We start from the raw sequence: 53,479 nt of genomic DNA on the forward strand, positions 1-53,479 counted from the left end.
ACAAGGCCAAGGCCATCCAGCCCCTGCTGGCCCTCCTGAAGCAGAAGGGACTCACGCTTCACTTTCTGCCCCCTTATAGCCCGGAACTGAACCGCGTTGAGAAGCTCTGGCACCAGATGAAGTACGAATGGATGGCCTTCAAAGCCCGGAGCGCCGCGACGCTTGAGGCCGACGTCGACAAAATTTTGGCCGGCTTCGGCTCTGATTATCGGATGACTTTTTGCTGAGCGCTTACAGCTCGACGCGCTGCTCGGGCAGCCGTCAGTCCTTTTCGTAGAGCAGGCTGATCAGCGAGACCAGCAGCGGGTTGGCGGCCAGCGCGGCCAGGCGCGGGTTCCGTTCCAGCGCCTGCAACAGGCCGGCCGATCCGCCGCTGGTCGGCGCCGCAGCCGCCGAATCGCCGGCGGTGAACCACGCGTCGACGAAGTGCTGCACATGCCCGGAGTCGAATGGCTGCACTTCGAGCGGCAGGTAGCCGTCGAGGGTATGCCGGTAGCCGGCAATGCGCGAACTGACGACGATCCCGTTGCGCGTACCGTAGGCTTTCTTCAGGCGAGCGATTTCGTCGAGCACGCGGCGATACGCACCCGGCTCGACCACCTCGTCGAGCGCGTCGAGCAGCAGCACGCACTCGCCACGCGCGAGCTTGCGCGCCAGAAAGCGCTGCGCCGCCGGAACGCCGGCCGCCGCCAGCGTCTCGGCGAGATGCGCCGTCAACGGCCGGCCGTCGCCGGTGGCATTGTTCAAGGTCAGGTACACCGGCAGCGGGTAGCGCGTCGCGCGCTGCAGCCAGGCGCGCAGAACGGCCAACGGCGGCCGTACCCAGTAGGGAAACAGCAGGATGGCGATCGCGACGGCGGCCACCGCGACCGGCCAGCGACCCACCAGGTCGGGTTGCAGTACCCCGGCCCAGAGCACGACGCTCGCCGCAGCAAGCGACGCCAACGCGGTGGCGCGTCGCGATAGACGAATGAAAAGGAAGAACAGGCCGCCGAAAAGCAAGACCCAGGCGAGCCCAGCAAGCCCTGGCGTCGGCGAACGAAACGCTTCAACGATCCAGGCGAGCAGCGCCGCCGCACTGCTGACAAGGCCCGCCAACAAGACATTGGCGCCGGACAAGCTGCGGCAGATTCGTTCGAGGAGTAGCGCGCCGCGGCGCGGGATGCGCGCGCGTGCGAATTCCGCGAGCAAGGGGTCGCGGCGGGCGAGTTTCAGCGCCAGACAACGCAGCAGCGTCGTCTTCCCCGAGCCGGGGTCGCCGAGGACCAGCAGCGATGGCGACATCGACAGCGCGGTCGGCACGTCGACCGGCGTCCCCGCCGGCGGCACGAAGCCCGATAGATCGTCCGCACGCGCCGCCGCGCCGTCGGGCAGCAGGTCGCGCGGCGCATAATTGCCGACCTGCAGGCCGACGTAGATCTTTTCGAGCGCCAGATGCTTGACGCCGAGAAAAGTGAACTTTGCGTACTCGGCTTCGACGCTGCGCCGGTAGCGTCGCGTGTAATGACCGTCGAACAGCCGCGTCTTCAGGCGATCCCACCCACTCGCGGGCGGCGTCGCTGCCGGCGTGATTGCTGCCACCGCCCATGGCGGCACTGCCGCCGGCACGGGAGCGGGCGCGGGCTCGGCCGCCGGCGCCGGCCAGGGCAGCGGCTTGATCGCGCAACGACCCGGATCGGCCGCGACGCCGAGATCGACCGCATAACACAGTGCCGCGTGCGCAGCGATCTGCTCTCTGCCGCGCCGGCATGCCGCCCGGAAGCCCCTGCCACGCGCGAACTCGGTCACGTCAACCAGCAGCAACTTTTCCGCGTCCACCTGCCACAACAGCGAGGCGGCGTCGGTCAGCAGCAGCGCCGTATCCGGGTCGCCGTCGTCGAGCCGGCAAGCGGCCAGCGCGCTGCACAGCAGCAGCGAGAAATCGACGCAGGTCGCGCCGCGGCCCATCGCGTCCGGCAGGCGAATGCGCTGGCTGCGCCGCTCGAGGCTCAGCCGCTCGACATCGTGCAGCGCTTTCGGATACACACGGTGCAGCGCCATGAACAGCGACTGCACGACGGCGCGTCGCTCGTCCGCCGTCCCGCGCACCGCGTCGTCGAGCGACGCGCGCGGGTCGCCGAGCAGGTCGCCGAGACTGCGCATCGCTTCGCCCTTGATCAGCTCGACCTGCGGATGCTCGACGAAGAGCAGCGCCGCCACCGCCGCTGGCAGCGGCGGCTGGCCGTTCCAGGCGCTTTCCGTCGTGCTCGTCAGCGCTGTTCCACCGGCCGGGAAGTCGATCGTCGCCTGCGCCAGTTCGACCGCCGAATCGAGCACGAAAGCCGCGCGCGCACCGTCGTAGCAAAGCCCGGGGCACCACTCGTCGGGGCGCAGCAGGGTCAGCGGACAGAGCGCTGTGCCGCTGCCGATCGCCGCCAGCTCACCGGGGTGCTCGCTCAGCGACAGCCGCAGGTAGGTTTCCTGCTCGTTCGCCAGACGCGCTGCGCGCGCGAAGTCGCGGCGAACCCACGGCAAGCGCTCGCCGTCGAACAACTGCGTCTCGCCCGGCGCCAGTTCACGCAGCGCGATCGGCCCCGAATCGAGGAAATCCGCCACCGCGAGCCGCAAGGCGCAGCCCGCCGCCGACTGCGTGCCCCGGTTTTCGACCGAGAGCCGCCAGACCAGCGGCACACCGGCGCGCAGCAGCGACCAGTTGAGCCTGGGCACGTAGCTGATCGTCACCCGCAAGCACAACGCACTCATCGAGAAAGCTGCCCCCTTCGTCCTCTGGTCATCGCCCAGCGACACCACCCTCGCCGCGATGATACCCGACCCCCAGGCTTCGACACCGGGTTGCCGCAGGCGACGCTGGATGTCCTGGAAGCGCGATGCTGATCGGGCCCGGGGTGGCGGTCTATGTGGTGAAGGAAGCGATCGACATGAGAAAGTCGATTGATGGCCTGGCGACCAAGGCTCAGGACAGCCTGCAGGTCTCGCCGTTGTTGGGCAGTCTCTTCGTTTTCTTCAACCGGGGCTGTGACAAGGTCAAGCTCCTGTGGTGGGATCGTCATAGCTTCTGGCTGGCCTACAAGCGGCTTGCGCAAGGGCGTTTCCGTCTGCCGAACGTCCGAGCTTTCCCGAACTGGCACGGGTCCTCGATGGACTGCATCTCTCAGCGCGCCGCCTGGCGGCCTGTCGGACTTGAGGTTTGGAAAACCGCCAAATTTCACAATGCGGAATGATCGGGCCGGATTTTATCGACTTTGCGGCCTTTTCGACGGTTTCCCCCTCGTTTTTCCCTACTGTGGACGCAATTTGGCCATGCGCTTCAAGTTCCACGCCAGGCAGACCAGCGTCCACTCCCCGGTGACCTTCTTCAAACCGCGCAGCGAGAACTGGCGAAAGCCCATGACCGATTGGATGATGCCGAAGACCGGCTCGACGGTCTGCTTGCGCAAGGCATAGAGGGCTCGTCCCGCTTTGGTCTTCAAGCGATGCGACAGGGCCTGCATGGGTGTCGCATTCGCCGGCAGCGGCGCCGGTTCGCTGTGCCGCTTTCGCCAGTCAGGAGGGTGCTCGTCGCGAGCCACCGCGATCACCGGATCGATGCCGGCCGCCTCGCACGCCGTGATGTTCTTCTCGCTGCAGAAGCCAGCGTCGGCGATCAGACTTTCCACGGGGCCCAGCCCCTCGGCTTGTACCTTGAGCGTCGCTAGCATCGGCTCGACCGGCTCTTGGTCATTGGTGGCTTGCGTCACGCCGACCGCGACAACCCGCATCGTCGCCGCATCAACCCGGCCTGGGCGTTGTACGCTTGTTCGAAGCCGCCACCGGCCACCGGCATGATGCGCGACTCTTCGTCGGTCAGATTGATCTGGTCACTGTCCCGTGCGCCGGGCTCGGGGGCTTTCGGCGGCTTGCCGCCCAACTTCTTGCCGGTCGCTTCTTCCTTGGCCGCGCGCCGGGCGATCTTCTCGTCGTACTCGGCTTTCTCTCGTTGATAGCGCTCCTCGGCCCGGGCAGCAATCTTCGCCTTGGCCACGGCCATCGCCGCCAGCCGGTCTTCGCGGCGCCTGATTTCTTCGGGCAGACTGACGCCGTCCGGAACGTCGGCTTGATCCGCCTGTTCCGCCAAGCTGAAGCGTTCCTGCACCTCCGCCTTGAGCTGGGCTTCCCGCTTTTCGATGGGTCCGTGGGAGAGCGCGCTGTGCCTGGAGGCGTTGGCTTCGATCTTCGTGCCGTCAAGACAGACGTTACCCAGCTTGAGCAGCTTCATTTCCTGGGCCATCGCCAGGACCTGCCCAAACAGGTCGCTCAGCTCGTCCAGAAAACGCCGGCGGAACGTCGCCAGGCTGTCGTGATCGGGATGGCTTCCGGCGGCAATGTAGCGGAAGGCCACCGAATCGTAGGTTGCCCGCTCCAGCCTGCGGCTGGAGAAAATACCCGTCGCGTAGCCATAGACCAGAATTGCCAGCAGGGTCGCCGGATGGGACGCCTTCGATCCACGTCCAGCGTACTGTCGCGTCAGCTTCGACAGGTCCAGCTGGTCGACCACCTCCACGATAAAGCGCGCCAAATGATCCGGGTTCAGCCAATCATCCAGTGACGGCGGTAGCAGGTAGTCGGTAGTCGGTAGTCGGTAGTCGGTAGTCGGTAGTCGGTAGTCGGTAGTCGGTCTTACGGTCGGTGACAATGAAGTGGGACATGCCGGACCTCGGTTGCTTCAACAGGCATGATTATAGCATATCCGGTGGCGAGCAAGCCGAAAGTCCGACAGGCTGCTAGCTCGGACAATCCAAGGATAGGCGATCCAACGCCACTTCGGCAAATGTTTCAGGCTTGACAGAGGTGGCCGAAGCAAAGCGACGATAGGAAGCGCATGGTTGATTCACTCCGGGTTGGCTGTTGGTCGTAATGCTCGGGTAGTAGCAGTCAGCGCTGAAGGCCCCATTTTGCCCTTGAGCAAGGCGCTTGTGTTCGTCAGGTCCTCTCGGCAGACTGTTTTCAAAGGACGTTTTTCAACAGGTCGAACTGTTCTTCAATCCTGTGTTGACATAGGCATTAGCCAGTAATCGAGTAGGGAAAAATCCCAACGGCACCAATCTGGCGCAAGGGCATGAACATGTCGGGCTCTGGAGTTCTGAAGAGCGCACAATGGCCCGAAAGCCCGATAGGCCCTGTGTTTGAGCGCACGCAGTTGACAACTCGGCAGGTTGCAGCGTCCAGGCTCTACGCCCATGTTTTCTACCGATACAAGCTCGAGGCAGGGCCATTGCCCTTGACCTCGCCCTTGCGTTGCGGGCAAACCTCAAGGCACAATGCCAAGGCCTGCTCTGCCGGAGTCGATATCATGGCCTTGCCGAAAGCCACGGGACACCGCTTCACCTATGCCGACTACCGGCAATGGCCCGATGACGAGCGCTGGGAACTGGTCGACGGCGTGGCCTACGCGATGGCACCGGCGCCGACGATAACTCATCAGTCTCTGGTACTCAGCATCGCCAGACAAATCGACGATGCGCTCGATGGCACCCCCTGCCGCACCCTGATCGCTCCGGTCGACGTCCTGTTGCCAGCAGCGAACGAGGCGGATGATCAGGCGACGACCGTCGTCCAGCCCGATATTCTGGTGATCTGCGACCCGGCCAAGGTCACCGAAAACAACATCCGCGGCGCCCCGGACTGGATCATTGAGGTCCTCTCCCCGGCCACCGCCCGCCACGACCACCTGACCAAGCGCGCCCTTTACGAACGCGCCGGCGTCCGCGAATACTGGCTCGTTCACCCGGTCGACCGCCTCATTACCCTCTACGGGCTGAAGGACGGCCGCTATGGCGGCCCGGAAATTGTCGAAATGACCGGAGAACGGTCGCCGGTCATCTTCCCTGAAGTCGTCATTCGCTGGCAGGCGATTCTGGACAAGCTACCGGATGGTTCAGCCAAGTCGGTCGATCAGTACGCTTGATGATGACTGTTGAAAAACGTGGCTCCCGTTAAAACGGGGATAGTAAGCGAAACCCATCGCCAACCCCACGGAAGGAAAGAGATGTCCATACTTGCGCGGATTGCTGCAGCGGGTTATCGGCAGCAGACGCTTTGTTGCGATGACGACCATCGTAGTACTCGCGAGTAAGGTGTGCTTTCCCCGTACTGGCAGCGAAGCCCGATTCGTCGATCTTCGACAAGGCGCTGATCAAGAAAGTGGCGGCTGCGCAAGGCAGTTCTCAAGCTTTTTCAATCCTGTGTGTTGGCAACAAATAGATCTGTCCGGTTTTGTAGCAAATGAATTGTCCGCTTTGACCGGGGTGGGGAAAGCGGTGGAGTGCGTAGCCTGGAACCGATTGCCCCGCCCCGTGCGGCCGCGGTGGACCTACGCAGCCACCTTCAGATTCAGAGGCCCGATGTGGCCAGCCTAGTCATAGTCGGCCAACTTGCGTGGGCCGTGCAAGATCGCCAGCGTGTGGTCCCGGCGCACGCTGCCTTCTTCCATCGCTGGTTTCGCGTGGTCCATCGTCACGATCAGATCCCAGTGCTGCCCAGCAACCCATTCAACCCTCCATCCCGCCCTCTTCATACCACGACAAATACCTCCGGAATGTCCGCTCGCATACCCCCAGCAGACTCGCCGCCTCCACCTGCGTCAGCCGACCCGCTTCCCATCCTCCATACGCTTCTTCAAACCACATCTTCCTGATCTCCTGTAGCAATTCCGTCCGCTTCATCTCCGTCCTCCTTCAGACCAAGATAAACCGGACAGATCATCTGCTACAAACTCGGACAGATCTCCCACGGCTGTCCTGTCTGCGGGCTTCCTCGGGTGCGGATCGACAGTTCCTTCCGGGCTCACCGAAACCTCGTCCGCCGCCGGGTCTCCCGCCACTTCGTCTATCTTTGTCTTCCTGGCTTTCGGCTGGGGCACAGGAGCAATCACGCGCGTTTGGGTGGCCACCGAATCCATCTGGTGGTCGTGCGCCGGAAATCCGCCATCCACCCGCCAGTCGTCGGGTGCCCGTCCGCAACGGTCCCCCCTGCTCCCCCATCGGTGCCCTCTGCCCCAAGTCACTGCTCGTGGTGACGATCTCGACGCCGACCATCCCCTGACTGGCCGTGTCACTGTTAAATTCGATGTTGTACGCCGGCTGGAATCCGCCCTCCTCCTCTTCATGACCGTCGCTTCAGCGTCAGTCGTCGAAGCACGCGCCTCTTCGGGTTTCTGGTCTGGCCGCTTCTGGAGGTCGGCCAGTTCCGGCAAGCGCCCCCAAGCGGCTTCGATACGGGCTTCCCGAGCCAACACCGCGCGGGCTTTAGCCGCGCGGATTCTTCGACGGAGGCCCAACCCTCACCCGATAGCAGTGTTTTCGCTGTACTCGTTTTGGTGCTGTCCAGTTCCATGAAGCGTTCCAGCCAACCGATTTGGATTTTCAAAGCCGCCCGTTTCGCAGCATTCCACTCGCGCAGGTGAGTGCTGGCGTGGATTTCGGCTTTTTCCTACTGATGCGCGATGTCGCAGCGGAACCGCGATGCGCAAGACGTAGATTCCGCTGGAGCGGCGGTAGAGGTATGGGTTCCCAGCCATCTGATGACTACCTTGTAGTAGTCTTGCTGGGTACCGCCTGCTCAATCAATAGAAACCGTTATGGCTCAGTTAATTAAGCAATCGGTGGAGCGGGCGAAGGGAATCGAACCCTCGGCTCTAGCTTGGGAAGCTAGGGTATTGCCATTATACGACGCCCGCCAAGGCCTCTATTCTACGACGGTTGTGTGCATCTCCACAATGTGGCGATCAAGTGATCCGATCCTGGCCTGCAGTCTGAAAACGCCGGTCTCCAACCAGATCGATCCGGGTACGGTACAGGCGATGGCCAGAAGCCCAATATTTGCGTTCGAACGGCGTCATCGGTGGCTCCGGAAGATATGGCTCGTACACCGCCGCGCGTTGTGTCATCTGCTGCACCGCAAGGCAGAATTCCGCCAGATAGACCGGCCAGTTGCTCCGGCACTCAAGCCTCCCGCCAAGCCCGAGCAGCACCGGAAAAACCGGATGGCCATGCCAGCGTCGGCGCAGTTGGGTGATCTTCGGCCAGGGATTGGGATAAAGAAGATAGTGACGATTGAGCCGAATATCCGCCGCGTGTAGCAAGCGCCAGTAATCGACGACGTCGGCACGCACCAGATCGAGGTTGGCCGGCCACCCGAAACCCTCCTGCCAGCAGCGCTGTCCGCGCGCCAACCGCACTGCCGACTGGTCCACGCCGATCACGTAATGGTCCGGAAAAGCCCTGGCGAGAATCCGGCTGCTCTCTCCTACCCCGCAGCACGAATCGAGGATCAACGGCCTTCCCGCCGCCGTGCGCCGGTAACGTTCCAGGCTCGCCGTGAATGCGGCGCGATTGTAGTCGGCATACGGTTTGAGAAAAGGGCTGCCGGCATGACGATCAACCAGCATCGACAGATGCGGGTGAATGTCGGTCTGGGTGCTTGCAGGAACGCGGGAGTTGCCGTACATCGAGTGGCCCTAACGGTCATGACTCATGACTTTTCCAGCCACTCCCCGATCATGAAAGTCATGACCGTTGCCCTCACCCCCGTTCCCTCTCGCGCAGGCAAAGAAGGGGGTTTTGTGCGTCGCTGAGACTTTGACCATCATCGATCGCTGGCAGCACCGGCACGCCATGTCGCAACAGCTCGCACGTGACTTCAGCAACGCCGCAGAGCGATCGAACCGCGATGAACAGCGCTTCGGCTTCGACGAAATTCCGCCGCAGCGCCCCCAGCCAGAGCTTGAGGCGACCCGGCGCATGGCGTGCCGAGACCTTGGCACAGACCTGCTGCCAGTAAGAGGCCAGCAACGGCAGCAATCGGCACCAGTCGTGCGAACGATCGGTCGCGATCGCCACACCGGCGGCCAGCGCACGAATGCGCTCGGCGAGAAAGGGATCGGCGACCGCACCACGCCCGATCATCACATCCTGGCTGGCGCTCACCGCACAGCAGCGGCTATGGTCGTCGGTTGTCCAGACCTCACCGTTGGCGACCACCGGCGGCTGTACGACCTCGCTGATGCGCGCCACCCATTCCCAGTGTGCCGGCGGTCGATAAGCCTCGGTTTTGGTGCGAGCATGCACCACCAGCGACACGATGCCGCCCGCGGCCAGCGCCCGTGCACAATCCAGCGTCCTCGCCGTATCGCTGATCCCGAGCCGCATCTTGGCGCTGAAGGGGATGGCCTGCGGAACCGCACGCCTGACTGCGGCAGCGATGCGGAACAACTGCTCGGGATCGGCGAGCAAGGAAGCGCCGCCGCCGTGACGGTTGACCGTTGGCGCCGGGCAACCGAAGTTGAGATCGATTCCTGCCGGTGACAGCTCGGCCAGTTGCGCCGCGTTCTCGGCCAGACAGGCCGGGTCACTACCCAGCAGTTGCACGACCACCGGCGTACCCGCCTGGGTGCGGCTGGCCTGCGAAAGTTCGGGACAGATGCGGCGGAAAGCCCGAATTGGCAACAGGCTGCCGGACACGCGGATGAACTCGCTGACCGCCAGATCGTAAGTGCCGGCACGCGTCAGCACGTCGCGCATGACGTCGTCGACCAACCCCTCCATCGGTGCCAGCAGCAATCTTCCCATGTTCAATTTGTGGTCGTTGCTATATTCTATGCTCTATGTTCCATGCGGGTAGCGCCTGATACCTGAGTCGCCGGCGACCCATTCGAACTTCCCCTACTCCCTACTGTTTGCCGTTTCGCAATGGCCTTCCCTATCCGTGACTTCTTCCCCGATGATCGAGCAGAAGAACCCCTTTGAAATTGCGCGTGAAGCACTGAAGCAACTGACGGCCAACAAGCTATCACCGACGCCGGCCAACTTCCAGACGTATTACAACGAGGTGGCCAAACTTCCCAATGTCGCGGGTTTCCCCGAAGCCCAACTACGGCAGATCGCGTCAGCACTTCCGGTCAGTATTCCGGAACAGAAGCCACATCTCGATCGACTCGAAGCTGCCATCGGCAAGCGCAGTTGGCGGGGCGTTCAGGACGCGCTGAACGACTTTGCCAGTGCCCATACAATAGTCAGCACCGCCAACGCCGAGCCGGCGACCGGGCCTGACTGCCAGGTCTCCGAACACCAGGTCGCCTTGCTGGAGAGAATCACCCAGTGGCTTGAAAGCCTGTTGCCGGCGCTCGGTAGCGACGATCAATGGTTATCCGATTTGGGACTCAAGCTGCTGCAAGCGTTCAAAGGCCCGGCAGAAGACGGGCAGGAGCTGCTGACACTGCTCGCCAGCTTCAGCCGGGGCGTCTCGCTGGCCACCGAAGAACAGCGGGAAATCAGACAGACCCTGCTCAAGCTCCTGCAGTTGATCATTGAAAACATCAGCGAGTTGACACTGGATCAGGAATTCATCCAGGGCCAGATCGACTCCCTGATCCAGGCAACACATCCGCCAATCACCTTGCGCCGTCTGGACGACGTCGAGCGCCGCCTGCACGAGGTCATCTCCCGACAGCGACAGGCCAAGGAGCGCTCCCTGGAAGCCCAGGAAAGCATGCGCCAGATGCTCACCGCGTTCATCGACCACCTGAGGATGTTAAATCAATCCAGCAGCAACTTCCAGAATGACCTCGAGCAAAGTTCACGGCAGATAGCCGAGGTCAGAACGATAGAAGACCTGGCGCCGCTTCTGAAACAGGTGATCGATGCCACGCGCGGGATGACCGAAGACACCGCCAACGCCTGCAGGCAACTCGATGACTTGCAGGACAGAGTTCTCGCGACCAACGCCGAGCTGCGCAGGCTGCATGCAGAACTTCACCACGCCAGCATTTCGGCTCGCCACGATTCACTCACCGACGTACTCAACCGCAGAGGATTCGACGAGGCTCTGGCACGCGAGATCGCCAGCGTTCGCCGCAAGAATTCGCCACTCTGCCTGTCCTTGATGGATCTGGACAATTTCAAGCGGATCAATGACCACCTTGGCCACCTTGCCGGCGATGCTGCCCTGGTTCATCTGGTGAAAGTCCTTCGCCAGCACATGCGGTCGATCGACACCCTGGCGCGCTACGGGGGGGAGGAATTCGTGATCCTGATGCCCGATACTCCACTCGAAGAGGGAATCGAAACGATCAAACGTTTGCAGCGGGAACTGACCAGGAATTTCTTCCTTGCCAACAATGAGCGGGTCCTGATCACTTTCAGCGCCGGCGTGGCGCAACTGGGTTCCGACGAGTCTGGCGAGGACGCCATGCTGCGCGCTGACCAAGCCATGTACATGGCCAAGCGAATGGGTAAAAACCGCGTCGTCGGTGTTTGACAGCACCGTCCTTCACCGCTTACGCGGCTCGACCAGGAGCACATCAGCCAGCAACTGCCGGCTGTCCTAGGAACTGGCGCACAACGCACGGGCAGAGCGTTCGCGGCGGGGAAAAGGCAGTCGTTCCATCAGGTAGCACAGACAGTCCTGGCGAACGACCCGCTCATCCAGCGTCAGCATCGCCGGCATGGCCGCACGCCGCAAGCGGATCATCCCCGCGCGGCAGTCGAAGAATTTCGCCGTCACGTCGCTGCCACCCTCGTCGCGAACCTCGACTGGCAAGGGCAGGCGTGTTCGCCCGAAGACCGTGCCGGGATCGAGTTGCCGGAAGTTCATGTGGTCGAGCTGGGGATCGAAATCAATATCGGCCAGCGCCTTGCCAAAGCCGAACGATGCCGTGATCGGTACCCGCACCGTCGCGACCGTATGGTAGAGATCGATGTCGTGCTCGTGCACGTCGTGTGACGGAAACTGCGCGAGATGCAGGCAGGCTTCGACGAAACGGGCAGCGTGCGCCTCGTTGGCGGCGATTCCGGGCTTGCCGCATTCGATGGTCAGGGCCGGACAAAGTGGCGAAAACGCCATCGTCTGTGTCCCTGCAAGGCCACGGAAGCAGACGACGGTGCGAGAAAACAGCAAGGCCAGGTGCAGGACCGTCTGGTCGATCTGATTGACCACGCAGTAATGCGGATTGAGACCGGTGTTGTTGTGAATATCGATGCTGGCGAACAGGCCGCGCGCCTGCATCAAGCGATGCACCTCGCTCATCGCCGCGTGCTCTGGCGAATCCGTGTGGGCAATCGCCCCTGGCCAGACGCGGTTGTAGTCGGGTTGCTGGTCGAGCCGGCGCATTCCCGCACGCGCGGCAGTGACGTTGCCGATCAGTATCGACAGCGCCCGTGGCAACCGCCGTCCGGCGTAGGCGCGCAGAACACTCTGCAGCGCCACGACACCGCTGTCTTCGTTGCCATGCAGCAGCACCGAGACGAACAGCGGCGTCGGGCGGCGTCCGGACAGATGGATCAGGGTCGGTCCGGGCAGGATGCGATGCAGTTCGCGGGCGGGGGTGTCAAGAAAACGTTCGGGCAGGGTGTCGAGGACGGTCAGCATGAAGCACTCATATGTACGGCACCGTAATGATAGGCCGCATTGGCGATCATGTCGATGATGCTGGGCCCGGCGGGCATCACCCGTTGTTCAACGCGCCAGGGTGATCACTGGTTGTCGTCAAAGCCGATGAGCAGGCGATCGGGGACTCCGATACCCTGCTACGCCATCACCCTGCTCAATGTCGTCGATCGCTGCATCCCCTCCGTTCGGGCCTGAACCGAGGCCCGATGATCATCTGCCGCACACCCGGCGAGCCAGGGCGTCGATGCCGGCAGGCGTCAGGTCGTCGGTGTCGAGCCTCAGTGGCGCACTGAATCCGGCGTAATTCTGCTTCTGCGAGCGCTGGTAGAGCGGGTCATAGTGCAATGCCAGCAGTTCGCCGACCAAAGGGCGCCAGCCTCCCTGGTGGATGTACGCTCGCCAGCGCAGCAGCGTTTCCGTGCTCTGCAGATGCCGCAGGGCTTCCAGTCGGGCAGTCAGCGAATCCGGGGCAACCAGAAAGTAGTCGTAGTCGCGCAACAGGAAATCGACACGCGCGTCGAAAGACGCTTCGATGTGCACGCACTCGCCGGCGCGCATGCGCTCGATCAGGGCGGAAGGGAGCTGGAGCGAACCGATTTTGCGGCTCTCCGCCTCGACATACACCGGCCGATCCGGGCACAGGTCTTGCAGCGCGGTCAGCAGGCGGGATTCGAACATTTTTTGCGAGGGCTGCGGGCAGTCCGGCAGGACGCCAAGTACCGAACCCTTGTGACAGGCCAGTTCTTCGAGGTCGAGCACCTGTTCTCCGAGTTGCCCGATGGCCTGCAGGACGCGGCTCTTGCCGCTGCCGGTGGCACCACAGATCACCTTCAGCCGCAATGACCGCGGGGCTTCCGAGAGATTCTCGATGACCAGGCGACGATAGGTCTTGTAGCCGCCTTCGAGTTGCTGCGCATCCCAGCCGACACGCCGCAGGACGTAGGTCATCGAGCCGCTGCGCTGGCCGCCACGCCAGCACAGGACCAAGGGTCGCCAGTGCTTCGGACGGTCGGAGAAGCGGCTGCGCAGATGCCCGGCAATGTTCTCGGAAACATGCGCGGCGCCCACCTTGCGGGCGGCGAAGGGGGAGACCTGCTTGTACAGGGTGCCGACTTCGATACGCTGCTGGTCATCGAGAACCGGGCAGTTGACCGAGCCGGGGATATGGTCTTCGGCGAACTCGGCAGGCGAGCGCACGTCGATGATCTCGTCAAAGGCAGCAAGATCGCCAAGCCGTTGGAGGCTGACCAGGTCAGATTTCATGCAAGGAAGGTCATGGGTTCACGGTCGGCTATTTTAACAGTGGGGCGAGGCCTCGCCAGACGTTGTTCAACAACAGGGGTTGTGCTTCAGCGGTCGGATGCAGGTTGTCGGACTGGAACAGATGGGGTTCGGTGGCCACGCCCTCGAGCAGGAAGTCGACCAGCGCGGTCTTGCGGGCTTTGGCCACCTCACCGAAAACCAGATGAAATTGCCGGGCGTAGGGGCCATAATTGGGCGGGATGCGCTGGCCGACCAGCAGCACCTGTGCGTTCTTCTTCTGGGCGCTGCTGACGATGGCGGTCAGATTGTCGCGCAATTGTTCGACCGGCAGGCCACGCAGGCCATCGTTGGCACCCAGGGCAATGATCACCACCTGTGGCGAGTACCTGGTCAGCGCTGCGTCGATGCGAGTGCGGCCGCCGCTGGTGGTTTCTCCCGAAATGCTGGCATTGACGACGCTATAATCGAGTCTTTTTTGCTGCAGGCGTTTGGCGAGCAAGACGGGCCAGGCGGCGTCCTGGCGGATGCCGTAGCCCGCCGACAGCGAATCGCCGAAGACGAGGATGGTTTGTACGGCCTGTGCCGCCGGGGCGATCAGCAGGAGTCCGGCGAGCAACAGGCTGCGGCAGTCTGGGATACGGGACATGGGTCGGGACGCATCGATGGTCATTGAGGTCAGTCATCTCGCCAAACGGGTGGATAACGGGGGCGAGCCGTTGACCATTCTGCACGAGATTTCGTTCGCCGTCGCCCCCGGCGAGACGGTGGCGATCGTTGGTGCCTCCGGTTCCGGAAAATCCACCCTGCTGGGCCTGCTGGCCGGCCTCGACCTGCCGAGCAGCGGCTCGGTAGCGCTCGCGGGCGAGGATCTCGGCAGGCTCGACGAAGATGCGCGGGCGGTACTGCGCGGTCGCCTGCTGGGTTTCGTCTTTCAGACCTTCCAGTTGCTACCGTCGCTGAACGCCATCGAAAACGTGATGCTGCCGCTCGAACTTGCCGGCACCGCCAACGCCCGCGCCGAAGCCGAGCACTGGTTGCAGCGGGTCGGGCTGGCGCACCGCCTGCGGCATTATCCGAAACATCTCTCCGGCGGCGAGCAGCAGCGGGTAGCCCTGGCCCGTGCCTTTGCACCGAAGCCCCGGCTGGTGCTCGCCGACGAGCCGACCGGCAATCTCGATGCCGCCACCGGTCATCAGGTCATCGAGCTGATGTTTGCGATCAATGCCGAAAGCGGCACCACGCTGATTCTCGTCACCCATGACGAGGAAATTGCGGCGCGCTGTTGCCGCCGCTTGCGGATGCACGCCGGGCAACTGGAAGAGATTCGCTGAGGAGGATTTCGCGGGCCGCCGCGACACCGCTGCGGATCGCCGCTTCAAGCGTTGCCGGATACTCGGCGCAGACGTAGTCACCCGCCAGCCAGCAGCCGGCGCGTGTGGTTCTGGCGCTGAGCCGGCGCAAATGGGGGCGGCAGCAGAAGGTTGCCCGCCGTTCGCGGATCACCTGGGACCAGAGCATTGCCGGCAACCGGCGATCGAGGGTGACGGCGAGCTGGTGATGCAGAATGGCGGTCAGCGCAGCATTGTCGAGGGCTTCCCAGGCGCCATGGCCACTGAGAACGAAGGCCATGACGCCGGCGGTGCCGCAAAGCGCACCGCGATCAAAAACCCACTGCCCGACCTGACCGCCAGCACGATGATCCAGCCCGAGCATCGGCAAGGGCAGGCGTACCTGCGGCGGATAGCCCCCATAGACGGTGCCGATCGGCTCGAAGGTATACCCGGCAAGCAGTTGCGCGCTGGCGATCGTTGCCTCGTGCCGGGCAAGCAAGGCCGCCGCGTGCTGCGGGCCGACCGCGACGACGGCATGGTCGAAGGACTCGCCCCGGACGCCGGGCCCTGGGTCAATCGCTTCGACGCGGGTCGACAGATGGATTTCGCCGCCACGCGCGCGAATGAAATTCGCCGCGGCGGCCGGGAACAGCCGGTCGAGGTCGGCTGCCGGCAGCAAGAGATCGGTTGCCGCACGCCCACTACCGAGACTGTCGCGCAAGGTATTGACGAAAATTTGCGCCGAAGCCTGTGCCGGCGCGGTATTGAGCGCGGCCAGACAAAGCGGCTCCCAGAGGTGGTGGCGCAGGCTGCCGTGCTGGTCATGGCGATCGAGCAGGGCCGTCACCGTGCAGTCTTCGCCGATCCGGTAGGCCGCGACCTTGAGCCAGCGCATGAAGCGAACGGCTCTGATCTTTTCGCTCAGGCGGACACCGCGCGCCGCCAGCAATCCAAACGCCAGATGCCACGGTGCGGGCAGGCGCGGCAGCCGCAGATGAAAGGGAAGCGGCTGGCCGGCCGGGAAGCTCAGTTCAAGGGGCAGACGCCTGAGCAGCCGCTCCGGGTCGGCGCCGACTTCCTGCATCAGGCGCAGCGTTTCGCGATAGGCGCCGACCAGGATGTGCTGTCCGTTGTCGAGCCGCTGCCCTTGCACTTCGACGCTGCGGGCACGGCCCCCGAGTTGCTTCGCCGCTTCGAAGACCGTCACCCGGACGCCGGCTTTCGCCAGCTCGACGGCGGCGGACAGGCCCGCCCAGCCGCCGCCGATGATCGCCACTCTCATCCACGCACCCAGGTCCACCAGGCGATCCACAGCTTGCGCAGCGGCGTCAGCGAAGTGCGCTGCGTCAGGACCTGACAGCCATCGCGTTTGATCTCGTCAAGCAGGGTGCGATAGATCGCTGCCATCACCAGACCTGGGCGCTGTGCCCGGCGGTCAGTCGCCGGCAGTTCGTCGATTGCCTGGGTGTAATAACGCTCGGCACGCTCGATCTGGAAGTCCATCAGGCGGCGGAAGTTGTCCGAATGACGAGACTTGAGGATCTCGGCGGCGGTCACCCCGAAACGCTGCAGATCCTCGATCGGCAGGTAGATTCGGCCCATGCGTGCATCCTCACCGACGTCGCGGATGATATTGGTGAGCTGAAAAGCGATGCCGAGATCGTGCGCATACTTCTGTGTCCTGCGATCCTGGTAGCCGAAAATTTCCGCAGCGAGCAGACCGACGACGCCGGCGACGCGATAACAATAGAGCGACAGCGCCTTGAAATCGAGGTAGCGCGACTGTTGCAGGTCCATTTCCATGCCATCGATGATTTCCTGCAACTGTTCTTCGGGCAAATGGAACTCGGCGCTTGCTGCCTGCAGTGCCTGGGTCACCGGATGCTGCGCCTGGCCGGCACTGAGGCGGGCCAGCTCCTGTCGCCACCAGGCCAGCTTGGTCGCTGCAAGCTGCGGCTCCTGGCATTCATCGACGACGTCGTCGACTTCCCGGCAGAAAGCATAGAGCGCCGTGATCGCCCGCCGCCGGTTGGGTGGCAGGAAGAGAAAGCTGTAGTAGAAGCTTGAGCCACTGCGGGCGGCTTTCTGCTGGCAATATTCGTCGGGGGTCATTCGCAATCTCGGGATCGGCACAGGGCCGCCATTCTCCCATGACTTACATGGCCAACGCGCGTCTGCCGATGCACAACCAATCGCGTGTGCCGAGCACCGGGCGATGCCGGAAGACGTCGCCGCGGACGTGCTGGATTCTTTCCAGGATGCGTAGCCCCCCCTGTACCGTCAACCGTATCTCCCAGCCCATGCGGCCTGGCAGTTGCCGGACCAGCGATGCGCCCTCGCCCATCAGGCGGCGCGTCCGTTCGACCTGGAAATCGAGCAGCGCTGCCCAAGCCTCGCTCCAGCGCCCACCGGCGATGTCCGATTCGGCAACGCCGAAGCGCTCAAGGTCGCCAAGTGGCAGATAGATGCGCTGCTTCTGCCAGTCGATGGCGATGTCCTGCCAGAAATTGGCCAGTTGCAGGGCAGAGCAGATGCAGTCCGAACGGTGCAGGTTGGCCTCGCTGTCTTGCCCGACCAAGTGCAGCAGCAACCGGCCCACCGGATTGGCGGAACGTCGGCAGTAGTCGAGGAGTTCCGGATAATCCGCATAGCGCTTCTTGACGACATCCTGTGCAAACGCGTCGAGCAGGTCGCGCAGCAACTGCACGGGCAGATGCCACTCCCGGAGGATCATCGCCAACTCCGCAAAGTTCTGCCCGGCCGGAGGTTCACCGCGCTCGATGGCGTCGAGTTCGTCCCGATACCCGGCGAGTCCCTGCAAGCGTACCGCGTCGCTGGCATCGCCCTCGTCGGCGATGTCGTCGGCAGCGCGCGCAAAACGATAGATCGCCTCGACCGGCCGACGCAGGCGTCGCGGCAGCAGCAGCGATGCAACCGGGAAGTTTTCGTAGTGGTCGACGGGCATCGGGGAAGAGCCTGGCGTGAATCGCGGAGAAGCTGACAGTATAGGTTGTCGCGGTTAGAATATCGGTCTCATGCGTTGAACAGCCGAGTCGGCAGTTGCCGGCGAACGAGTGACCCACTGTGCAGCGCATGCACCCCTTGTCAGGGTTGGCCGTGCCCAGGTGGCGAAATTGGTAGACGCAGCAGGTTTAGGTCCTGCCGCCGCAAGGTGTGGGGGTTCGATTCCCTTCCTGGGCACCATCAAGTAGTCCAAGGTAGTCCGAAGAAGTCCTGAAAGGCCGGTAACCGCAAGGGTTCTGGCCTTTTCTGTGTCCGTGTAACCAGGCGATTGCGCGCGAGCGCGTTGTCGCGAGTGATGCGCTGCGCTGCACCGCAGGAGCCAATGCGATGAGCACCAACAGGCGGGCAACGGCGAGAGCGGCATACTCGTCGGGGGAAGGCCGGTAGAAGGACATGCCGCGCGCCAGCACCTTCACACCGCGCGGCCTTCGCGGCGCAACAGCGAGCGCAGCACCTGTTGTTCCAGAGGCGAGTGAAATCGGCTGACGAGCACCCGGCCTTCAGCCACCCAGGCCGGCACCCGCTCCAGCGTTTCCAGCAGCACATGGCCGGGGCATTCGCGGGAAGAGATCAAGCCCAGCAGCGGTTCGGCGAGCAAGCGGATGTTGCCGACGACAGAGAATTGCCAACCCCTCTTGGGCTCGCTGAACACTTCGGCTCGCAGACTAGGTCGCTGAGCGGCTTCACCGGGCGCGGCGTGGTCGGCGCGATCTTCGTTTGAAGTCCTCATCGTCTGTCTGGCTGACCTGCGGCGCCCCTTGTCAAGCCGCCTGAGCCTGTGGGATACTCGTCTCCGGCAAGCGCAGGAAAGGTACAGGCCGCTTCCCGCAAGTGGCAGCCCGAATGGGTGGGGTCCTCGGTTCCTGGGGCCATCGAATCAAAGCAAGCCCTCGAGACTCCGTGTCTCGAGGGCTTGTGTTTTCAGGGTGGCGAAATCCTCCGGCCAGAGCTTGATGCCGTAGCCGAGGACACTCTTGTGGTGGCGGTACAGCGTCTTCTTCAAGTGCGGCAAGTAGCCGGTTTCGGTTTCACCGTAGCGGTTGACCTTGACGGCGAAATGCAGCCCGGACGCCACCGCGTCGGCGACCTGCAGGCCGGCAAGCCTGGAGTGCTCCACCGAACGAATCCGCTCGGGGTCGATCGCCGTCGGGTCGATCTGTACTTTCTGCGGGTCCCCGGCCAGAAACGTCGCCAAGCAAATAGACCCACTCAACATCGAGATCATCGGAAGTCGCGTATTCCGTAGAAACGACACGCTTGACGGTTATCGCATGTCGTAGGGAGTCAATACGCGAACACCTCCAACTCCACCTTGCGAGCTGAGCGTGGTTCTCCTTCGTTGAGTTTCTTGCGAAGGCTTTCGGCGGTGGCGGCATCGAAGCTTCGTTCGCCGCACTGGACGCAGACGGTGGCGGGAATATGCTCGACGAGGACATGGCGGCTGCCGACGCGGAACACGTCGTCGACTTTTTCCTGGCGGAATTCACGCCCGCCGCAGATTTCGCATTTGAGCATGCTTACCTTCTCCTTTCGACGCACCAACGCTGTGCGCACGCTTCGCGTGCTCCGAACGCTGATGCCGGTATCACGCAGCAGTTTCACCGCGCCGATATCGCCATAGCCCATGCGCATCGCGCGCTCGTCGAAGTCGAGGCAAACGGTCAGCATTTCCGCGCCAAGGCGGGCGGCCGCTTCGGCCATCTTCGGCCATCGCTTGCGCTGGTTTAGCCTGAATTCCCGAACCGGCGTAGCAGACCGAGCGTTTAGCCGCGCCGATGATCGCCGCCATATCCTCAGAACCCAACTGTCTGAAAAGGGCGCCAGAATTCACAATGATGCTTCCACATCGGCACCGATTGCGGGATTCAGCGTGATTGATGTCCCGCCCGAAACCACCCATTCCTCATAATCCGCCATCACCAATTCGGCCCTTTTCATCAAGGGTGGCAGCAACGCCTTGCGGTCGGGGTGCGCGAATATTTTCAGATTCAGCGCCCCGGCGTCCAACAGTTCCTTGAACTTGGCATAGCGATCTTCCCAGGGGAAATCCGTGCCGTCGTTCGCCATCGCCAGCACCATCTTGCGGTGGATGTCGTTGTTGCGTCGCCTTCCCTCGCCATCGATCACCTGAAACAGCGTGCTCAGGAAGTTCTTCAATTTCTCGATCAGCAGGAGCTTTTGCTGCTCGGTCAGTTGCAGGGCTGCCAGCAGTTCGATGGCGTCCAGCGAAGCCATCAGCCCGCCAATGGAATGGGGCAGTCCCGTCTCACTCTGGGGCTTTTTCTTCTTCTGCTGCGCCTCAGGCAATTCATCGAGCCCCCAGCCGACGGCATCCTCCACCAGATCGATATCGAAGACTGCGCCGATCCGGTCATCCTCGTCACGGAGCTTGGACGCCAGATGCTTGACTATCTGCTCGGCAAAGGCCGCACGCCTTTCGTCGGCGTGTCTGGCCAACTCCGGCTTCTTGAAATCGAGGATGCCCCACAATCGCTCCCGGCTGCCCAGCCAGGCCGACCCCGCGTGGCGCAGATTGATGGCGCGTGGCTTGTCATCCTTGGTCAGCCCGTCGAGAAAATCGGAGAGGCCCGTCGCACCTTCCTTGTTCTTGCCTCCGGCTTGTGCCGCCTTCCAGCTCCGCCAGTGGGCGTTGATTCCCTTGTCGTCGAAAAACAGCTTGAAGGCCTTGTCCATCTTCTCCTTCAGGTTCATCGCATCGAGGTCGGATACCGTAATGCCGCCATACTTGGCGAAGACCTTAGGCAGGTTCTTCGAGACGACGCCCGCGTGCGAAAAGTCGACCAGCAGGCAGTCGTTTTTCCACTTGCGCCAGCGATTCACCCGGCAAGCCGCCTGGAACAGCAGCACATCGTCCATGCCTCGATCGACGAACAGCGTGTGCAAGGTCGGCTCGTCGAAGCCGGTGAGCAGCTTGTCCACCACCACGATCAACGCGTTGTACACCTTCAAGCCCTGTTTTGCGCCTTCACCCTTGCGGCGGAACTCGTCAATGATCGCGTCCTGATTCCGGCCACCGTTGAGGGACGCGCAAGTCGGCTCGCCCTGCTTGTCCGTGTAGAGCAACAGTACCGGGCAGCGTCTGATCGCCTCGGCATGCTCCACGAAGCGCGGGTCGTTTGCCAGCGTGTTCAGTTCGGATCGCAACAGCTTTTGATACGCGATCGCCGCCTTGATCGAATGCGCGGCGAACATCGCTTTCCCCTCGCCGAGGGCACGGCCCGGCGGGCGGATGGTCATCATCGTCTTGGCCACGAAGACGAGAGCGGCCTGCTTGGCGACAAATGCCTGCCGATTCGGGTTCTGGTAAATCTCGTCGGAACTGGGCGCGCGCAGCTTGTCGCCGCCCTGCAGTTTCTGCACCGATTCGGTGATCTTGTATTGCAGATGATCCGCGAAGCGGAGGACGTTCTGGATTGGGTTCAGGATCACCCGGTCGCGAATCGCCTGGGTCATCGTGTAGGCGAAATACGGTGCCCAGCGGATGTCATCGCCGGCTGCCGCCGGAGATCGCCACTCGCCGAAGCGGGCGAGGATTTCGTCCCGCGGCGTCGCGGTCAGACCGACGATGAGATTGCGCTTGGCCCCCGCAGGCCGGATGGTGCCCCACTCGTCGAAGATCTCGATGGTCGCATCGTGCAGGATGCCGTTCTGGGTGCGGTGCACCTCGTCGATGACGAAGGCCACCCGCTTGGTCGCCAGCAGCTTGGCCAGCGTCGGTTCGGCCTCGGCCAGCTTTCGGATGGACGGGAATTTCTGGATGTTGACCACCACCACCCGCACGCCGCTTTGCAGGCCATCGCGCAAATCCCTGAAGGTCTCTGCCTCGGCGACGATGTTCTGCGTTGCCCGCAGGCGCGCCGCTTGTTGGGCCACGTTCTGGCGCAGTTCGGTGCGGTCGGTCAAGAGAATGCACAGATCGAACAAGGGTGCTGCCGCCGCGCTGCGCGGGTCGGCCATGTCGGCCAGCGCCTGCGCCAGCCAGACAATGACATTCGTCTTGCCGAGCCCCGCAGCGCCTTGCAGCAGGATGGAATGCGACTCCTGCCCATTGCGGTGCAGCAGGGTCTTGCGGACGATCTCGTCGGCCTTCTTCGGGTCCAGTCCGGGCAAGGACAGGGCCAATGCCGCCCGAATGTCCGCCTCGTTGATCTTCGACTTGCTTTCTTCGGCATAGAGTTCATGCACCCGGCGCATGGCCTGATAGAGCATGGCCCGCTGTGCGGGGCGCGGGCGCAGAATCTCGGTCGCGGTGGTGGTCCGGCTGGGAATGTTCTGGTTGAAGAAATGAATCTCGCGGTCCACGCCGTCGGCAGGCGCGAAAAACGACGCCAGATGCTCGGCCAGCGCTACGGAGCCCGGCTTCTCGCGCATCTCCGCAGTGCGCATGAACGCATCCACTACCTTGCTCGGCAGCGTCTCCACCAGCGCCTGCGTATCGTCCGCCTCGATGGCGTCGTCGATCTCCGGCAACAGCCATTCGCTATCCGGCAGCACCATCATGGCGCCCATGTCGATGGTGCCGATGTGGGTGGCTTTTTCGTACAGGCAAATCGACTGGCGAATCTCCCGGCGCACCTTTTCGCTCAGATCGCGGTGGCGAAACCCTGGCCAGCGGCCGCCTTCCGCCGCGTAGCGTTCGCGCGCCTCGCGCAATACGGCGATGCCCGCCTCGACGCAATCGTGCGCGATCTTCTTGCGGCCGTGCCCGGCGGCGGTCTGCCCGGTCTGGGCGGTTTTGAGTTCCGAATAGGCGAGGTACAGTCCATTGACGAAGAACACCAGATCCGGCCGGCGGCGAATGCGCTTGTTGCTGTGGGGAAACTGCCGCTCGAAAGTCGCCTCGGGAATCACACGCAGGAAGTTCTTCCTGAACAGGTCCGCCGCTCTTGAATCGGCGCCGGCGCGCGGTGCTTCGTTCCACAACACGAACGACTGTCCGGCAAAGGTCAGACTCTCGCGCAAGACAAAAGCGGCATTCGCCTTGGCCGCGATCTTGGGCAGCAGCGCCTCGGTCAGAAAGGCCTGCAGAAAGGCCGCGTCGGAATCATAGCCCTTGACCGTTCTGGCGAAGGCGGCGGCATTGAGCGGGCAGCCCTGGCGGAGAAAGTGGAGCAAGTCGCCCGGCACGATCCAGCGCGTGGCGTCGATGTCGGCCGGCTTGCCGAGTATCCAGTCCAGGCCGCCCGGCTGCGGTGCGGTCAGGTAGGGAATGAAGACACCGTTCTGAAAGTCGCTTTCCTTGAAACCGTGGGCCATGCGAAGTCCTTCTGGGCTCAGGCTGCCTGGGTGGGTGGCTCGTAGGCGGAAAGGTCGATCTTACCGGTGACCGCCTCGTGGATAATCGCCTTGCGCTGTTGCTGGAGCAGGTCGTCGAGCTGGTCGATGAGCGCGATTTGTCGGTCGATCTGCGACAGCTTGTGGTCGAGGAAGGCGGCGATTTCGTGCTGTTCGGCGAGCGGCGGCAGGGCGATGCGGATGTTCCGGAATTCGTCCCAATACAGGCGCAGGCGAAAATCGGTGATGCCGCGCGAACGCCGGCGGATTTCCTCCATCGCCGCCGGGGAGCGCAACAGATATTCGACGAAGCCAGGTACGACGGCCGGCCGGGGCCGGGCCACGACATAGGCCGGGCTGACCAGCCCCTCGATCCTGGCCGCGCCGAATGCTCCCTGCCAGGCGCGCATCTGGTTGTAGACCAGGTCGCCGGGCCTGACCCGCTTGTAAAGGGTCCGGTCCTCGCTGCGGCTGACCTTGCGCGCCATTTCATCGTCGTCGAGTTCCTTGTCGGTGATGCCGGTATGCAGGGACACCGACAGCATTGGCAGGCCCTCGACACCGCGATCGGCAGCTTCCCGGAACAGCGAGCCCAGGCGGGTGGTTTGCCAGTGTGCGGGCACTTTGCCCAGCCAGTTGATTCCGGACTCGCGCAGTTGCACGCCGGTGGCGATACCACGAAGGCTCGCTTCTTCGATGGCTGATTTTTTCAGATCGCGCAACAGTTCCCGTTTCTTGGCGAGAAGTTCGCGGCGTTTGTCGATGCGATGGGTTTGGAGATCGAGCCAGGCGGCGATGCGGCGCTGCTCATCGTTTGGTGGGCCTGGTAGCACAATGCGTTTTAAGGCATCGCTGGAGATTTCCGAGAAGGTCGCTCCCCTCGCCAAATCCTCAATTTGCGCACGTTGATCCACCAGTGCGTAAAAAAACCATTCGCGCCGTGTATTCCCGTGGCGTGGTGTTAGCCCTTTACACCCTTGATTGAACGCAAGTGCTTGCTTTGGCAGCGCCACCTTTCCTACCGGGGCACGGCAGGAAATCAATATGGCATAGTCACTTACAAGGCATTTCCCAATCTCTCGGTGCCCCTGCGAGGTGATACCTCTTGCAGTTCTCGACAGCGAGCGTTCAGAGTCGCAGAAATCCGTTGGAGTAGCCCAGCGAATGGGGTAATCCAAACCGATTTCTTGGGCGTTCGGAGTCCCACCACCAACAACCCGGAAGTCATCTTTCACGCGCAGCAAGAGCCATCCCAGCGGAATTTCTTCAATCGAAGGCAGCCCGCATTTCGACATCGCCCGAGCCATCTTCATGCTTCCGGCCCGAAATCGGCAGCAATCTCCGCTTCCAGCCGCGCCATTTCATCTTCAACAGCGGCGATGTCCTTCAGGATTTCCTTGCTCGAACGGATATCACTTGTCTTCGGAAATACCCGGTTGAAATTGATCTCGCAACCCGTCTTCCAGCCGTGCAGGCACCACGGTTCATGCACCCACTTGGCGAGAAAATCCGCGATCAGCCGGTTGTTGGCCGCCTCGTCCGACGAATAGGGCACGGTCTCGTGGTCCTTCTCCAGCAGCCGGTCGAGCACGATTTCCACCCTGGCGCATTCTTGCCCCCTGGACTTGGCCGCCTTTGCCTTGACCGACAGCACGCCCAGGCCCTTCTTTTCCGGGCCGACCCAGATGGTGCCGGTTTCGTTCTCACGGCCGTACATCTGGCCGCCGCTCACCTCGACGACGGTCAGTTCGGCATTGCGCGCCGCTTCGTGGAACAGGGCAATCGCTTCCTTGACCGTCCTGCCGGCAAAAGGGGCGAGGTCGAGCAGGCCCGCATCGACGTTGTAGAGGGCTTCATCGAAGCGGACGACGATCTTCTTGCCCTCGATTTTCTCGGTCTTGCCGATCGCCCGACCCTCTTCGTCGTGGCGCCAGAGTTCCAGTTCGACCTTGTTGTAGAGCAGCGCATCGATGGGTAGTTTGCGGCTGATCGGTCCATCGGCGAAGTCGCGGAAGGCTTGCACGATGCGCGCGCGGTTGGTCTCGTCGATTTCGCAGTTCTTCTGGTTGAGGTTCTTCTTGCGCTTGGTAAAGCAGGTCTCAGCGTTGATGAGCAACACGAAACCTTTGCGGTTGGCCGGCTTGGCGCGATTCAGCACCCAGAGATAGGTGTGGATGCCGGTGTTGAAGAACTCGTTCTTCGGCAACTGGATGATCGCTTCGACGATGTCCTGTTGCTGGATCAGCCAGCGCCGGGTTTCCGATTCGCCGCCACCGGCATCGCCGGAAAACAGGGTCGAGCCGGAATGCACGATGGTGGCGACGCCGATCTCGGACAAGTGGAACGTGGCGTGCTGCAGAAAGAGCAATTGCCCGTCGGAGGTGGGGGGCAGGCGCTTCGCGTCGAACCGGCCGGAAGCGTCCATTTCGAGGTGCCGGCGAAAATCCTTCCAGTCCACGCCGTAGGGCGGATTGGCGACGATGGCGTCGAACTTGTCGAGCAGGAAATGATCGTTAGTGAGGGTGTTTCCCCATTCGATGCGTGCGTCCTGCCGAAAGCGCGCCTCGATGGCCGCCAGTGCGTAGAGAGCGTCGTTCAGTTCCTGCCCACGCGTGCGCACCGAGAGGTCGGGGAAGGCGTCGCGCAGGGCATCTTCGGTGGCGAACAGGAAGTTGCCGCCACCGCTGGCCATGTCATAGATGTCGGCGATGCCGGCGGCACTCTGGCCCTCGCGGCGCAGTTCGACAATCAGGGCGGTCGCGAGGTCGATCACGTCGGAAGGCGTGTATTGCTCGCCGGCCGTTTCCGCCGAAATGTCCGCCCACTTGCGCTTGATGTGCTCCTCGATGGTGGTGATTTCAGAGTTGTCGAAGGGCGTGAGGTCGATCGAGGCCCACTTCTGGGCGAAGGGATACAGCGGGCAGTTGTCGCGGCTGAACAGGTCGGACGCCTTGCCCTGCATGTCGAGGAACCTGGCATGCCCCTGCGCATAGCCGATGCCCAGCAGCCGCTTGGTGTCGGGGTCGTATTGGTCGAGGTGTGCCAGCAGGCGGTTCAGGAAATTGCCACCCGGCACCAGGCAGGTTTCGCCCAGGCCTTTGCCGTGCAGCAGCAACTCCGGGTGGAAACCCTTGTTGGCGGCCTTGGCGGAGTATTCCAGCCATTCACGGTGGGCGGCATCCTCGAAGCTGAAAGCGTGCTCGGTTTCTCTCTTGAATTCGTCGATGCGTGACTGCCGGAAACGCCGCAGGCGCGATTCGAGCATCATCAGGGCGAAGAACGGCATCATGTAGGCAGGCCAATCGCTGGCCTTGATGCCGGCGCCGCGCAGGGTGTCGGCGGTCTCCCAGATCTTGTCCGCGCAGGAAAGCAGTCCGGCTCCGATTGTCTGGGTCATGGCGTCTGCTTGATCGGGCCGGGGTCGACCCGGCAGCGCAAGGCGTCGGACTTCCCCTTCTTCAAGGCATCATTCTTGATGGATTTAGCCAGCGAACTTGCCCCCGCAAGGAAGAGAGGAGCCTACCTCCCAACACTTTCGTTCACACCCGCTACAGTCGGTCGGCAGGAATCGGGCGGCCGGTGAGGTGGCCCTGGATCAGATGAAAACCCATGTCGCGGCAGATCTGCGCTTCCTCTTCCAGCTCGATGCCTTCGGCCAGCGGCACTGAACCCAGGTTCAATACCAGCTTGACCAGATCGCTGATCACCCGGCGTTTGCGTTCGCTGGCCAGATGGATGTCGTGCAGCAGGCCCATATCGAATTTCACGAAGTGCGCCGGCGCTTCGCCCAGTTCATTCAGGCGCGCCTGCCCTGCCCCGAAATCGTCGTAGGCAAAACGCACGCCGATGTCGCGCAGGAAAGCGCTTAATTCACGTAAGCGCAGCAGGTCGGTGACCGCAGATTCATGGATCTCGACGACCAGTTGTATTTCCGGTGTCTGCCGACGCAAGGCCGTCAGCGATTCGAAAAACGGCTTGCTAAAAGTTTCCTTGGGGTGCGTGTTGATAAACAGGGGAAATTTGCGCAAGCGGGGAGCCATCGAGGTGATCGCGAATTTCCGGAAAGCGACGCTGAGGTCGATTTCGCGGTTCAGCGCCGTCGCCATTCGGAACAGGTGGATCGGGCTGCCGGACAGTTGCGGATGATTCGCTCGCCCGAGCAACTCGTAGGCGAAGATACGGCCATTGTGCGCATCGACGATGGGCTGTGCAGCACCGGAAATCCCCTGCCCGTTGAGCAGGTCGAGAAACTCGCCCTCATTCGCAACGAAGAGTTCGGACAGGTTCGTGCCCATCGGCATCAGCATCGTTCGCGAGTCGTTCGAGGGCATGAAACGCGTCTGATCAGGATGGTGCCGGCGGAGGCGAAACTCCGCCGTAAAGAAATGGATGATGTCGTTTTCCTGCAGCAGGCAGGAGCCTTCGATCCGCTTGCGGTTCACGAAGGTACCGTTGGTACTGTTCAGATCGGTCAGGCGGAGTTGCGCGCTGATGTCATCGTAGAGCATGGCATGCTTCCGGCTGAGGCCGGGCGTCGCCAGAACCAGATTGTTTTCCTGACCACGACCGATCCGGAAAGGCAGGTCGTCGATGTCGTAGTTCAAATGAGAACCATCGGCAGCAATGGATTCCAGAAACCAATGACTACTCTCCACAGGACACTCCAGAGACGATCCGCTGACAGGCCACGGCCCCTCGCCATGGGATGGGGTCGGGACGCCGAACTTCACCCGCTCTGCCCCGACGGGTAGTGCGCAAGTCACGGTGCCTACCGCCGGTCGGCGTGACCCCTGCATGGCACGCGTAGGAGTATGCCCAGCCCGCTCGGCTGCTGTCAATCCTGTTGCATTCGAAATGGAAAGGCGCACCCGCGGCGCTGATCACAGCCGGGTGTTCCCTGGGCGACGGAAAAGCCGGACGTCTGCTGGCCGGCGACCCGACGCGCCGTTCACGGCGTGGCAAATACCCGCTCCCAGAGGGCGCGAACGGCTGTGATGTGGCGGCAGACCAAGCTGCGTTCGACGCGCGCCCGGCGCTTGGCATTGAGCCGCAGGATGTGCTGCAGGCGGCGAAACTCACGGTAGGCGCTCTGCACCGGTGCGGCGAGTTCGGCTGGAATCAGGCCGATTTCGACGGCAATCCCGAGCAGCGCGATGTTGCCAAGGTTGCCGCAAAGCCGGTAATGGCAATGCGCATGGCCGAGAACCAGATACTGAACGATGAATTCCACATCGATCAGGCCGCCACGATCGTGCTTGATGTCGAAGTCTTCTTCGCTGCGCGAAGCGTGCTGGTCGAACATGCGCTGACGCATGGCCAGGACTTCGGCACGCAGCCTGGCGAGATCGCGCGGCTGCCGAAGAATTTCGATCCGGATGGCCTCGAACTGCGCCCCGACGGCCGGGTCACCGGCGCAGAAGCGGGCACGCGTCAGCGCCTGGTGTTCCCAGGGCCAGGCGTGTTGCAACTGGTAGTCGCGAAAGGCGGCGATCGGACAGACGAGCATTCCCGAATCACCGTTGGGGCGCAGGCGCAGATCGACTTCGAAGAGCATGCCGGCCGGCGTCTGGGTCGACATCCAGGTACTCATGCGCTGCCCGAGACGTGCATAGAGTCCACCGATGTCGGGTTCGGGATCATCGTGCACGTAGACCAGGTCGAGATCCGAAGCGAAGCCGAGTTCCTTGCCGCCGAGCTTGCCATAGGCGATGACCGCGAAGCGCGGCGGCCGCTCGGGATGCGGATGCCGCTGCCGCAGCTTGTGCCAGCAGAGATCCAGCGTCGTCTGCACCATGATGTCGGCAAGCTCGCTGAGCCGGTCGGCGAGGTGTTCGACACTGTGCAGGCCGACGAGATCCTGCGCCAGAAAGTGGAAGACCTGTGCGTGGTGGGTTTCGCGCAGGATGTCCATTTCGCGCTCGACATCGCCGACATGCTGCGCCAGGCGCATCTGCAGCTCCTGCTGGAAGTGCTGCCAGTCGGTGCGAACGTCGAAGATGCGCGAATCGAGCAGTTCGTCGAGCAGGATCGGATGACGGTTCAGGTAGTCGGCGGCCCACGCCGAACTGCCGATCAGCTCGCAGAGTTTCATCAAGGCCTGTGGATACTGCTGCAGAAGGGCCAGATAGGCGCCGCGACGGCTGATCGTCTCGAGAAAATCGAGACCACGCTGCCAGGTGGCGTCGGGCGTTGCCGTCGCCGCCGCAGCATCGATCAGGCGCGGGCCCAGCGCGTCGAGGCGCTCGCGATTGCTCGCCGGCAGTTGCAGGTAGCGACCGCTCTGACGAAAGCCCTGCAGACGCTGCAGCAGCGCCTGTGGCGCACGGAAACCCAGACTGGCCAGTCGATCGAGCGAATCGTCCGCCGCCGCTTCCTCCCAGATTCCGGCCAGCGGGTGCCGGCCTTCCTCTGGTTCTGAAAAAACCTGCTCGAAATGCCGGCCAACGGTCGCGCGGTGTGCGTCGAGAACCGCCAGAAAGGCAGGCCAGTCGGCAAACCCCATCGACCCGGCGATCTGCTGTCGATCGGCGTCGCCACTCGGCAGTTTGTGCGTCTGGGCGTCGCGCACATACTGCAGACGGTGTTCGAGACGGCGCAGAAACACGTAGGCGGCCGCCAGCTCACGCTCGCTCTCGGCCGGCAACCACTGACGCTCGGCGAGCTGCGCCAGAACCTGCAGGGTCGGCCGGATCTGCAGAGCCGGCTCGCGGCCGCCGCGGATCAACTGGAAGACCTGCGCCATGAATTCGATCTCGCGGATGCCGCCAGGTCCCAGTTTGATGTGCTCGGCCATGTCCTTCCTGGCCACTTCGCGACGAATCTGGGCATGCAGATCGCGCATCGCGTTGATGGCGCCAAAGTCGAGGTACTTGCGGAAAACGAAGGGGCGTACGCTGTCGTGCAGTGCCTGACACCATTCCGGCTGCAGATTCACTCCTTCATTCATGACCCTGGCCTTGATCCAGGCGTAACGTTCCCATTCGCGGCCTTGCGAGATGAAATAGTTTTCGAGCGAGCCGAGCGAACCGACCAATGGCCCGGAATCGCCGTTGGGGCGCAGGCGCATGTCAACGCGAAAGACCTGTCCGTCTGCGGTGCAGTCGCCGAGCGCAGCGATCAGGCGCTTGCCAAGGCGCAAGAAGAAATCGTAGTTGTCGATGCGTCGGCGACCGCCTGCCGTCTGTCCTTCCTCGGGATAGACGAAGATGTAATCGACGTCGGACGAGACATTCAGCTCGCGTCCACCCAGCTTGCCCATGCCGATGATCAGCAGCCGCTGGGCCTGACCACGGCTGTCGAGCGGTTCGCCGAACTGCTCGCACAGTTGCCGGTGCAGGAAGTCGAGCGCGAAGTTGGTGGTGACATCGGCGAGCTGGGTCATGCATTCGACGACTTCGCTCAACGGCGCCGCGTCACCGAGGTCGCGAACGATCAGGGTGGCCATCACGCGCTGGCGCAACTGGCGCAGGACGCGCTGCAGGCCCTCCTCGTTGCTCGGCGCGGCGGTGGCAAGAAAATCGCTCATCTGTCGGGCGGTGAGCGGCAAGGCGGCGTGTTCGTTGAGCCAGGCGGCGATCTCCGGGCGGACGGCGAGCAGATCGCGCAGATAGCGGCTGTGCCTCTGAGCGACCGGCCAGAGGGGTGCCGCTGCGCTGGCGCAGAGGGGATTGCGGGTGGTGTCCAATTCGTCTCTCACAGAAGGGTTTGCCGGTACTGATCAGGGGCCGGCAAAGCCGTTACCATCAGGGGTTGTCTGACCAGATACCCCGACATTCTAGTGACGCCTGCCGACTGTTGGCAAAAGTCTCCCGGCGCTGGCCACTTCTGAAAAAGCCGTGCCTCCCCTTGACGGTGACTACTTTGAAGACTATGGTCAGCAATGTGGTTAATCGATTGGAGTGTGCCATGCCGACCATTCAAGCTTCCGAATTCAAAGCCAAGTGCCTTGCCTTGATGGACGAGGTCGCCAGCAAGGGCGAAATCTGGGTCGTGACCAAGAACGGCCGCCCGATCGCCGAGTTGCATCCCTACCGCGGTGGACGTTCCACGTCACCCTTCGGCTTGCACCCCAAACTCGAAATATCCGGCGACATTGTCGAACCGCTCGATGAGGTCGAGTGGAAGGCGCTGGCGTGATCGTTCTCGACACCCATACCCTGCTCTGGATGGATCGCGATGACCCGGCTCTCGGGCCGATCGCGCGGGGCCTGATCGAAGAGGTCTGGCGCGCCGGCCAGGTCGCCGTGAGCGCCATCAGCTTTTGGGAGGCGGCGATGCTCGCGCAGCGCGGGCGTATCGTGTTGCCCCTTCCGGCGACAGAATGGCGCTCCGAGCTGCTCCAGGCTGGCCTTCGGGAAATTGCGCTGGATGGCCGCATCGGCATCCTTGCCACCCAACTGGAAAACATGCACCGTGACCCCGCCGACCGTTTCATCGTGGCCACTTCGTTGCAACACCAGGCAACGCTGATCACAGCCGACGTGAGCGTGCTGGCGTGGGCATCGCAGTTGCTGCGACAGGATGCGCGCTTGTGATGACCACCAGAGCACATCCGTCGCACGAGCATCGGGCGCTGTGCGGTCGCTGAAGCGAATCATGTATCCCCCTGCCCTCACAGAAGGGTTTGCCGGTACTGATCAGGGGCCGGCAAAGCCGTTACAATCATGGGTTGTCTGACCAGATATCCCGAAATTCTAGTGACGCCTACCGACTGTTGGCAAAAGTCTCCCTGCGCCGGCCACCTCTGATGCGGCAGGATGAGCTGCGCCCGGCGGTCTACCATCGCCTGCATCATCTGCTGCCCGCGATTTCGCAGCCGGCAGCGCGGTGGCTCGGGCGTACCGTGGTGCGAGCCTTCTGGCTGCTCTATTTTGCTTTCGTGCTGCTGGTGCTGGCGCTGCGCTATCTGATCCTGCCGAACATCGAGAGTTATCGGCCGGAAATCGAACGCCAGGTCAGCCAGATGCTTGGCCTGTCGGTCGGCATCGGACGCATTGAAGCCCGCTGGCAGGGGATCAACCCCGACCTGATCCTCTCCGATGTGCGCATTGCCGATGCGCAGGGACAGCCGGCACTGACCTTTACGCGCGTCGAAAGCATCCTCTCGTGGTCGTCACTGCCGCGTTGGCAGTTGCGGCTGCGCCTGTTGCGGATCACCGAACCGACGCTGCATCTGCGGCGCGACCGCGACGGGAATTTGTTTGTTGCCGGCATCGCCGTCGGCAAACCGGACAACGACAATAGTCTCGCAGACTGGGTACTGGTCCAGAAGCGCATTCGCATCAACGGCGCAACGGTGGTCTGGGAGGACGCGCAGCGCAATGCGCCGCCGCTGATTCTCGAAGACGTGAACCTGGCACTCGACAACGACGGACGGCAGCACCGCTTTGGACTGACCGCCCTGCCAATGGTGGAACTGGCGTCAAGGATCGATCTGCGAGGGGATTTTCACGGTCGGGACAGTACGCGCATGGCCTCCTGGAAGGGTCAGCTTTTTGCCCAGATCGACTATACCGATCTGGCGGTCTGGCGCACCTGGATCGATTATCCGCTGGCCTTGCCTTATGGTCGTGGCGCCGTGCGCGCCTGGGCCGGCTTTGCCGACGGGAGTCTGCAGGAACTGACGGCGGACTTTTCGCTCAACGAGGTCAATCTGCGCCTGGCCAGAAATCTGCCGGCGCTCGAACTCGAACACATGTCCGGTCGCCTCGGCGCGCGCTTTGCAGCAACCGGAGCAAGTGTTGATGGGCGTCGCATCGAACTGGTGACGCGCGCTGTCGAAGGCGATTCCCCGGTGCCCGCCATTCATATCGAGCCGACCGATTTTCACGTCGAGTGGCAGCGTCCAGCCACCGCCGGCGGCATGCTGCGGGGTCTCGCTACGGCCGGCACCCTGGAACTCGGCGCGCTCGCAGCCCTGGCGGCCTATCTGCCGCTCGACACCCGGTCACGGCAGTTGCTGAACGACTTCGCCCCGCGCGGCCGCATCAGCGAGCTGCGAGCCGGTTGGCAAGGCGATGCCGAAAACCTGCAGGCTTATTCGCTGAAAAGCCGTTTTGACAACCTGGCACTCAAGCCTGCCGGTCGTTTCCCCGGCGTCACGGGCTTGTCCGGATCGCTCGATGCCAGTGAGCAGGGAGGAAGCGTGCAGTTGCGTTCGCAGCAGGTCAACATCGCCCTGCCCGACCTATTTCCCGAATCATCGATCGCGCTCGACACCCTGAATGCACAAGCCCGATGGAAAATCAGCGAGGGTCAGTTCGACGTCGAGTTGGCGCGCGCCGAGTTTGCCGGACCCGACGCGGCCGGTATGGCGCAGGGCAGCTACCACCACCACGGCGAAGGACCCGGCAGCATCGACCTGACCGCGACACTCAGCCGCGCCGACGCGCGCGCCGTCTGGCGCTACCTGCCGGCGGCGATCAATGTCGACGCGCGTCACTGGCTGCGTGACGCTCTCAAGGCTGGGGCGGCGAGCGAGGCCAAGCTCATCCTGAAAGGCGATCTGGCGAAGTTCCCGTTTCTCGATCGTAAACAAGGACAGTTTCTGGTCACCGTCAAGGCGCAGGGAGTGACCCTGGATTACGGCACCGGCTGGCCGTCGATCAGCGGCATCGATGCCGATCTTCGCTTCGCAGGGACCGGCATGGTGGTGATGGCGCGGCGAGGCACGATTCTTGGCGCCCGATTGACCGAGACGCTCGCCGAGATTCCCGACTTCGATGCGCCAGTGTCGACCCTCAAGGTGAAGGGGCGCGCCGACGGAGAGACCTCGGAATTTCTGAAATTCATCAAGCTCAGCCCGGTCGCGGGCCAGATCGACCACTTCACCGACCAGATGAGCGCCAGCGGCAAGGGTCATCTGGAAATTGCGCTGGAGATTCCCCTGGCCGAGGCACGACTCGGCGAATCGAGGATTGCAGGCACCTACACCCTGCTGGCCAACGAAGTGAACGTCGACCCCGCGCTGCCCCCCCTGCGACAGGTCAAGGGCAGTCTGCAGTTCTCCGAAACCAGCCTGCGCGTACCGGAGATCAACGCCCAACTGTTCGGTGGCCAGGTCAGGATCAGCGGTGGGTCACAGGACGGCAAGGTACTGGTGATTGCCGAGGGCACGCTGGCCGTGGACGACTTGCGGCGGCGTGCGGAATGGCCACTGCTCGACAAGCTTTCCGGAAACACCGCTTACCGTGCCGAGTTACGGGTCCGCAAGCGCGATGTCGAGCTGCTGCTGGACTCGAATCTGGTCGGCGTCGCTTCGACGCTGCCGGCCCCCCTCGGCAAGAGCGCTGGCGACGCGCTGGCCCTGCATTTCGAAATGGCGCCGCAACCGACGACCAGCGCGCGTGCCGCAGAACCGATTCGCCGCGAGCAGTTGCGCGCCACCATCGGCAATGTATTCGGCATGCAGTTGATCCGCCGCAAGCAAGGCGACGAGACCTTTCCGGAACGGGCAGCGATCATGGTTGGGCGGCCATTGGCTGCGTTGCCGGAACGGGGCTTCAACGTCGGGATCAGCGTCCCGTCACTCGATGTCGGCTACTGGCAAGCGCTGCTGCAGGACAGCGGCCATGAAGAGGGTTCCGGTTCGGGCCTCCCGGTCTCGGTCGATCTCAAGGCGGACGAAGTCGTCCTGCTCGGCGCCTCCTACACCCGGGTCAGCATGGGGGTGTCGGGGGCGACTTCACAATGGCGGGGGTCGGTGCAATCGGATCAGGCGGTGGGCAACTTTGTCTGGGACGGATCGGGCAGCGGCAAGCTGAAGGCACAGTTCAAGAAATGGCGCCGCCCCGAGAAGGTGAGCAAGAACGCCGAATCCGGCGAGGCGCTCAAGAAGCTGCCGGCCCTCGACATCGTGGTCGATGACTTCACGGTCGGCAAGCATCGCTTTGGGCGCCTCGATGTGCAGGCGCACAACGATGGCGGGATCTGGCGGATCGACAAGATCGAATTGCTCAACCCTCATGCCAGGCTGTCCGGCAGCGGGCAGTGGCAGATCAGCGCGGCCAACCGCACGCAACTCGATTTCACGCTGGAGAGCAGCGATGTCGGCAAATTGCTCGACCGGCTGGGCTACGCCGGTGCGGTGCGTGCCGGCAGTGCGACGATGAAGGGGAAAATCGGCTGGAACGGCGAACCGGATCGACTCGACTACGCGACGCTGAGTGGCGACATGCAACTCGATGCCAGCAAGGGACAGTTTCTGAAGCTCGACCCCGGTGCCGGCAAGCTACTCGGCCTGATCAGCCTGCAGGGCCTGCCGCGTCGGCTGAGCCTTGATTTCGGTGATGTCTTCAGCGAAGGTTTCGCTTTCGACAGCATTCACGGCAAAATGACGGTCAGCAGCGGGCTGATGCACACCCAGCGCCTGCAAATCGATGGCCCGGCGGCGCACGTGGTGATGCGTGGCGACGCTGACCTGAAAAATGAAACACAGCATCTCAGGGTGACCGTACAGCCCGAACTCGGCAGCAGTGCCGCCCTGGGGGTCGCAGTGATCAATCCGCTGGCCGGCATTGCCACGCTGCTGGCGGATAAAATCCTGCAGGGCCCGCTCAACAAGGTCTTTGCTTTCGAGTATCTGGTCACTGGCCCATGGGACGACCCCAAAGTGGAGAGAATTTCCCGCTCGGAGAACCCGGCGCCGACCGCTGACTTGCCCATCCCCGCCAACCCCGACCGGAGTCCGCAATGAACCTACGCATCCGTGATCTGCCAGGCGACCGACCCGCTGTCCCGACCCTGCGGGTCGCTGCGCTGCAGATGGTGTCGACACCGCGCGTCGAAGAGAACCTGCGCACCGCTGCCCGCCTGATCGACGAAGCGGTCCTGCAAGGCGCCGAACTGCTCGCGCTGCCCGAGTACTTCGCGATCATGGGAATGCGTGACGACGACAAGGTCAAGCTGCGGGAAGTCGATGGGCATGGGCCCATCCAGGATTTCCTCGCAGCGAGTGCCCGCGCACACGGCATCTGGTTGATCGGCGGCTCGCTGCCGCTGTGCAGCGAGCATCCGGACAAGGTCCTCAATTCGAGTCTGGTTTACAATCCAGAGGGGCAGCGAGCCGCGCGTTACGACAAGATCCACCTGTTCGGCTTCCGGCAGGCGACCGAGTGCTACGACGAGCGGGCAACGATCGAAGCGGGTCGTCAGCCGGTTGCCTTCGACACGCCTTTTGGCCGGGTTGGCCTGTCGATCTGTTACGACCTCAGATTTCCGGAGCTTTATCGTGCGCTGGGGATCACCGAATTGCTGGTCATTCCCGCAGCCTTCACCGAAACCACCGGGCGAGCACACTGGGAGATTCTGTTGCGGGCGCGGGCCATCGAGAATCAGTGCTATGTGCTGGCCGTGGCACAGGGCGGCCGCCACGAAAACGGGCGCGAGACGCACGGCAACAGCATGCTCGTCGATCCCTGGGGAAATATCCTCGATCGCAAGCTCAAGGGACCAGGAATCGTCGTCGCCGACCTTGAACGGGCGCGCCTCGACGAAGTCCGCGCCAGCCTGCCGGCGCTCGGGCACCGCGTCATGTAAGCGACGGTGCGATCCCTCACCCCCGGCCCCCCTCCCGCATGCCGACGCGAGGAGATTCGCGAGTCACCGACGCGACTTGCCCGGCAACGGCAGCAACCATGGAAATCCAATGACCACAAACGCTCAAACCCTGCTCGCACAGGCCAAAAAAACCCTGCTCACGCCCTACGGCCTGGATGTCGCAGACCTGACACGGGTCTTCGGCAAGATCATGGCGCACCAGGTCGATTATGCCGACCTCTATTTCCAGTACAGCCGTTCCGAGGCCTGGAGCCTCGAGGAGGGTATCGTCAAGGCCGGCAGTTTCGGCATCGACGAGGGGGTCGGCGTACGCGCCCTGTCGGGTGAGAAAACGGCTTTTGCCTACTCCGACGACATCAGTGTCCAGGCCCTCGGCGATGCTGCCGCGGCGGTGCGGGCGATTGCCGCGGCCGGACAGGAGCGGCGCGTACCGGCGCTGAAAAGACGCAGCGGGCATCGCCTGTATGTGCCGCAGGACCCGCTCGCTTCGCTCGACGCAGCCAGCAAGGTCAGGCTGCTCGAACGTCTGGAGGCGCTGGCACGCGCCGAGGATCCGCGGGTGACGCAGGTGATGGCGCATCTCGCCGGCGAATACGAGGTGATCCTGGTGGCCGGCAGCGACGGCCGGCTGGCGGCCGACATTCGGCCGCTGGTACGGGTCTCGCTGACAGTCATCGTCGAAGCAGCCGGCCAGCGCGAACAGGGTTCGGCGGGCGGTGGTGGCCGGACCGATTACGACTGTTTCAGTGATGCCGTGCTGCAGGGCTACGCGCGCGAAGCCGTGCATCAGGCGCTGACCAACCTCGTCGCGCGTCCGGCACCGGCGGGTACGATGACGGTTGTCCTGGGCTCCGGCTGGCCGGGCATCCTTCTGCACGAGGCCGTGGGACATGGACTGGAAGGCGATTTCAACCGCAAGGGCAGTTCAACCTTTGCCGGCCGCATCGGCAGCCGCGTCGCCTCTCCGGGAGTCACCATCATCGACGACGGCACGATGGCCGAACGGCGTGGTTCGCTGAACATCGACGACGAAGGCCATCCGACGCAGCGTACGGTCCTGATCGAAGACGGCATCCTCAAGGGCTACATGCAGGACAGTCTCAACGCCAGGCTGATGGGGGTTTCCCCGACCGGCAATGGTCGCCGCGAGTCGTTTGCGCACCTGCCGCTGCCCCGCATGACCAACACCACGATGTCGAATGGCGACCAGAGCGTCGAAGAGATCATCAAATCGGTCAGGAAGGGCATCTATGCGGTCAATTTCGGCGGCGGGCAGGTAGACATCACCAACGGCAAGTTTGTCTTCTCGATGTCCGAGGCGTACCTGATCGAAGACGGCAAGGTGGGCGCACCGGTCAAGGGAGCGACCCTGATCGGCAGCGGCCCGGAGGCCATGCAACAGGTGTCGATGATCGGCAACGACATGCGTCTCGACCCCGGCGTCGGGACCTGCGGCAAGGATGGCCAGAGCGTGCCGGTGGGCGTTGGCCAGCCGACCCTGCGCATCGACGGCCTGACGGTCGGCGGGACGGCCTAGTCATGTGCGCAAGCCCGTTCCTGTCGAAGCTGTCCGCGGCGCTGTCATGGCTGCTGTGCTGTGCTTTCCTGGTCAGTCTGGGTGCGCCGGTGATCGCCGCCGAATCGGCCCGTCTGCAGGAAGCGACCCTCCATTATCATTTCCGGCCGATCGTCACCTTCCGAACGACCGTGGTGGGAATAACGCCCGAGACGCGCGTCCGCAGGGCGCTGGCCCGCCTCGATACCCTGGCGGCGAACCAGATGGAGCAGCCGGTCGAAGTGACGCCATTCACGGTTGACGGCAAGCGTGGCATCAGTGTGCGGATGGGGCAATTGCTCCTCTTCAACGTCCTGGAAGGGGATCTGGACCCCGAAGAGAAGCTCTCGCTCGAAGAAGCGGGGCGGCGTGCGGCCAGTGAGATGCAAGCCGCACTGCAGGCGGCAAGCGAACAACACCGTCCGATGGTGCTGCTCAAGGGGGCCGGACTATCGCTACTGGCCACCGCCATCGCACTGTTTCTGCTGTGGCTGATTCGTCGCGCGACGGCGCTGATGGTGCGCCATTTGCAGGCAGTCATCGAGGCCGAGAATGCCTCCAGCCGGCTGCGCTGGGCACGTCACGGCTGGTTGCTGGTGCAGCGGCTCGCACAATTGCTGTTGGGCTTCCTGTGGCTGAGTGTCGCCTATCTCTGGCTGACCTACGTACTGGCACGCTTTCCGCTCACCGAGCCGCTTGGCGAACGCCTGAGCGACTTCCTGTTCGGGCTGCTCGACACCCTCGGTGTCGGTCTGCTCGGCGCCATGCCGGCACTGACCACGGCACTGATCATCCTGTTCCTGACCAAGGCCTTCAACGATGCGCTCGGCAACTTCTTCAAGGCCGCCAGGGAAGGCCGCGTGCAGGTACCCGGCCTGCACCCGGAAACGGTCACCGCCACCCACCGGATCGTCAGCATCCTCGTCTGGGGCCTGGGAATCGCCATCGCCTACCCGTTCATTCCGATGTCCGACAGCGACGCCTTCAAGGGCTTGTCGGTGATGTTCGGCTTCATGCTGACACTCGGCTCGGCCGGGATCGTCAACCAGTTGATGAGTGGTCTGGTGCTGGTCTATTCGCGCGCACTGTCGGTCGGGGATTTCGTCGACATCGGCGACAATGTCGGTGTGGTCAGCGAGGTCGGTGCGCTGTCGACCAAGATCATCAACATGCGCAACGAGGAAGTGACGATCCCTAACGCGGTTCTCGTCGGCAATCCGATCCGGAACTACTCGCGGCTGGCCGGCGCGCGTGGCACGCTGGTGTCGACCCAGGTGACCATCGGCTACGATACGCCGTGGCGACAGGTGCATGCGATGCTGATCGCCGCCGCCGAGCAGACGCCGGGCTTGCGAGCGGTCCCCAAGCCCTTCGTCTATCAGCGTGGGCTCGCCGACTGGTATGTCGAATACGAACTGTTCGCGCACATGGACAAGCCGCTCGAGCGGGTACCGGTATTGTCGGCGCTGCATGCCAACATCCAGGATCAGTTCAACACCTACGGAGTGCAGATCATGTCGCCGCACTTCGTCAGCCAGCCCCGTAATACTGTCGTCGTGCCTCCCGAGGGGTGGCACACGCCGCCGGCAGCGCCGGACACCCCGCCACCGCAACCCTGACCGCCGTGCACCAGCCTGGACAGTCTCGATGATCAGCTTCGCCACCACCGTTTTCCTCTCGGCTTTCCTGCTTTTTCAGATTCAGCCGATCATCGCCAAGATGATCCTGCCGTGGTTCGGCGGTTCGTCGTCGGTGTGGAGTACCTGCCTGGTCTTCTTCCAGGCCGAACTGCTGCTCGGCTACCTGTACGTTCACCTCCTGCACGAGTGGCTTTCCCCCCGCCGCCAGAATGTCGTGCATGCGGTCCTGCTGCTCCTGAGTCTGGCGACCCTGCCGGTGATTGCCGACCCGACCTGGAAGGAAGCGGCGTTTGCCCATCCGACCTGGAACGTGCTCGTCGTTCTGGCTTCGGCGGTCGGCATGCCCTACCTGCTGCTGTCGACCACCGGGCCGCTGATGCAGGCCTGGTATGCACGATCATTCACCAGCCTGATGCCCTACCGGCTATACGCGCTCTCGAATCTGGCATCGATGCTCGCCCTGCTGAGCTATCCGGTACTCGTTGAACCGTACTTCCCGGTTTTCGAACAGGCCTGGGCCTGGTCGGCGGCATACGTCCTCTTCGTCCTGGCGTGTCTGGGCAGCGCCTGGCAGTCGTGGAAAGGGGTAGCCAGCGAAATCGAACGGCCCCACACCGAGGCAGCGCAGCGCCCGGCATGGCACGAGTGTCTGTTATGGGTCGGCCTGGCGATGACCGCCTCGATCCTGCTGCTGGCGATGACCCGTCATCTGACGCAGGACGTCGCGCCGGTCCCCTTCCTGTGGGTCTTGCCGCTGAGCCTCTACCTCCTGAGTTTCATCCTCTGCTTCGATGCCCCACGGTATTACTACCGACCGGGATTCCTCGTGGCGCTGCCGATCGCCTTGCTGGCCCTCGACCGGGTTCTCGACGGCAGCAGCCTGCCGGTACCGATGCTCATTGCGGTGATGTCGCTGTCCCTGTTCGTCTTCTGCATGGTCTGTCACGGCGAGCTGGTCAGGCGCCGGCCAGCGGTTCGCCACCTGACCCTGTTCTACCTGATGCTCTCGATTGGCGGTGCGCTCGGCGGGAGCTTTGTCGGCCTGCTGGCGCCGGCCGTGTTCGAGGCCTACTTCGAACTGCCGATCGGCCTGTTCCTCTGCGCTCTGCTGGTGGTCATCGTTCTCTGGCGCGATCTCAAACCGGCGTGGCGCTGGCTGCTGGTGGTCGTGCTGCTTGCCTACGGCTACCGTCTGGCCGGGATCTCGGTCGACTACGTCGAAGACTACCGACATGTGCTGCGCAACTTCTACGGCCAGTTGCGTGTGCTCGACAGGAACGACGAAGTGCTGGGGCTGAAGCGTACGATGTTGCACGGGGAGATTTACCACGGCGAACAGTTCATCTCCCCTGCCTACAGCCGGCGACCCACGGCCTACTATTGCGAAAAATCGGGGATTGGCCAGGCGCTGCTCGGCCTCACCATGGACCAGCCACGGAAGATCGGGGTGCTGGGTTTAGGCGCCGGAACCCTCGCCAGTTACGGCCGGGCGGGTGACGAAATGCGCCTGTACGAAATCAACGAACAGGTACTCGACCTGGCCCGCAGAGACTTCAGCTACCTTGCGGCTAGCACAGCAGAGATCGTTCCGGTGCTCGGCGATGGTCGCCTGATGCTCGAACGCGAAGCGGTCCAGCACTTCGACCTGCTGGCGATCGATGCTTTCTCCGGCGACTCGATCCCGACGCATCTGTTGACCATCGAAGCCATGCAGACCTATCTGCGCCACCTCAAGAACGAGGGTGTGCTGGCCATGCATATCACCAACCGCTATCTCGACCTGCGACCGGTCGTCGCTGCGGCCGCCCAACAGCTCGGCATGCACGCCCTGATCGTCGAACTCGACGCGGATGCGGACGATGCCTTCTGCCGCGACTCGGTCTGGGTGATGATTGCCCGACCCGAAGCGGCAGCGAGCCTGCTGGAAAAGATCAAGGGGGCCGTACCGCTTGCGCCGCGACCGGGCTTCGCGGTGTGGACCGATGGTTTTTCCAACTTGCTGAAAATTCTGAAATGAGTGCCGGGTACTGAGCCGTGGCGTCGTGAATTGGGAGAAGGCACATGGACGGGCAAGGTCTCTCTGCCGGAGCGAAACTGACACCAGTCACGGTGCTGGTGGTCGACGACCACCCGGCCCTGCGTGCCGGCCTGCGCAGCCTGATCGATTCCGATCCTGCCCTGCGTGTGCTGGCGGAAGTGGAGAGCGGCGAGGCGGCCTACGCCGCTTACCGCAAGCACCTTCCGGACACCGTGGTCATGGACCTCAGCATGGAAGGCTTCGGCGGCATCGAAGCCATCCGACGGATTCGCAGTTTTGATCCCGAAGCCGCCGTCCTGGTCTATAGCGTGCACGATTCGCAGGCGGTGGCTCTGGCCGTGCAGAAAGAACTGGAGAGTCGAAGCGAGAACGGTGACCGTTTGGTCGCCGAGTCGCTGGAAGTCGAATTGAATCAGGCACTGCGGGCCCAGGCCGCCGCCTAGGAACACTACGACAAACAACGCCAGAGCGAGGCCGCGCTCAACGACCAGCAGCGCGCGAACATCCTGGCGCTGACCCGAGACTTCCCGCGTTTGTGGAATGATCCTCACACCCCTGACCGGGAATGGCCCGGTTGCTGATCGCGGATGTCACCTTGCTCAAAGAAGCCGAGATCAGGACGCAAGTACGCTTTAGCGGTAGCGCGACGCACACGCTGCACCTGCCGCTTCCCAAGTCGGCCTGGCTGCTGCGCCAGACCCCCGCCAGCGTGGTCGCCGAGATTGACTGACTCCTCGAAGAGCACACCGACGGTGAAGTAGCGGACCTGCTCAACAACCAAGGTCTGATTTCGGACGAAGGCCAACCCTTCGATTGCCTGATAATTCGTCAGATCCGAATCACCTATCCCCTACCGAGTCGCTACGATCGTCTGTTGCCACAGCGATCAGAGACTTCATGCCGGCGGCTTCACACCGCTGGATATTCTTCTCGCTCTTCTCGCTCTCGTCGTACTCGGCTTTCTCTTGCGGATAGCGCTCCTCAGCCCGGGCAGCCATCTTCGTCTTGGCCACGACCATCGCCGCCAGCCGATTGCCGGTTGCGCCCCCGGCCCTCGCCAGAATTGGCCCGCCGTTGCGCCAAGGCTGACACCTCGACCGCCCGGAGCCAGGTCCGATGATCGATCTGGGTGACTGGACGCCCCCGCTTCGGGCATGCACGGCGAACTGGTACGCTGGTACGATACGCATCAGCAGCGCGGCACTCATGACTCTGCCATTTTCTCCCGGGATCCATTTTGAGCGATGCGTTCTGACCAGTTCGACTCGAAGCCAAGCCGTTCCCCGTCAACCCACCGGTGCCACCATGAAACCTTCCCTGGCTCTCGCCTCCCACCGTGAGGCCATACGCCGCGTCGTTGCATCCCACCGCGCCTGCAATGCCCGGGTTTTTGGCTCGGTCGTCCATGGCAACGATACCGAGGCTAGCGACCTGGACATCCTGGTTGATCCGACGCCGGAAACCACGCTGTTCGACATTGGCGCGATCCGCCATGAACTGCTGCAACTGCTCGGCGTTCCGGTCGACGTGCTGACGCCGAAAGCGTTGCCCGAGAAGCTGAGGGCAAGCGTTCTGGCTGAGGCCTTGCCCGTATGAACGACGCCCAACGACGGCTGGCGGACTACCTCGGACACATCCTGCAGGCCATCGAGCGTATCGGCCGCTATACCGGGGACATCGGAGAAGCGGCGTTCCTGGAAAACCAGATGGCCCAGGACGCTGTGCTCCGCAACCTGGAGATCATCGGCGAGGCCAGCCACAAGATCGAGGTCCACTGTCGCGAGTTCGCGGCAGCTCACCCCGAACTGCCGCTGGCCTTCGCCTACCAGATGCGAAACGCCGTGGCGCACGGCTACTTCAAGGTGGATCTGGAAATCGTCTGGAGGACGATCCACACGGACCTTCCGGGCCTATACCAGCAGGTGCGGGCGCTGGCGCAGGATTTGCCGCGTGATGGGCGCGACGCTGGTCTCGATCCGTGAATGACCGGGAAACCGCTTGAGCGTGTGGGTCTCCCGATCGATCCGGACGAGAAACCCGAGTGACCGGGCGGGTGCCATCGCCAGCGGCCGGACCGCGTGGGCTGACACAGCGGCCGCCGGCCCGCTGCGTCTCTCGTTCTGGCTGCGCGGTGCTCACAGCCAGTTGCCCATCAGTACGAACGGTGCCCAGTAGTAGGGGTGGGCGTACGGCCGGGCGGGGTCTACCGGAGCCTTCTGCTGGTCTGCGGCGGCACTCAGGCGGATCGCCTGGCGCTCGGTCTCCCCGCCAACCGTTCCGCCACCGCTCTGGCCCTCGATCAGCGCGCGCTGCGCCTGCTGCAGGGCGGCGGCCTTGGTCGTCCCGGGCTGGCCTGCCGGCTGCGGTAGAACTGCTGCATGAACTGCGCGGTGCTGGCGTCGGCGACCGGCCAGAGCGTCGCGAGGACGGCGCCGGCGCCGCGTTTCTGGGCCAGCGCGCCGAAGCCCTCGATCTCGCGGCCGTTCTCGTTCTGGCCGCCGCCCATCGCCGTCTCGCAGGCGGAGAGGGCGAGCAGGTCGAGCTGGCGGAAGCGGTAGGCCTTGAGGTCGGCGAGCGAGAGCCGCTTGCCGTCACCGAGCAGCAGGAAGCTGTCGACCTCGGTGCCGGGGCGGAAGACGAAGTGGCTGGCGACGTGCAGGACCGGCGGGCGGCCGTCCACCGCTCCCTGGAAGGCAGCAGCGGTGAACTCTCCGTCGAGCTGGATGCGGCCCGGCAGGCCGGACGGACCGACGATGGCGGCGAGTTCGGCGCCGACGCCCGGCAGCGCCGGGAAGCCTTCGACCTGGCGGGTGAGCCCGAAGGCCTGCAACTGCCACTGGGCGATCGGCGCCTTGCCGATGTTCTGGCGGGCGGCTTCGGTATAGAGCGCCAGCGCGTAGCGCTCGGCGAGCCAGGACTGTCCGTCGTGCAGGGCGGCGAAGGGGAGGTAGCGCAGGGCGTCGGTCAGGGCGACCATCAGCGTCCTCGCGCCGCTGGCCTGCAGGTCGGCGGCGAGCGGGGCGATCAGCCAGTCGTACAGTTGCCGGGCGGGCTGGGCGACGTCGCGGCGGCCTTCGATGCCCTTGCGCAGTTGCTCGATCGCCTGGTTGAGTGGCTTTCGTCCGACTTTCACCGTGTAGCCGCGCTGCAGCCGGGGGGGTGGTGAGGATGATCTTCAGCGCGTCGTCGAGGACGACGTAGTGCACCAGGACGGCGCCGTGGCCGAGTTCGTCGAGCGAGCCCTGGAGGGCTTCGGTCTCGGCGACGTTGAGCCGTTCGATGTCCTTGCGCCGCTCGCTGTCGAGCCTGGCGAAGGCGGCTTCGAGTTCGCTGAGGTAGCGTTCGAAGGCCTTCCGGCCGGCGGCCAACTGCGTTTCGTACTCGCTCCTGCGCGTCTGCTCGGCAGCGGTCAGCGGTTCGTGGCGGGCCTTGCGCGAGTAGCAAATAGGACGAGGGCTCATGAGGCAAGCATGCGATCTCGGAACCAGTCCGCACCAGTCACCCATCAGGATCAAGGCTTGTGGCCCAGAGCTTGCCTCCGGGTTACGCCCCTGGCCGCCATGGCGGCCCCAGAAAACCGTCGGTGCCCTACACGTGTCCATGTCCTGCGGCGCGAACGCCGATGAGTCCCCGGCCAAACGGCTGCTCTGAATCAGACGACCTGGTTTTGCGGTTCTCCGCGGTTGAAGGCTTCGAGATTGGCCGTCAATTGGTCGGCAAGCGCCTGCATCGCTGGCCGACTGGCCCAGGCCACATGCGGGGTCAGCAGGAAATTCGGTAGCGCGAGCAGTTGCGGTGCCAGCAGGACGTTGCCGGTGGTCGGCGGCTCGACGCTCAGGACATCGAAACCGGCACCGGCGATCCAGCCCTGCTGCAGCGCCTGGGCCAGCGCGGCTTCATCGACCAGGCCGCCGCGCGCCGTATTGATCAGCAAGGCCGAAGGCCGCATCGCCCGTAATTCGGGTTCACCCAGCAGGTTCTTCGTCTCGGGGGTCAGCGGGCAATGCAGCGAGACCACGTCGGCGTCGCGCAAGGCCTGGTCGAAAGCAGTATAGCCGGGGCGCACGCCTGGCGCGCCCTTGCGCTCGCAGCGCAGCACGCGCATGCCGAAAGCCTCGGCAAGCCGGATGACGCCGCCGCCGAGGTTGCCGCTGCCGATCACCGCCAGTTTGGCACCGTGCAGGTCACGGATCGGATAATCGATACAACAGAACTGTCTGGAACGTTGCCAGTTGCCGGCAGCCACCGCCTGCCGATAAGCAACGACATGGCGCGACAACGCCAGCAACAGCGCGAAGACATGCTCGGGTACGGTATGCACGGCATAGCCGCGGATGTTCGAAACGACGATGCCGCGAGCGCGGCAAGCATCGAGGTCGACGTTGTTGGTGCCGGTCGCCGCGACCGCGACCATCTGCAATGCCGGCAGTACGGCCATCAGTTCGGCGCCGATCGACAGCTTGTTGACGATTGCAATCGTCGCCCCGGCGAGCCGCTCCGCGACCTGCGGCTGCAGCGTTGTCGCATGTTCGACCCAGTGATGGGGAAAATCCGGCCGGCGCAGGTCGGCGATGATCGACTCGCCTTCGAGATGGACAATTCGGTGCATGGCTGAAGGTCAAAGTCGCGTCAGCGGCCGACGAATCTCCCCTCCCCTTCGCGGCTGAGGGGTCGGGGGGTGAGAGGGGGAATTCGCGGAGCCTGCTCCGCGCCCATCGAACGATTCCGGCGTGCCAGCCGGAATGCGCCCTGCAAGGGAGGGGAACGGTCATGACTTTGATGATCGGGGGTGCCTGGAAAAGTCATGACTGTTAGTCCACAAAAGGCTTGCCGTGGCGGCTGGCGATGGCCGCCACCTTGCTGCCCAGAGCAGGATCACCGGCAAACAGCAGCAGACCTACCGCGGAGGCGGTACACAGGCCCTCGACCGCCGCCAGATCACCGTGCAGGATGTTCACCACACCGCCAGGAAAACCGTTGCGCGCCGTCAGTTCGGCCAGCGCAAACGCCGCCGACGGGGCCTTCGGACTGGGCTTGACGACCACCGTCGCCCCCGCCAGCAGCGCTGGAACGGCGAGCTGCAGGGGCCCGAGCAGGGGCGCCTGGTCATCGCAGACCACCGCCACGACGCCGCTGCCGCCAGTCGCCGTGCAGCCGGCAGCGGCCGCCTGCAGCACGCTTAGCGCCTGTTCGACCTCGGCTGACGCCGCCGCGGCGTCCTTGCCGGTTTCCTCTGCGATCAAGCCGGCAAAGTGTTCTGCGTATGCCGCCAGTGCCGCAGCCAGCGGCACCAGCAGCGTGGCCCTTGCCGCGACCGTCAGCGCTGCCCAGGCGGGCAATGCGGCCTGGGCCGAGGCAACGGCGGTCAGTGCCTGATCCGTGCCGCACAGTGGCGTTCGGCGTCTGATCTGGCCAGTACGCCGATCACGGACATCGAAAAAAGCCGGCGCCATCGTCAGATAGGCGTGGCCGTTGATCCACAGCGGTATGGCCAGAATGTCGTCATTTTCGGTCATGGAGTGCCTTGGCATTACAGGGAGAGAAAGAAAACGGTCAGAAGTGACCTGACAGGGGTCATCATAACTGGTTGCGAGCGATGGCGCGTCAAATGCGCATCAAGTGCAGTCGCCCGGTTTCTGTTCTTCTCCAGATGGCGCAGGCGTATCGCGTAGGGTGGAGCGTTCCGCTGAGGCTCCACCCCACGACCACGACACTGAAATGACCCCTCGCACCACCTGTCCTGGCCAATGATGGCAGTGCGTTCATTCAGCTTGAACTGCGGTCATCCGTTCTCTCCCAGCCGCCCGATCCCTGCAAGTCCAGTGCCCGCTGATACAGGGCATTCTTTCCGACCCCGGTAATCGCGTGCGCCAATCGGCTGGCCTGGCGGATCGACAGGCCATCGTCGAGCAGCAATTGCAACACGCGTTCGCCCTCGGTGTTTTCCTCAACCGGTGCTGCGCCGGAAACGAGCAGCACGAACTCGCCACGCTGGCGATTGGCATCGGCCAGCAGCCAGGCCTGCGCTTCACCGAGTGTGCAGCAATGAATGCTTTCGAACAGCTTCGTCAGTTCCCGCGCCAGGACCAGCGTACGTTCCGGTCCAAAGGCCACGCACAGGGCAGCAACGGCTTCGAGAATGCGGTGCGGTGCCTCGTAAAAAAGCAGCGTATAGGGCAGAGGCGCCAGTTCCCGCAAGACCGCTGCGCGCTGCCCGGCCTTGTTCGGCAGAAAACCATAAAAGAGAAAATGGACTTCGTCGAGCCCCGCCGCAGACAGCGCGACCACCGCCGCACAGGCACCAGGCAGCGGAATGATGCGATAGCCGGCGGCACGCACCTTCGCCACCAGCCGGGCACCCGGATCCGATACTGCCGGTGTGCCGGCGTCCACGACCATTGCGACCGACTCACCGGCGGCCAGGCGCGCGATCACCTGTTGCGCAGCGCCCTCTTCGTTATGCCGGTGCGCCGCCAGCAGGCGCGCATTGCTGCCGTAGTGGCGCAGCAGTGGCGCACTGTGACGCGTATCCTCGGCGGCAACCCAGGGTACCTGCTGCAGGACCTCGATCGCGCGCTGTGTGATATCGCCAAGGTGGCCGAGCGGCGTCGGAACGACATATAATGCGGGGGATTCTTCTGTCATGGAGATCAGCTTACCGGTGAGCCTTAAAGATAACACGCGCAGGCCAGCAGGATACCCCGCTCGTTTAGCCAGTCCAGCCGCTTCAGGGGCCATGGCCGAGGAACTCGCCGCGCGCTTCCTCGAAAGGCACGGTTTGAACGTCCTGCTGCGCAATTATCGCTGTCGGGGAGGCGAGGTGGACCTGATTTGTCGGGACCGGCGAGTACTCGTCTTCGTTGAAGTGCGCCTGCGCCGCAACGCCAGCTTCGGCGGCGCGGCCGCCAGTATCGACCTGGCCAAGCAGCGGCGTATCGTTCTCGCCGCGGAGCATTACCTGAGTACCCATTTTGGTCGGGAACCCGACTGCCGCTTCGACTGCATCCTGCTCGACGAACTGTCCGAGGCCGCCATCGAATGGATTCGCGATGCGTTTCAGGCCACTTAGTCCCCTCCTCGGGCTGGTCCTCTGCGGATATGCCGGTGCCGCCGAGACGATCAGGGTGCTTGTGCAAAGTTCGCCGCTGGCCGGCAGCCAGTATTACGCAGTCGCCGAGCTGTGGTCGCAGATCAAACCCGGCGACCGCCTGACCCTGATCCGCGAACCCGATAACCGCCATGACCGCAAAGCCATCCGTGTCGAATGGAACGGGCGCATCCTCGGTTACGTCCCGCGTGCCGAGAACCGTGCCGTGGCGCAGGCAATCGACGCCGGCGAAAAAATCGAGGCACACGTTTCCCGACTGCGCGACGACCCAAACCCCTGGCGCCGCGTCGAGTTCGAGGTGTTCCTGGTACTCTGATGTTAGAATGGCCCTCTTTCTCGTCCCGGAACATCGTCACCGCCCATGGATTTGATCAGCCGTATCAGCGGGCACTTCACAGAGAGCGCACAAACCAAGCTCGACGCGATCGAATTTCTGGCAGCGCCCATTGCCGAGGCAATCGAAGCGATGGTCGGCGGTCTCCTGAACAACGGCAAGATCCTCGCCTGCGGCAATGGCGGCTCGGCGGCTGATGCCCAGCACCTGGCGGCCGAACTGGTCGGCCGCTTTGAGCTGGAGCGCCACGAACTGGCGGCCATTGCACTGACCACCGATACCTCGGTGATCTCGGCAATCGCCAACGACTACGGCTACAAACTCGTCTTCGCCAAGCAGGTCCGCGCCCTCGGGCAACCCGGAGACATTCTCGTGGCCATCTCTACTTCGGGCGATTCGCCAAACGTCATCGAGGCGATCAATGCCGCGCACGAGAATGACCTGCGCGTTGTGGCCCTGACCGGCAAGGGCGGTGGCACGATCGGAGAAATCCTGCGCGAGGGCGACATCCACGTCTGCGTACCCGCGGAGCGCACGGCGCGCATCCAGGAAACACATCTCTTGATCATCCATTGCCTTTGCGATGGGATGGATTGTCTGCTCATGGGAGTCGAAGAATGAAAAAAAGTCTCGTCACCAGCCTGCTGCTCGGCGCGCTGCTGCTACCGATGCTGCAGGGTTGCCTGGCGATGCTCGCCGCCGGAGCGGGTGGTGGCGCCCTGGCAGCCCTCGATCGGCGGTCGCTGGGAACGCAAACCGACGATGAAAGCATCGAATGGAAAGCCAGCGCACGCGTCAGCGAAAAGATCGGTGACCAGGCGCACACCAGCTTCACCAGCTATAACCGCAAGGTGCTGATTTCCGGAGAAGTACCCTCTGAGCAGATGAAGGCAGAAATCGAGCAGATCGTTGCCGGGGTGCCACAGGTCCAGGGGGTTTACAATGAACTCGCGCTTGGCCCGATCAGCTCCTTCTCGGCGCGCAGCAATGATTCATATGTGACGACGCAGGTCAAGAGTCGCTTTATCGACGCCGGCACTCTCAACGCCATCCATGTCAAGGTCGTGACCGAAGCCGGGGTCGTCTATCTCCTGGGTCTGGTCAGCCAGCGCGAAGCCGACACAGCGATCCAGGTGGCGCGAACCACCCGCGGCGTCAAGAAGGTCGTGACGCTGATGGAGATCCTCCCCGACGCCAAAGTCAAGGAACTGGACCTCAGCATGCCGGCCGCTGCCAAACCACCGGCCAGCCCTCCGGCAGCTGGCGGATAGCAGAGCAATCCGGGGGTCCTGCCGGGCGGGCAACGTTCACGTTCAGGCCGCGGCCCCTCGCTCGATGACCACGCCGACGCGCTGTACACCTTGCATCATGCCGAGCTTGGCAATCGAGACGCGCACCCAGGTGGCGCCGAAGTCCTCCAGCAGCAGGGTGGCCACATACTCGGCAAGCCTTTCGAGAAGGTTGAAATGGCGCGCGCCGAGTTCGGCGCGCAGACGCTCGACCACCAACGCGTAATCGATGGTATCGCCAATGTCGTCGCTGGCGCCCGCAGAGGCGGTCGAGGTGCCAATCTGCAAGGAGATTTCCACCATCTGCGGCATGACCCTTTCACGCGGGTAGATGCCGATCAGCGTCGAGGCGCGCAGGTCGTCGATGAAGATGATGTCCATGTGGTGAGACGTGAGGTCGGTGTAGAATTACCCGTCGGGCGTGCAGTCCGCAGCGCGATTGAAGTGCGCGCATTCTAACCCAGAGCACTACTGACTACCCAAGCCCCTCGATGCCGCCGCCCCTGACCTCTCTTCTTGCGGTCCTTGCCGCTTATTTGCTTGGCTCCGTGTCCTTCGCACTGGTCGCAAGCCGACTCTTCGGCCTGGCCGACCCGCGTAGCTATGGTTCGAAAAACCCGGGGGCCACCAATGTGCTGCGCAGCGGCCACAAGGGCGCCGCACTGTTCACCCTGTTTGGCGACACCGCCAAAGGCTGGCTGGCAGTCTTTCTGGCCAGTCGCCATGCCGCCGAGTATGGTCTGGGCAGCCATACCGTCGGGCTCGTTGCCCTGGCCGTCTTTGCCGGCCATCTCTACCCGGTTTTCCTGAGATTCCGGGGCGGCAAAGGCGTGGCAACGGCCGCCGGCGTGCTCTTCGCCATCGACCTCTGGCTGGGGCTGGCAACGCTCGGCACCTGGTTGCTCGTCGCCTTCACACTGCGCTATTCGTCACTGGCCGCATTGCTGGCGGCAACGGCAGCGCCCATTTATGGCTTTCTCCTGTGGGGGCGCGATTCCATGCTGCTGGTGGTCGGCATCATCGCGATGGCGCTGATCGGTAAACACTGGCAGAATCTGCAGCGCCTGATGGCTGGCAGCGAGCCGAAGATCGGAGGCAGGAAGCCATGACAGGAGACCCCACTGGTGCTCGAAGCTTCCCGAAAGCCTGCCCGATCCCACGGCTTCGACCGCTCGATTTCATCCACCAGTCCTCGGAGCGTGCGGGGATCGGAGCACGGCCCATCCATCACGCCTGACACACGCCCCCGAGTCGCCTGTCCAACACGGCCATGAATGACGATCCGGTTTACCATCCGCAACGTCGTCGCCTGCAGGTACTGGCGGGGATCTGCGCCATCGGAACGGGCATCGGAGCCGCCAGGTACCTGACTGGACATGCCCGGCCGCCGACCGGCAACCCGGTCGCTGCCGACTTCGCGGATCTGCCGCCAGGAAGGCTGCGCGTGCTCGACTGGCAGGGTCGCACGCTATGGATTCTGCGCCGAACGGCTGAGGAAGTCAGCGCGCTGGCCGATCACGAAAGTGAACTCATCGACCCACACGGCCAGCATTCGCTGCAACCCGCAAACTGCCGCAATCGCCATCGTTCGCTGCACCCCAATGTCTTCGTCGCCATCGGGCAATGCACCCATCAGGGCTGTACGCCACAGTTGCGCAACGGACCCGGTGTCCGCAGCGAGTTTCTGTGCCCCTGCCATACCTCGAAATTTGACCTGGCCGGGCGAGTCTTCCGTAATGGACCGGCGCCGGCCAACCTGGTGATTCCAGTGTATCGGCTCGACGGCGACAACCGCGTCGTGGTCGGCGAGGCATAAGCAGCCCGACTCCTGGAACAGCGTGCTATGCTACCGCTCGACATTTCAGAAGAGCCTTTCTTGACGAAATTGTTGAAGGAATAGCGCATGCCACAGGTCGATGACGAACACTGCCCGGGATTGAACCCGACCATGGACGGCGAGCACCGCGTCCAGCTTGGCCTGATCAAGGCCTTGTGTGATGCCGTCGAGGCGCACGCCGACAACGGGGAAATCGGTCACATCCTGGAAACCCTGGTGGAGTACAGCAAGGCGCATTTCCTGTCGGAAGAGTTACTGATGCGACTCGACAGTTACGATGGCTTCGACGAGCATGTCGAAGACCACGCCGAAATACTGGACACTCTCACCGCGATCGCCGACACCTATCAGGTCGACCAGACCGAACTGATACCGCAGCAGGCGCGCAAGCTGTTGGCTCTCCTGATCCGCCACATCGAAACGCGCGATGCGCACTATGCGAACGCGCCTCGCCTCTGACGAGGATCATCGCAGGCGCCTCCACACCCGTGTAGCGCCGTTGCCCAAGGGGCGCAAGCGGGTAATGGCGGCGGATAGGCGCGCCGATGATTGACCGCCATCGGTCGAAGTGGCAGCGTGCACCGAAACGATCCGGACCACGGGATTGATTTTGGGACTCATCACCTGCACGGATATGCTCACCGTGGTGCGGTTCGATTGTAAGCGTGCAGCCGATCCACCTGTAAAACCGCCGAGAGGTGGAGCAACCTCCAGGTTTTCGACAGGAGGACGAGATGGACAAGGCAGGAGAACTGGAAGCGCACTGGCGAGGGCATGTTGACGCC

Annotated in this window: 48 protein-coding genes, 2 tRNA genes and 1 pseudogene; 24 read left to right on the forward strand and 27 right to left on the reverse strand. The window is 63.3% G+C overall.

Annotated features, from left to right (window positions below):
- Positions 1-227 (forward strand): transposase (locus tag V5B39_RS09185; RefSeq protein ID WP_332342597.1); only part of this gene is annotated, 227 nt, incomplete at its 5' end.
- A 34-nt stretch (positions 228-261) separates the two neighbouring features.
- On the opposite strand, the gene V5B39_RS09190 is transcribed toward V5B39_RS09185, so the two are convergent.
- A complete protein-coding gene (locus V5B39_RS09190; protein ID WP_332342598.1) occupies positions 262-2,742 on the reverse strand; it encodes a hypothetical protein in 2,481 nt (826 codons plus the stop codon).
- A gap of 125 nt (positions 2,743-2,867) precedes the next feature.
- On the opposite strand from V5B39_RS09190, the gene tnpB reads away from it, so the two are divergent.
- Positions 2,868-3,221: an IS66 family insertion sequence element accessory protein TnpB gene (gene tnpB, locus V5B39_RS09195; RefSeq protein ID WP_332342599.1), complete on the forward strand. Its 354-nt coding sequence runs from the start codon at positions 2,868-2,870 to the stop codon at positions 3,219-3,221.
- 57 nt (positions 3,222-3,278) lie between these two features.
- On the opposite strand, the pseudogene V5B39_RS09200 reads toward tnpB, so the two are convergent.
- Positions 3,279-4,685, reverse strand: a pseudogene (locus V5B39_RS09200) (IS1182 family transposase).
- A 644-nt stretch (positions 4,686-5,329) separates the two neighbouring features.
- On the opposite strand from V5B39_RS09200, the gene V5B39_RS09205 reads away from it, so the two are divergent.
- The gene (locus V5B39_RS09205) at positions 5,330-5,944 is read left to right on the forward strand and encodes a Uma2 family endonuclease (RefSeq protein WP_332342600.1); all 615 of its coding nucleotides are present in this window, start codon (positions 5,330-5,332) and stop codon (positions 5,942-5,944) included.
- 583 nt (positions 5,945-6,527) lie between these two features.
- On the opposite strand, the gene V5B39_RS09210 is transcribed toward V5B39_RS09205, so the two are convergent.
- The 4 genes from V5B39_RS09210 to V5B39_RS09225 form a co-directional block, all read right to left on the reverse strand.
- On the reverse strand, positions 6,528-6,701 hold the full coding sequence (locus V5B39_RS09210) for a helix-turn-helix domain-containing protein (protein ID WP_332342601.1): 174 nt from the start codon (positions 6,699-6,701) through the stop codon (positions 6,528-6,530).
- 939 nt (positions 6,702-7,640) lie between these two features.
- Positions 7,641-7,714 (reverse strand) — tRNA-Gly (locus V5B39_RS09215).
- A gap of 48 nt (positions 7,715-7,762) precedes the next feature.
- Positions 7,763-8,485 carry a tRNA (guanine(46)-N(7))-methyltransferase TrmB gene (gene trmB, locus V5B39_RS09220; protein WP_332342602.1) on the reverse strand — a complete coding sequence of 241 codons (723 nt, stop codon included), beginning with the start codon at positions 8,483-8,485 and terminating at the stop codon, positions 7,763-7,765.
- Between the two features lie 73 nt (positions 8,486-8,558).
- Entirely contained in the window at positions 8,559-9,605 is a 1,047-nt protein-coding gene (locus V5B39_RS09225) for a tRNA dihydrouridine synthase (protein ID WP_332342640.1), read from the reverse strand.
- Positions 9,606-9,756: 151 nt separating this feature from the next.
- On the opposite strand from V5B39_RS09225, the gene V5B39_RS09230 reads away from it, so the two are divergent.
- A complete protein-coding gene (locus V5B39_RS09230; RefSeq protein ID WP_332342603.1) occupies positions 9,757-11,292 on the forward strand; it encodes a sensor domain-containing diguanylate cyclase in 1,536 nt (511 codons plus the stop codon).
- A gap of 66 nt (positions 11,293-11,358) precedes the next feature.
- Here the strand turns inward: V5B39_RS09230 and V5B39_RS09235 are convergent, their stop codons facing one another.
- The 3 genes from V5B39_RS09235 to V5B39_RS09245 all read right to left on the reverse strand — a co-directional run bounded on the left by V5B39_RS09235 (position 11,359) and on the right by V5B39_RS09245 (position 14,332).
- Positions 11,359-12,402: a M14 family metallopeptidase gene (locus V5B39_RS09235; RefSeq protein ID WP_332342604.1), complete on the reverse strand. Its 1,044-nt coding sequence runs from the start codon at positions 12,400-12,402 to the stop codon at positions 11,359-11,361.
- 231 nt (positions 12,403-12,633) lie between these two features.
- Complete coding sequence (mnmH, locus tag V5B39_RS09240; RefSeq protein WP_332342605.1) at positions 12,634-13,686, reverse strand: tRNA 2-selenouridine(34) synthase MnmH; 1,053 nt, start codon at positions 13,684-13,686, stop codon at positions 12,634-12,636.
- Positions 13,687-13,714: 28 nt separating this feature from the next.
- A complete protein-coding gene (locus V5B39_RS09245) occupies positions 13,715-14,332 on the reverse strand; it encodes an arylesterase (RefSeq protein WP_332342606.1) in 618 nt (205 codons plus the stop codon).
- Here V5B39_RS09245 and V5B39_RS09250 point away from each other — a divergent pair.
- Entirely contained in the window at positions 14,331-15,017 is a 687-nt protein-coding gene (locus V5B39_RS09250) for an ABC transporter ATP-binding protein (protein ID WP_332342607.1), read from the forward strand. The two genes, V5B39_RS09245 and V5B39_RS09250, sit on opposite strands and share 2 nt — an antisense overlap.
- On the opposite strand, the gene hpnE is transcribed toward V5B39_RS09250, so the two are convergent.
- Genes hpnE through hpnC form a run of 3 tightly spaced genes read right to left on the reverse strand, consistent with a single transcriptional unit; the run spans position 14,938 to position 17,982 of the window.
- On the reverse strand, positions 14,938-16,299 hold the full coding sequence (gene hpnE / locus V5B39_RS09255; RefSeq protein ID WP_332342608.1) for a hydroxysqualene dehydroxylase HpnE: 1,362 nt from the start codon (positions 16,297-16,299) through the stop codon (positions 14,938-14,940). The genes V5B39_RS09250 and hpnE overlap by 80 nt on opposite strands.
- Positions 16,296-17,129: a presqualene diphosphate synthase HpnD gene (hpnD, locus tag V5B39_RS09260; RefSeq protein ID WP_332342609.1), complete on the reverse strand. Its 834-nt coding sequence runs from the start codon at positions 17,127-17,129 to the stop codon at positions 16,296-16,298. Before hpnD ends, hpnE begins: the two co-directional genes overlap by 4 nt.
- Before the next feature lie 43 nt (positions 17,130-17,172).
- Positions 17,173-17,982, reverse strand: a complete 810-nt coding sequence (gene hpnC / locus V5B39_RS09265; protein WP_332342610.1) for a squalene synthase HpnC — start codon at positions 17,980-17,982, stop codon at positions 17,173-17,175.
- A gap of 154 nt (positions 17,983-18,136) precedes the next feature.
- Here hpnC and V5B39_RS09270 point away from each other — a divergent pair.
- Positions 18,137-18,221, forward strand: a tRNA-Leu gene (locus V5B39_RS09270).
- A gap of 232 nt (positions 18,222-18,453) precedes the next feature.
- Here V5B39_RS09270 and V5B39_RS09275 read toward each other — a convergent pair.
- From V5B39_RS09275 to glnE, 8 genes are all read right to left on the reverse strand, one after another.
- Positions 18,454-18,693 carry a hypothetical protein gene (locus V5B39_RS09275; protein WP_332342611.1) on the reverse strand — a complete coding sequence of 80 codons (240 nt, stop codon included), beginning with the start codon at positions 18,691-18,693 and terminating at the stop codon, positions 18,454-18,456.
- Between the two features lie 225 nt (positions 18,694-18,918).
- The gene (locus tag V5B39_RS09280) at positions 18,919-19,236 is read right to left on the reverse strand and encodes a hypothetical protein (RefSeq protein ID WP_332342612.1); all 318 of its coding nucleotides are present in this window, start codon (positions 19,234-19,236) and stop codon (positions 18,919-18,921) included.
- Positions 19,237-19,325: 89 nt separating this feature from the next.
- Positions 19,326-19,742, reverse strand: coding sequence for a YgiT-type zinc finger protein (locus V5B39_RS09285; protein ID WP_332342613.1), 417 nt, complete (start codon positions 19,740-19,742; stop codon positions 19,326-19,328).
- Positions 19,743-19,868: 126 nt separating this feature from the next.
- Positions 19,869-23,318 carry a type I restriction enzyme subunit R domain-containing protein gene (locus tag V5B39_RS09290; RefSeq protein ID WP_332342614.1) on the reverse strand — a complete coding sequence of 1,150 codons (3,450 nt, stop codon included), beginning with the start codon at positions 23,316-23,318 and terminating at the stop codon, positions 19,869-19,871.
- A gap of 17 nt (positions 23,319-23,335) precedes the next feature.
- Entirely contained in the window at positions 23,336-24,643 is a 1,308-nt protein-coding gene (locus tag V5B39_RS09295; RefSeq protein ID WP_332342615.1) for a restriction endonuclease subunit S, read from the reverse strand.
- Positions 24,644-24,645: 2 nt separating this feature from the next.
- The gene (locus V5B39_RS09300) at positions 24,646-26,733 is read right to left on the reverse strand and encodes an HsdM family class I SAM-dependent methyltransferase (RefSeq protein WP_332342616.1); all 2,088 of its coding nucleotides are present in this window, start codon (positions 26,731-26,733) and stop codon (positions 24,646-24,648) included.
- Positions 26,734-26,884: 151 nt separating this feature from the next.
- Complete coding sequence (locus V5B39_RS09305) at positions 26,885-27,991, reverse strand: EAL domain-containing protein (protein WP_332342617.1); 1,107 nt, start codon at positions 27,989-27,991, stop codon at positions 26,885-26,887.
- Positions 27,992-28,284: 293 nt separating this feature from the next.
- Complete coding sequence (gene glnE / locus V5B39_RS09310; RefSeq protein WP_332342641.1) at positions 28,285-31,020, reverse strand: bifunctional [glutamate--ammonia ligase]-adenylyl-L-tyrosine phosphorylase/[glutamate--ammonia-ligase] adenylyltransferase; 2,736 nt, start codon at positions 31,018-31,020, stop codon at positions 28,285-28,287.
- 221 nt (positions 31,021-31,241) lie between these two features.
- Here glnE and V5B39_RS09315 point away from each other — a divergent pair, with 221 nt between their 5' ends.
- The 9 genes from V5B39_RS09315 to V5B39_RS09355 all read left to right on the forward strand — a co-directional run bounded on the left by V5B39_RS09315 (position 31,242) and on the right by V5B39_RS09355 (position 42,856).
- Positions 31,242-31,472 carry a type II toxin-antitoxin system Phd/YefM family antitoxin gene (locus tag V5B39_RS09315; RefSeq protein ID WP_138678907.1) on the forward strand — a complete coding sequence of 77 codons (231 nt, stop codon included), beginning with the start codon at positions 31,242-31,244 and terminating at the stop codon, positions 31,470-31,472.
- Positions 31,454-31,870 (forward strand): type II toxin-antitoxin system VapC family toxin, encoded by a 417-nt coding sequence (locus tag V5B39_RS09320; protein WP_332342618.1) that lies wholly within the window; start codon positions 31,454-31,456, stop codon positions 31,868-31,870. The genes V5B39_RS09315 and V5B39_RS09320 overlap by 19 nt, the downstream gene beginning before the upstream one ends.
- 212 nt (positions 31,871-32,082) lie before the next feature.
- Entirely contained in the window at positions 32,083-36,030 is a 3,948-nt protein-coding gene (locus tag V5B39_RS09325) for a YhdP family protein (protein ID WP_332342619.1), read from the forward strand.
- Positions 36,027-36,872 carry a carbon-nitrogen hydrolase family protein gene (locus tag V5B39_RS09330; protein ID WP_332342620.1) on the forward strand — a complete coding sequence of 282 codons (846 nt, stop codon included), beginning with the start codon at positions 36,027-36,029 and terminating at the stop codon, positions 36,870-36,872. The genes V5B39_RS09325 and V5B39_RS09330 overlap by 4 nt, the downstream gene beginning before the upstream one ends.
- A gap of 109 nt (positions 36,873-36,981) precedes the next feature.
- Positions 36,982-38,430 carry a metalloprotease TldD gene (gene tldD, locus V5B39_RS09335; protein WP_332342621.1) on the forward strand — a complete coding sequence of 483 codons (1,449 nt, stop codon included), beginning with the start codon at positions 36,982-36,984 and terminating at the stop codon, positions 38,428-38,430.
- 2 nt (positions 38,431-38,432) lie between these two features.
- Positions 38,433-40,067 (forward strand): mechanosensitive ion channel family protein, encoded by a 1,635-nt coding sequence (locus V5B39_RS09340; RefSeq protein ID WP_332342622.1) that lies wholly within the window; start codon positions 38,433-38,435, stop codon positions 40,065-40,067.
- 28 nt (positions 40,068-40,095) lie between these two features.
- The gene (locus V5B39_RS09345; RefSeq protein WP_332342623.1) at positions 40,096-42,105 is read left to right on the forward strand and encodes a spermidine synthase; all 2,010 of its coding nucleotides are present in this window, start codon (positions 40,096-40,098) and stop codon (positions 42,103-42,105) included.
- Positions 42,106-42,149: 44 nt separating this feature from the next.
- On the forward strand, positions 42,150-42,569 hold the full coding sequence (locus V5B39_RS09350; protein ID WP_332342624.1) for a response regulator: 420 nt from the start codon (positions 42,150-42,152) through the stop codon (positions 42,567-42,569).
- A 131-nt stretch (positions 42,570-42,700) separates the two neighbouring features.
- Entirely contained in the window at positions 42,701-42,856 is a 156-nt protein-coding gene (locus V5B39_RS09355; protein ID WP_332342625.1) for a hypothetical protein, read from the forward strand.
- A gap of 109 nt (positions 42,857-42,965) precedes the next feature.
- Here V5B39_RS09355 and V5B39_RS09360 read toward each other — a convergent pair whose 3' ends face one another.
- Positions 42,966-43,139, reverse strand: a complete 174-nt coding sequence (locus V5B39_RS09360; RefSeq protein WP_332342626.1) for a hypothetical protein — start codon at positions 43,137-43,139, stop codon at positions 42,966-42,968.
- A 292-nt stretch (positions 43,140-43,431) separates the two neighbouring features.
- Between V5B39_RS09360 and V5B39_RS09365 the strand changes: the two genes are divergently transcribed.
- Together V5B39_RS09365 and V5B39_RS09370 are read left to right on the forward strand one after the other, a co-directional pair.
- Positions 43,432-43,722, forward strand: a complete 291-nt coding sequence (locus V5B39_RS09365; protein WP_332342627.1) for a nucleotidyltransferase family protein — start codon at positions 43,432-43,434, stop codon at positions 43,720-43,722.
- Positions 43,719-44,108, forward strand: a complete 390-nt coding sequence (locus V5B39_RS09370; RefSeq protein ID WP_332342628.1) for a HepT-like ribonuclease domain-containing protein — start codon at positions 43,719-43,721, stop codon at positions 44,106-44,108. Before V5B39_RS09365 ends, V5B39_RS09370 begins: the two co-directional genes overlap by 4 nt.
- A gap of 153 nt (positions 44,109-44,261) precedes the next feature.
- Here V5B39_RS09370 and V5B39_RS22170 read toward each other — a convergent pair whose 3' ends face one another.
- The 5 genes from V5B39_RS22170 to rsmI all read right to left on the reverse strand — a co-directional run bounded on the left by V5B39_RS22170 (position 44,262) and on the right by rsmI (position 48,771).
- Positions 44,262-44,540 (reverse strand): CHAT domain-containing protein, encoded by a 279-nt coding sequence (locus tag V5B39_RS22170; RefSeq protein ID WP_434735676.1) that lies wholly within the window; start codon positions 44,538-44,540, stop codon positions 44,262-44,264.
- The gene (locus V5B39_RS09375; RefSeq protein WP_332342629.1) at positions 44,426-45,259 is read right to left on the reverse strand and encodes a CHAT domain-containing protein; all 834 of its coding nucleotides are present in this window, start codon (positions 45,257-45,259) and stop codon (positions 44,426-44,428) included. Before V5B39_RS09375 ends, V5B39_RS22170 begins: the two co-directional genes overlap by 115 nt.
- A 519-nt stretch (positions 45,260-45,778) precedes the next feature.
- A complete protein-coding gene (locus V5B39_RS09380) occupies positions 45,779-46,735 on the reverse strand; it encodes a D-2-hydroxyacid dehydrogenase (RefSeq protein WP_332342630.1) in 957 nt (318 codons plus the stop codon).
- Between the two features lie 202 nt (positions 46,736-46,937).
- Positions 46,938-47,642, reverse strand: a complete 705-nt coding sequence (locus tag V5B39_RS09385; RefSeq protein ID WP_332342631.1) for an aldehyde dehydrogenase family protein — start codon at positions 47,640-47,642, stop codon at positions 46,938-46,940.
- A 250-nt stretch (positions 47,643-47,892) separates the two neighbouring features.
- Positions 47,893-48,771 (reverse strand): 16S rRNA (cytidine(1402)-2'-O)-methyltransferase, encoded by an 879-nt coding sequence (gene rsmI, locus V5B39_RS09390; RefSeq protein ID WP_332342632.1) that lies wholly within the window; start codon positions 48,769-48,771, stop codon positions 47,893-47,895.
- A 91-nt stretch (positions 48,772-48,862) separates the two neighbouring features.
- Here rsmI and V5B39_RS09395 point away from each other — a divergent pair, with 91 nt between their 5' ends.
- The 4 genes from V5B39_RS09395 to V5B39_RS09410 are packed head-to-tail and all read left to right on the forward strand — an operon-like array spanning position 48,863 to position 50,839.
- Positions 48,863-49,195 carry a YraN family protein gene (locus V5B39_RS09395; RefSeq protein ID WP_332342633.1) on the forward strand — a complete coding sequence of 111 codons (333 nt, stop codon included), beginning with the start codon at positions 48,863-48,865 and terminating at the stop codon, positions 49,193-49,195.
- Positions 49,176-49,550, forward strand: coding sequence for an HIRAN domain-containing protein (locus tag V5B39_RS09400; protein ID WP_332342634.1), 375 nt, complete (start codon positions 49,176-49,178; stop codon positions 49,548-49,550). Before V5B39_RS09395 ends, V5B39_RS09400 begins: the two co-directional genes overlap by 20 nt.
- A gap of 45 nt (positions 49,551-49,595) precedes the next feature.
- Positions 49,596-50,189, forward strand: coding sequence for a phosphoheptose isomerase (locus V5B39_RS09405; protein WP_287640150.1), 594 nt, complete (start codon positions 49,596-49,598; stop codon positions 50,187-50,189).
- Positions 50,186-50,839: a BON domain-containing protein gene (locus V5B39_RS09410; protein WP_332342635.1), complete on the forward strand. Its 654-nt coding sequence runs from the start codon at positions 50,186-50,188 to the stop codon at positions 50,837-50,839. The genes V5B39_RS09405 and V5B39_RS09410 overlap by 4 nt, the downstream gene beginning before the upstream one ends.
- Before the next feature lie 42 nt (positions 50,840-50,881).
- Here V5B39_RS09410 and V5B39_RS09415 read toward each other — a convergent pair whose 3' ends face one another.
- Positions 50,882-51,238, reverse strand: coding sequence for a dihydroneopterin aldolase (locus tag V5B39_RS09415; protein WP_332342636.1), 357 nt, complete (start codon positions 51,236-51,238; stop codon positions 50,882-50,884).
- A 110-nt stretch (positions 51,239-51,348) separates the two neighbouring features.
- On the opposite strand from V5B39_RS09415, the gene plsY reads away from it, so the two are divergent.
- The 3 genes from plsY to V5B39_RS09430 all read left to right on the forward strand — a co-directional run bounded on the left by plsY (position 51,349) and on the right by V5B39_RS09430 (position 53,153).
- A complete protein-coding gene (gene plsY / locus V5B39_RS09420) occupies positions 51,349-51,966 on the forward strand; it encodes a glycerol-3-phosphate 1-O-acyltransferase PlsY (RefSeq protein WP_332342637.1) in 618 nt (205 codons plus the stop codon).
- Positions 51,967-52,127: 161 nt separating this feature from the next.
- Positions 52,128-52,673 carry a ubiquinol-cytochrome c reductase iron-sulfur subunit gene (petA, locus tag V5B39_RS09425; RefSeq protein WP_332342638.1) on the forward strand — a complete coding sequence of 182 codons (546 nt, stop codon included), beginning with the start codon at positions 52,128-52,130 and terminating at the stop codon, positions 52,671-52,673.
- An 87-nt stretch (positions 52,674-52,760) separates the two neighbouring features.
- Positions 52,761-53,153 (forward strand): bacteriohemerythrin, encoded by a 393-nt coding sequence (locus V5B39_RS09430; protein WP_332342639.1) that lies wholly within the window; start codon positions 52,761-52,763, stop codon positions 53,151-53,153.
- Positions 53,154-53,479: the final 326 nt, after the last annotated feature.

Origin of the sequence: Accumulibacter sp. (assembly GCF_036625275.1) — a bacterium.
Classification (GTDB): Bacteria; Pseudomonadota; Gammaproteobacteria; order Burkholderiales; family Rhodocyclaceae; genus Accumulibacter.

What these genes read in the sequence shown, in the direction of transcription:
- V5B39_RS09325 (WP_332342619.1), top strand. Translation starts at nt 32,083, where the DNA reads ATGCGGCAGGATGAGCTGCGCCCGGCGGTCTACCATCGCCTGCATCAT.
- rsmI (WP_332342632.1), bottom strand. Translation starts at nt 48,771, where the DNA reads ATGACAGAAGAATCCCCCGCATTATATGTCGTTCCGACGCCGCTCGGC.
- V5B39_RS09190 (WP_332342598.1), bottom strand. Translation starts at nt 2,742, where the DNA reads ATGAGTGCGTTGTGCTTGCGGGTGACGATCAGCTACGTGCCCAGGCTC.
- V5B39_RS09340 (WP_332342622.1), top strand. Translation starts at nt 38,433, where the DNA reads ATGTGCGCAAGCCCGTTCCTGTCGAAGCTGTCCGCGGCGCTGTCATGG.
- hpnC (WP_332342610.1), bottom strand. Translation starts at nt 17,982, where the DNA reads ATGCCCGTCGACCACTACGAAAACTTCCCGGTTGCATCGCTGCTGCTG.
- V5B39_RS09300 (WP_332342616.1), bottom strand. Translation starts at nt 26,733, where the DNA reads ATGACCCAGACAATCGGAGCCGGACTGCTTTCCTGCGCGGACAAGATC.
- V5B39_RS09385 (WP_332342631.1), bottom strand. Translation starts at nt 47,642, where the DNA reads ATGACCGAAAATGACGACATTCTGGCCATACCGCTGTGGATCAACGGC.
- V5B39_RS09330 (WP_332342620.1), top strand. Translation starts at nt 36,027, where the DNA reads ATGAACCTACGCATCCGTGATCTGCCAGGCGACCGACCCGCTGTCCCG.
- V5B39_RS09225 (WP_332342640.1), bottom strand. Translation starts at nt 9,605, where the DNA reads ATGGGAAGATTGCTGCTGGCACCGATGGAGGGGTTGGTCGACGACGTC.
- tldD (WP_332342621.1), top strand. Translation starts at nt 36,982, where the DNA reads ATGACCACAAACGCTCAAACCCTGCTCGCACAGGCCAAAAAAACCCTG.
- V5B39_RS09395 (WP_332342633.1), top strand. Translation starts at nt 48,863, where the DNA reads ATGGCCGAGGAACTCGCCGCGCGCTTCCTCGAAAGGCACGGTTTGAAC.
- V5B39_RS09295 (WP_332342615.1), bottom strand. Translation starts at nt 24,643, where the DNA reads ATGGCTCGGGCGATGTCGAAATGCGGGCTGCCTTCGATTGAAGAAATT.
- V5B39_RS09245 (WP_332342606.1), bottom strand. Translation starts at nt 14,332, where the DNA reads ATGTCCCGTATCCCAGACTGCCGCAGCCTGTTGCTCGCCGGACTCCTG.
- trmB (WP_332342602.1), bottom strand. Translation starts at nt 8,485, where the DNA reads ATGTACGGCAACTCCCGCGTTCCTGCAAGCACCCAGACCGACATTCAC.
- V5B39_RS09235 (WP_332342604.1), bottom strand. Translation starts at nt 12,402, where the DNA reads ATGCTGACCGTCCTCGACACCCTGCCCGAACGTTTTCTTGACACCCCC.
- V5B39_RS09405 (WP_287640150.1), top strand. Translation starts at nt 49,596, where the DNA reads ATGGATTTGATCAGCCGTATCAGCGGGCACTTCACAGAGAGCGCACAA.
- hpnE (WP_332342608.1), bottom strand. Translation starts at nt 16,299, where the DNA reads ATGAGAGTGGCGATCATCGGCGGCGGCTGGGCGGGCCTGTCCGCCGCC.
- hpnD (WP_332342609.1), bottom strand. Translation starts at nt 17,129, where the DNA reads ATGACCCCCGACGAATATTGCCAGCAGAAAGCCGCCCGCAGTGGCTCA.
- V5B39_RS09210 (WP_332342601.1), bottom strand. Translation starts at nt 6,701, where the DNA reads ATGAAGCGGACGGAATTGCTACAGGAGATCAGGAAGATGTGGTTTGAA.
- V5B39_RS09410 (WP_332342635.1), top strand. Translation starts at nt 50,186, where the DNA reads ATGAAAAAAAGTCTCGTCACCAGCCTGCTGCTCGGCGCGCTGCTGCTA.
- V5B39_RS09430 (WP_332342639.1), top strand. Translation starts at nt 52,761, where the DNA reads ATGCCACAGGTCGATGACGAACACTGCCCGGGATTGAACCCGACCATG.
- plsY (WP_332342637.1), top strand. Translation starts at nt 51,349, where the DNA reads ATGCCGCCGCCCCTGACCTCTCTTCTTGCGGTCCTTGCCGCTTATTTG.
- petA (WP_332342638.1), top strand. Translation starts at nt 52,128, where the DNA reads ATGAATGACGATCCGGTTTACCATCCGCAACGTCGTCGCCTGCAGGTA.
- V5B39_RS09290 (WP_332342614.1), bottom strand. Translation starts at nt 23,318, where the DNA reads ATGGCCCACGGTTTCAAGGAAAGCGACTTTCAGAACGGTGTCTTCATT.
- V5B39_RS09370 (WP_332342628.1), top strand. Translation starts at nt 43,719, where the DNA reads ATGAACGACGCCCAACGACGGCTGGCGGACTACCTCGGACACATCCTG.
- V5B39_RS09230 (WP_332342603.1), top strand. Translation starts at nt 9,757, where the DNA reads ATGATCGAGCAGAAGAACCCCTTTGAAATTGCGCGTGAAGCACTGAAG.
- V5B39_RS09250 (WP_332342607.1), top strand. Translation starts at nt 14,331, where the DNA reads ATGGGTCGGGACGCATCGATGGTCATTGAGGTCAGTCATCTCGCCAAA.
- V5B39_RS09380 (WP_332342630.1), bottom strand. Translation starts at nt 46,735, where the DNA reads ATGCACCGAATTGTCCATCTCGAAGGCGAGTCGATCATCGCCGACCTG.
- V5B39_RS09315 (WP_138678907.1), top strand. Translation starts at nt 31,242, where the DNA reads ATGCCGACCATTCAAGCTTCCGAATTCAAAGCCAAGTGCCTTGCCTTG.
- V5B39_RS09350 (WP_332342624.1), top strand. Translation starts at nt 42,150, where the DNA reads ATGGACGGGCAAGGTCTCTCTGCCGGAGCGAAACTGACACCAGTCACG.
- V5B39_RS09205 (WP_332342600.1), top strand. Translation starts at nt 5,330, where the DNA reads ATGGCCTTGCCGAAAGCCACGGGACACCGCTTCACCTATGCCGACTAC.
- V5B39_RS09400 (WP_332342634.1), top strand. Translation starts at nt 49,176, where the DNA reads ATGCGTTTCAGGCCACTTAGTCCCCTCCTCGGGCTGGTCCTCTGCGGA.
- V5B39_RS09415 (WP_332342636.1), bottom strand. Translation starts at nt 51,238, where the DNA reads ATGGACATCATCTTCATCGACGACCTGCGCGCCTCGACGCTGATCGGC.
- V5B39_RS09365 (WP_332342627.1), top strand. Translation starts at nt 43,432, where the DNA reads ATGAAACCTTCCCTGGCTCTCGCCTCCCACCGTGAGGCCATACGCCGC.
- tnpB (WP_332342599.1), top strand. Translation starts at nt 2,868, where the DNA reads ATGCTGATCGGGCCCGGGGTGGCGGTCTATGTGGTGAAGGAAGCGATC.
- V5B39_RS09285 (WP_332342613.1), bottom strand. Translation starts at nt 19,742, where the DNA reads ATGGCCGAAGCGGCCGCCCGCCTTGGCGCGGAAATGCTGACCGTTTGC.
- V5B39_RS09345 (WP_332342623.1), top strand. Translation starts at nt 40,096, where the DNA reads ATGATCAGCTTCGCCACCACCGTTTTCCTCTCGGCTTTCCTGCTTTTT.
- mnmH (WP_332342605.1), bottom strand. Translation starts at nt 13,686, where the DNA reads ATGAAATCTGACCTGGTCAGCCTCCAACGGCTTGGCGATCTTGCTGCC.